59 protein-coding genes (1 of these 59 cut by a window edge) are annotated in these 55,099 nt (G+C 64.6%); 17 read left to right on the top strand and 42 right to left on the bottom strand.

The genetic code is table 11. The features are described 5' to 3' along the window. Together CK219_RS26530 and CK219_RS26525 are read left to right on the top strand one after the other, a co-directional pair. Positions 1–99: the 3' end of a response regulator transcription factor gene (locus tag CK219_RS26530; RefSeq protein ID WP_095769573.1), read on the top strand. Its footprint begins 585 nt before the window's first position; only the last 99 of its 684 coding nucleotides appear in the window; the start codon falls outside the window, past its left edge; its stop codon occupies positions 97–99. A 266-nt stretch (positions 100–365) separates the two neighbouring features. Next, positions 366–821 (top strand): cyclic nucleotide-binding domain-containing protein, encoded by a 456-nt coding sequence (locus CK219_RS26525; RefSeq protein ID WP_095769572.1) that lies wholly within the window; start codon positions 366–368, stop codon positions 819–821. A 34-nt stretch (positions 822–855) separates the two neighbouring features. Here the strand turns inward: CK219_RS26525 and xth are convergent, their stop codons facing one another. The 7 genes from xth to tesB all read right to left on the bottom strand — a co-directional run bounded on the left by xth (position 856) and on the right by tesB (position 9,111). After that, positions 856–1,662, bottom strand: coding sequence for an exodeoxyribonuclease III (xth, locus tag CK219_RS26520; RefSeq protein WP_095769571.1), 807 nt, complete (start codon positions 1,660–1,662; stop codon positions 856–858). Positions 1,663–1,887: 225 nt separating this feature from the next. After that, the gene (locus CK219_RS26515; protein ID WP_095769570.1) at positions 1,888–2,556 is read right to left on the bottom strand and encodes an outer membrane lipoprotein carrier protein LolA; all 669 of its coding nucleotides are present in this window, start codon (positions 2,554–2,556) and stop codon (positions 1,888–1,890) included. A gap of 285 nt (positions 2,557–2,841) precedes the next feature. Continuing rightward, positions 2,842–5,520, bottom strand: a complete 2,679-nt coding sequence (locus tag CK219_RS26510; RefSeq protein WP_095769617.1) for a DNA translocase FtsK — start codon at positions 5,518–5,520, stop codon at positions 2,842–2,844. A 224-nt stretch (positions 5,521–5,744) separates the two neighbouring features. After that, complete coding sequence (locus tag CK219_RS26505; protein WP_095769569.1) at positions 5,745–6,023, bottom strand: hypothetical protein; 279 nt, start codon at positions 6,021–6,023, stop codon at positions 5,745–5,747. Between the two features lie 260 nt (positions 6,024–6,283). Further along, entirely contained in the window at positions 6,284–7,567 is a 1,284-nt protein-coding gene (locus CK219_RS26500) for an ammonium transporter (RefSeq protein ID WP_280950926.1), read from the bottom strand. A 94-nt stretch (positions 7,568–7,661) separates the two neighbouring features. Then, complete coding sequence (locus tag CK219_RS26495) at positions 7,662–8,000, bottom strand: P-II family nitrogen regulator (RefSeq protein ID WP_095769567.1); 339 nt, start codon at positions 7,998–8,000, stop codon at positions 7,662–7,664. 247 nt (positions 8,001–8,247) lie between these two features. Beyond that, positions 8,248–9,111, bottom strand: coding sequence for an acyl-CoA thioesterase II (gene tesB / locus CK219_RS26490; RefSeq protein WP_095769566.1), 864 nt, complete (start codon positions 9,109–9,111; stop codon positions 8,248–8,250). A gap of 103 nt (positions 9,112–9,214) precedes the next feature. On the opposite strand from tesB, the gene CK219_RS26485 reads away from it, so the two are divergent. Continuing rightward, on the top strand, positions 9,215–10,492 hold the full coding sequence (locus CK219_RS26485; protein ID WP_095769616.1) for a ubiquinone biosynthesis hydroxylase: 1,278 nt from the start codon (positions 9,215–9,217) through the stop codon (positions 10,490–10,492). 154 nt (positions 10,493–10,646) lie between these two features. Here CK219_RS26485 and CK219_RS26480 read toward each other — a convergent pair whose 3' ends face one another. The 3 genes from CK219_RS26480 to CK219_RS26470 form a co-directional block, all read right to left on the bottom strand. Continuing rightward, the gene (locus CK219_RS26480; RefSeq protein WP_095769615.1) at positions 10,647–11,177 is read right to left on the bottom strand and encodes a hypothetical protein; all 531 of its coding nucleotides are present in this window, start codon (positions 11,175–11,177) and stop codon (positions 10,647–10,649) included. Between the two features lie 144 nt (positions 11,178–11,321). Further along, positions 11,322–11,678, bottom strand: coding sequence for a YciI family protein (locus CK219_RS26475; protein WP_095769565.1), 357 nt, complete (start codon positions 11,676–11,678; stop codon positions 11,322–11,324). Continuing rightward, positions 11,675–12,001 carry a hypothetical protein gene (locus CK219_RS26470; RefSeq protein ID WP_245340626.1) on the bottom strand — a complete coding sequence of 109 codons (327 nt, stop codon included), beginning with the start codon at positions 11,999–12,001 and terminating at the stop codon, positions 11,675–11,677. Before CK219_RS26470 ends, CK219_RS26475 begins: the two co-directional genes overlap by 4 nt. Before the next feature lie 105 nt (positions 12,002–12,106). On the opposite strand from CK219_RS26470, the gene CK219_RS26465 reads away from it, so the two are divergent. Continuing rightward, positions 12,107–12,532 carry an OsmC family protein gene (locus CK219_RS26465; protein ID WP_095769563.1) on the top strand — a complete coding sequence of 142 codons (426 nt, stop codon included), beginning with the start codon at positions 12,107–12,109 and terminating at the stop codon, positions 12,530–12,532. Between the two features lie 221 nt (positions 12,533–12,753). Here CK219_RS26465 and CK219_RS26460 read toward each other — a convergent pair whose 3' ends face one another. The 7 genes from CK219_RS26460 to CK219_RS26430 all read right to left on the bottom strand — a co-directional run bounded on the left by CK219_RS26460 (position 12,754) and on the right by CK219_RS26430 (position 18,236). Beyond that, positions 12,754–13,386, bottom strand: coding sequence for a DUF480 domain-containing protein (locus tag CK219_RS26460; protein ID WP_095769562.1), 633 nt, complete (start codon positions 13,384–13,386; stop codon positions 12,754–12,756). Positions 13,387–13,614: 228 nt separating this feature from the next. Next, positions 13,615–14,394, bottom strand: a complete 780-nt coding sequence (locus CK219_RS26455; protein WP_095769561.1) for a succinate dehydrogenase iron-sulfur subunit — start codon at positions 14,392–14,394, stop codon at positions 13,615–13,617. Then, complete coding sequence (locus CK219_RS26450) at positions 14,394–14,828, bottom strand: DUF3052 family protein (RefSeq protein WP_095769560.1); 435 nt, start codon at positions 14,826–14,828, stop codon at positions 14,394–14,396. Before CK219_RS26450 ends, CK219_RS26455 begins: the two co-directional genes overlap by 1 nt. Positions 14,829–14,830: 2 nt before the next feature. Next, positions 14,831–16,666, bottom strand: a complete 1,836-nt coding sequence (gene sdhA, locus CK219_RS26445; protein WP_095769559.1) for a succinate dehydrogenase flavoprotein subunit — start codon at positions 16,664–16,666, stop codon at positions 14,831–14,833. Positions 16,667–16,670: 4 nt separating this feature from the next. After that, positions 16,671–17,066, bottom strand: a complete 396-nt coding sequence (gene sdhD, locus CK219_RS26440; RefSeq protein ID WP_095769558.1) for a succinate dehydrogenase, hydrophobic membrane anchor protein — start codon at positions 17,064–17,066, stop codon at positions 16,671–16,673. Beyond that, the gene (gene sdhC / locus CK219_RS26435; protein ID WP_095769557.1) at positions 17,066–17,488 is read right to left on the bottom strand and encodes a succinate dehydrogenase, cytochrome b556 subunit; all 423 of its coding nucleotides are present in this window, start codon (positions 17,486–17,488) and stop codon (positions 17,066–17,068) included. The genes sdhD and sdhC overlap by 1 nt, the downstream gene beginning before the upstream one ends. Positions 17,489–17,708: 220 nt before the next feature. After that, positions 17,709–18,236, bottom strand: a complete 528-nt coding sequence (locus CK219_RS26430) for a hypothetical protein (RefSeq protein ID WP_095769556.1) — start codon at positions 18,234–18,236, stop codon at positions 17,709–17,711. Positions 18,237–18,604: 368 nt separating this feature from the next. Here CK219_RS26430 and CK219_RS26425 point away from each other — a divergent pair, with 368 nt between their 5' ends. After that, a complete protein-coding gene (locus tag CK219_RS26425) occupies positions 18,605–18,952 on the top strand; it encodes a hypothetical protein (protein ID WP_095769555.1) in 348 nt (115 codons plus the stop codon). A 476-nt stretch (positions 18,953–19,428) separates the two neighbouring features. Here CK219_RS26425 and CK219_RS26420 read toward each other — a convergent pair whose 3' ends face one another. Further along, positions 19,429–20,625 carry a GGDEF domain-containing protein gene (locus CK219_RS26420; protein WP_095769554.1) on the bottom strand — a complete coding sequence of 399 codons (1,197 nt, stop codon included), beginning with the start codon at positions 20,623–20,625 and terminating at the stop codon, positions 19,429–19,431. Between the two features lie 160 nt (positions 20,626–20,785). On the opposite strand from CK219_RS26420, the gene CK219_RS26415 reads away from it, so the two are divergent. Further along, positions 20,786–21,091: a hypothetical protein gene (locus CK219_RS26415; protein WP_095769553.1), complete on the top strand. Its 306-nt coding sequence runs from the start codon at positions 20,786–20,788 to the stop codon at positions 21,089–21,091. 63 nt (positions 21,092–21,154) lie between these two features. Here the strand turns inward: CK219_RS26415 and leuC are convergent, their stop codons facing one another. The 6 genes from leuC to rplS all read right to left on the bottom strand — a co-directional run bounded on the left by leuC (position 21,155) and on the right by rplS (position 26,374). Further along, positions 21,155–22,564 (bottom strand): 3-isopropylmalate dehydratase large subunit, encoded by a 1,410-nt coding sequence (gene leuC / locus CK219_RS26410; protein ID WP_095769552.1) that lies wholly within the window; start codon positions 22,562–22,564, stop codon positions 21,155–21,157. Between the two features lie 73 nt (positions 22,565–22,637). Further along, positions 22,638–22,790 carry a hypothetical protein gene (locus CK219_RS26405; RefSeq protein ID WP_176477160.1) on the bottom strand — a complete coding sequence of 51 codons (153 nt, stop codon included), beginning with the start codon at positions 22,788–22,790 and terminating at the stop codon, positions 22,638–22,640. A 170-nt stretch (positions 22,791–22,960) separates the two neighbouring features. Then, positions 22,961–23,611, bottom strand: coding sequence for a methyltransferase domain-containing protein (locus CK219_RS26400; protein WP_095769614.1), 651 nt, complete (start codon positions 23,609–23,611; stop codon positions 22,961–22,963). 120 nt (positions 23,612–23,731) lie between these two features. After that, positions 23,732–24,544 (bottom strand): amino acid ABC transporter permease, encoded by an 813-nt coding sequence (locus tag CK219_RS26395; protein WP_095769550.1) that lies wholly within the window; start codon positions 24,542–24,544, stop codon positions 23,732–23,734. A gap of 261 nt (positions 24,545–24,805) precedes the next feature. Continuing rightward, a complete protein-coding gene (locus CK219_RS26385; RefSeq protein WP_095769612.1) occupies positions 24,806–25,603 on the bottom strand; it encodes a transporter substrate-binding domain-containing protein in 798 nt (265 codons plus the stop codon). Between the two features lie 249 nt (positions 25,604–25,852). Further along, a complete protein-coding gene (gene rplS / locus CK219_RS26380) occupies positions 25,853–26,374 on the bottom strand; it encodes a 50S ribosomal protein L19 (RefSeq protein WP_095769549.1) in 522 nt (173 codons plus the stop codon). A 343-nt stretch (positions 26,375–26,717) separates the two neighbouring features. Here rplS and CK219_RS26375 point away from each other — a divergent pair, with 343 nt between their 5' ends. Next, positions 26,718–27,470: a sulfite exporter TauE/SafE family protein gene (locus CK219_RS26375; RefSeq protein ID WP_095769548.1), complete on the top strand. Its 753-nt coding sequence runs from the start codon at positions 26,718–26,720 to the stop codon at positions 27,468–27,470. Here CK219_RS26375 and trmD read toward each other — a convergent pair. Both trmD and rimM read right to left on the bottom strand, forming a co-directional pair. After that, entirely contained in the window at positions 27,452–28,150 is a 699-nt protein-coding gene (gene trmD / locus CK219_RS26370; protein WP_095769547.1) for a tRNA (guanosine(37)-N1)-methyltransferase TrmD, read from the bottom strand. The genes CK219_RS26375 and trmD overlap by 19 nt on opposite strands. Further along, positions 28,147–28,746 carry a ribosome maturation factor RimM gene (rimM, locus tag CK219_RS26365; RefSeq protein ID WP_095769546.1) on the bottom strand — a complete coding sequence of 200 codons (600 nt, stop codon included), beginning with the start codon at positions 28,744–28,746 and terminating at the stop codon, positions 28,147–28,149. Before rimM ends, trmD begins: the two co-directional genes overlap by 4 nt. Before the next feature lie 111 nt (positions 28,747–28,857). Between rimM and CK219_RS26360 the strand changes: the two genes are divergently transcribed. Next, the gene (locus tag CK219_RS26360; RefSeq protein WP_095769545.1) at positions 28,858–29,796 is read left to right on the top strand and encodes a tyrosine recombinase XerC; all 939 of its coding nucleotides are present in this window, start codon (positions 28,858–28,860) and stop codon (positions 29,794–29,796) included. 335 nt (positions 29,797–30,131) lie between these two features. Beyond that, positions 30,132–31,196, top strand: coding sequence for a TraB/GumN family protein (locus CK219_RS26355; protein WP_095769611.1), 1,065 nt, complete (start codon positions 30,132–30,134; stop codon positions 31,194–31,196). Positions 31,197–31,824: 628 nt separating this feature from the next. On the opposite strand, the gene lpdA is transcribed toward CK219_RS26355, so the two are convergent. From lpdA to CK219_RS26275, 16 genes are all read right to left on the bottom strand, one after another. After that, positions 31,825–33,231, bottom strand: coding sequence for a dihydrolipoyl dehydrogenase (gene lpdA / locus CK219_RS26345; protein WP_095769543.1), 1,407 nt, complete (start codon positions 33,229–33,231; stop codon positions 31,825–31,827). Positions 33,232–33,254: 23 nt separating this feature from the next. Then, positions 33,255–34,010, bottom strand: a complete 756-nt coding sequence (locus CK219_RS26340; RefSeq protein ID WP_095769542.1) for an SDR family oxidoreductase — start codon at positions 34,008–34,010, stop codon at positions 33,255–33,257. Next, a complete protein-coding gene (locus CK219_RS26335) occupies positions 34,007–34,519 on the bottom strand; it encodes a hypothetical protein (protein ID WP_095769541.1) in 513 nt (170 codons plus the stop codon). The genes CK219_RS26340 and CK219_RS26335 overlap by 4 nt, the downstream gene beginning before the upstream one ends. After that, complete coding sequence (locus tag CK219_RS26330) at positions 34,519–35,184, bottom strand: DUF4241 domain-containing protein (protein ID WP_245340629.1); 666 nt, start codon at positions 35,182–35,184, stop codon at positions 34,519–34,521. Before CK219_RS26330 ends, CK219_RS26335 begins: the two co-directional genes overlap by 1 nt. 124 nt (positions 35,185–35,308) lie before the next feature. Beyond that, positions 35,309–36,589: a 2-oxoglutarate dehydrogenase complex dihydrolipoyllysine-residue succinyltransferase gene (gene odhB, locus CK219_RS26325; protein ID WP_095769539.1), complete on the bottom strand. Its 1,281-nt coding sequence runs from the start codon at positions 36,587–36,589 to the stop codon at positions 35,309–35,311. A 61-nt stretch (positions 36,590–36,650) separates the two neighbouring features. After that, positions 36,651–39,638, bottom strand: a complete 2,988-nt coding sequence (locus CK219_RS26320; RefSeq protein WP_095769538.1) for a 2-oxoglutarate dehydrogenase E1 component — start codon at positions 39,636–39,638, stop codon at positions 36,651–36,653. A gap of 136 nt (positions 39,639–39,774) precedes the next feature. After that, on the bottom strand, positions 39,775–40,677 hold the full coding sequence (gene sucD, locus CK219_RS26315) for a succinate--CoA ligase subunit alpha (RefSeq protein ID WP_095769537.1): 903 nt from the start codon (positions 40,675–40,677) through the stop codon (positions 39,775–39,777). A 27-nt stretch (positions 40,678–40,704) separates the two neighbouring features. Next, a complete protein-coding gene (locus CK219_RS26310) occupies positions 40,705–41,121 on the bottom strand; it encodes a PIN domain-containing protein (RefSeq protein WP_095769536.1) in 417 nt (138 codons plus the stop codon). Next, a complete protein-coding gene (locus tag CK219_RS31425) occupies positions 41,048–41,344 on the bottom strand; it encodes a hypothetical protein (RefSeq protein ID WP_140846351.1) in 297 nt (98 codons plus the stop codon). The genes CK219_RS26310 and CK219_RS31425 overlap by 74 nt, the downstream gene beginning before the upstream one ends. A gap of 77 nt (positions 41,345–41,421) precedes the next feature. Further along, positions 41,422–41,919 carry a DUF1579 family protein gene (locus CK219_RS26305; RefSeq protein ID WP_095769535.1) on the bottom strand — a complete coding sequence of 166 codons (498 nt, stop codon included), beginning with the start codon at positions 41,917–41,919 and terminating at the stop codon, positions 41,422–41,424. A gap of 3 nt (positions 41,920–41,922) precedes the next feature. Then, complete coding sequence (locus CK219_RS26300; RefSeq protein WP_095769534.1) at positions 41,923–42,291, bottom strand: cupin domain-containing protein; 369 nt, start codon at positions 42,289–42,291, stop codon at positions 41,923–41,925. A 4-nt stretch (positions 42,292–42,295) separates the two neighbouring features. Next, a complete protein-coding gene (gene sucC / locus CK219_RS26295) occupies positions 42,296–43,489 on the bottom strand; it encodes an ADP-forming succinate--CoA ligase subunit beta (protein ID WP_095769533.1) in 1,194 nt (397 codons plus the stop codon). 36 nt (positions 43,490–43,525) lie between these two features. Then, positions 43,526–44,494: a malate dehydrogenase gene (gene mdh / locus CK219_RS26290; protein ID WP_095769532.1), complete on the bottom strand. Its 969-nt coding sequence runs from the start codon at positions 44,492–44,494 to the stop codon at positions 43,526–43,528. A gap of 288 nt (positions 44,495–44,782) precedes the next feature. After that, complete coding sequence (zapE, locus tag CK219_RS26285) at positions 44,783–45,985, bottom strand: cell division protein ZapE (RefSeq protein WP_095769610.1); 1,203 nt, start codon at positions 45,983–45,985, stop codon at positions 44,783–44,785. Between the two features lie 264 nt (positions 45,986–46,249). Further along, positions 46,250–46,789, bottom strand: coding sequence for a protease inhibitor Inh/omp19 family protein (locus CK219_RS26280; protein ID WP_095769531.1), 540 nt, complete (start codon positions 46,787–46,789; stop codon positions 46,250–46,252). Between the two features lie 197 nt (positions 46,790–46,986). Next, complete coding sequence (locus CK219_RS26275; RefSeq protein ID WP_095769609.1) at positions 46,987–47,424, bottom strand: VOC family protein; 438 nt, start codon at positions 47,422–47,424, stop codon at positions 46,987–46,989. Between the two features lie 127 nt (positions 47,425–47,551). On the opposite strand from CK219_RS26275, the gene CK219_RS26270 reads away from it, so the two are divergent. From CK219_RS26270 to CK219_RS26235, 8 genes are all read left to right on the top strand, one after another. Next, entirely contained in the window at positions 47,552–48,589 is a 1,038-nt protein-coding gene (locus CK219_RS26270; protein ID WP_095769530.1) for an MBL fold metallo-hydrolase, read from the top strand. 30 nt (positions 48,590–48,619) lie between these two features. Further along, a complete protein-coding gene (locus CK219_RS26265) occupies positions 48,620–48,781 on the top strand; it encodes a DUF1328 family protein (protein WP_031195454.1) in 162 nt (53 codons plus the stop codon). Between the two features lie 185 nt (positions 48,782–48,966). Next, a complete protein-coding gene (gene dapF / locus CK219_RS26260) occupies positions 48,967–49,851 on the top strand; it encodes a diaminopimelate epimerase (RefSeq protein ID WP_095769529.1) in 885 nt (294 codons plus the stop codon). Next, entirely contained in the window at positions 49,851–51,179 is a 1,329-nt protein-coding gene (gene mtaB / locus CK219_RS26255) for a tRNA (N(6)-L-threonylcarbamoyladenosine(37)-C(2))-methylthiotransferase MtaB (protein WP_095769528.1), read from the top strand. Before dapF ends, mtaB begins: the two co-directional genes overlap by 1 nt. Before the next feature lie 14 nt (positions 51,180–51,193). Next, on the top strand, positions 51,194–52,819 hold the full coding sequence (gene ftsY, locus CK219_RS26250; RefSeq protein ID WP_095769527.1) for a signal recognition particle-docking protein FtsY: 1,626 nt from the start codon (positions 51,194–51,196) through the stop codon (positions 52,817–52,819). A gap of 62 nt (positions 52,820–52,881) precedes the next feature. Then, complete coding sequence (locus CK219_RS26245) at positions 52,882–53,538, top strand: septation protein A (RefSeq protein ID WP_095769526.1); 657 nt, start codon at positions 52,882–52,884, stop codon at positions 53,536–53,538. A gap of 62 nt (positions 53,539–53,600) precedes the next feature. Beyond that, the gene (locus CK219_RS26240; RefSeq protein ID WP_095769525.1) at positions 53,601–54,221 is read left to right on the top strand and encodes a pyridoxamine 5'-phosphate oxidase family protein; all 621 of its coding nucleotides are present in this window, start codon (positions 53,601–53,603) and stop codon (positions 54,219–54,221) included. Between the two features lie 37 nt (positions 54,222–54,258). Further along, a complete protein-coding gene (locus CK219_RS26235) occupies positions 54,259–54,792 on the top strand; it encodes an NADPH-dependent FMN reductase (RefSeq protein ID WP_095769524.1) in 534 nt (177 codons plus the stop codon). Positions 54,793–55,099: the final 307 nt, after the last annotated feature.

Raw genomic sequence — 55,099 nt, 5'->3', positions numbered from 1 at the left:
GAGACCCATGTCTACCGGTTGCGCCAGAAGATCGAGCGCGATCCTTCCAATGCCGAAATTCTTGTGACAGAAAGCGGCGGCTACAAGCTGGTTCCTTAAACATTTCATGATCAAGAGCAATTCCAGGAAAAGTGTGAAACGGTTGGGCTCGGCGGCTTCGCCGAGGACGACCGTCCGGAATTGCGTCGAAACAAACATTTAGGGCGGTCGGGCGGGACCGCTTCGGGTACGATCCTGGTGCTGGAGGGTGATGGGGTCGGCTCGTTGCACGCATCGCATGATGCACGGTGGAGCGTTTCGCGAGCCCAGGAGGGCGCGCCGCTCCAAAGGAGGGACTGGACTGACCGCTCGGGGACACAGCTAGGATGGCGCTGGATGACGACATCCGCATTCTGTCAAGCGTGAAGCTTTTCCAGGGCTTCACGCAGGAACAGCTGCGCCTGCTCGCCTTCGGCGCCGAGACCACCGTGCTGCAGGCCGACCATAAGCTGTACCGCGAGGACGATGTCGCTGATTCTGCTTATATCGTGGTCAGCGGTTTGATCGCGCTCTATCGGGAGCTGGGCGGCGAACGCGTCCCGATCGGTACGGCAGGCCCAGGCACCATGCTGAGCGAACTGGCGCTGATCGCCGATACCAACCGGCTGACCAGCGCCTCGGCCGCGGTCGACTCGGAAGTGATCCGATTGAGCCGCAAGATGTTCCACCGGATCCTGGAAGAATATCCGGAGATCGCGGTGCTGTTGCATGAGCGCATCCTGGAGGAATTCCAGCAGATGATCGCCCGCATCGAGGCACTGGCGCCCAGGTTTACGGAATAGAAGCGCCGTAGGACCCTCTGCCGATTGAGGGCGCTCAATCCAATTCAAACTTCGCAATCACCGGCACATGGTCGGACGGCTTCGCCCAGCCGCGCGCCGCCTTGAGAATCTCGTAGCCGGCAAAGCTCGACACCAGATTGGCGGATGACCAGATATGATCGAGACGGCGGCCGCGGTTCGAGGCTTCCCAGTCCTTCGCGCGATAGCTCCACCAGGTGTAGAGTTTCTGCTCGGCCGGCACATTGAGCCGCATCAGGTCGACCCAGCCGCCGGCCGTGCGCATCGCCTCGAAATTTGTCGTCTCGACCGGCGTGTGGCTGACGACGTTGAGCAATTGCTTGTGCGACCAGACGTCGTGCTCCTGCGGTGCGATGTTCAGGTCTCCGACCAGGATCGAGGCAGACGATTCGTCCCCGCTCGCCGGTACGGAGTTCATCTCGTAGACGAAATCGAGCTTGTGCCTGAATTTGCGGTTGATCTCCGGATCCGGCTCGTCGCCGCCGGCGGGCACGTAGAAATTATGCACCAGCACCGACTTGCCGCCCGCCTGCACCCTGACCGACAGATGCCGGCTGTCATCGATCTCGCAGAACCGTCGCTTTTCGACCAGCTCGATCGGGCGGCGGGCGACGGTGGCGACGCCGTGATAGCCCTTCTGGCCGTGGAACAAGATGTGCTCGTAGCCCGCCTTGCGGAAGGCTTTTTCCGGGAACAGCTCATCGGGGACCTTGGTTTCCTGCAGGCAGAGCACGTCGGGCGCGTGCTCCTTCAGGAGCCGCTCGACGATCGGCATGCGCAAGCGCACGGAGTTGATGTTCCAGGTGGCGATGGTGAAGGGCATTCAGGCGGGTCCGGCAAGAGATCGCCGATCTAGTGCCAGCCGCGCGCAGTAAAGACAAGCCGGACTATGCCCTTCGCCAGGTTGTAGGTTCGCTGAGATTCAGGTCAGGACGAGCCGAGAATGGTGGCTTCCGAGAACCGGAGCGGAGCGTACTTGAAGTACGTGAGCACCGGAAGCGCAGGAAGCCGCCATTCGCAGGCCGGCCTCACCTGAATATCGGCGGACCTACCTGGTCTTGGTATTGAGCTCTCTGTTCGCCGTATAGTCGATCGCGAACGTGTCGGCCGGGAAGTTGCCGCCTTCCTTGACGTTGAAGATCATCACCGTCGTGTCTTTTCCTTGAGCGTCGGTGATCGTCCACTGGCGCAGCTCGTAGGTCTTCGGATCGAACATCATGGTGATCATCGCATTGCCGAACACCGATTTGTCGGAAAGCTTGATGGTGGTGAGGTCGTCCTCTTCCTTGACTGCCTTGACGCGCCCGCCGGAGAGGTCGATCCGGTCGTCGAGCAGCAATTTCAGCGGCGTCTTCGACAGCGGGTAGAGGTCGGAGGTGTTGAGCTTCTTATTGAGGATCACCACCGACTTGCCGTCGGAGATGACGCGGAAGTTCGAGGATCCGTCATAGTTGAAGCGGATCTTGCCCGGACGCTCCAGGAAGAACTTGCCGCCGGTCTGCTCGCCTTTCGGCCCGAACTGGACGAACTCGCCGCTCATCGACCTCACCGAGGAGAAATGGTCGGCGATCTTCTGCGCCGCCGGCGGCACAGCGGCCTGCGCGGCGGCCATGAGCTGATAGCCCGGCACGAGATTGAGAGCGGCGGCTCCGCCAAGCATCAGGCCGAGGCCAAGGACCTGGCGGCGGGTGAGGGCGAATTCGGTCTGGGTCTTCATGCCGGTCACTTTCTGTGATTCGTGTCGCCGCAGTTTCTGGACTCCCACTAGGGCCTAAGTTTGGCGGGTAGGCGAGAGCCCGCATTGAACGCGCCAGACGATTTCCGGTTGCCTGCTGACCCGGATCGGTGTCTCGCCGCGCCAGGGTTTGTCGAGATTCAGGTCAGGCCGAGTCGAAAATGGTGGTTTCCGAGAACCGGAGCGGAGCGTACTTTTCGTACGTGAGCACCGGAAGCGCAGGAAGCCGCCATTTGCAGGCCGGCCTCACCTGAATATCGATAAGCCCTAGAATTTGTCCTCTTCCGTCGGCACCAGGATCTCACGTTTGCCGGCGTGATTGGCCGGGCCGACAATGCCTTCCTTCTCCATCTTCTCGATGATAGAGGCGGCGCGGTTGTAGCCGATGCCGAGCCGGCGCTGGATGTAGCTGGTCGAGGCCTTGCCGTCGCGCAGCACCACCGCCACCGCCTGGTCGTACGGGTCGTCGGAATCCTCGAAATTGCCGCCGCCACCGCCGCCGGAGCCGCCCTTGCCCGACGGACCGTCCTCGTCGTCCTCCTCGTCGTCCTCGGTGATGGCGTCGAGATATTCCGGCACGCCCTGCAGCTTCAGATGCCCGACGACCTTCTCGACCTCGTCGTCCGAGACGAACGGGCCGTGGACGCGCTGGATGCGCCCGCCGCCGGCCATGTAGAGCATGTCGCCCATGCCGAGCAGCTGCTCGGCGCCCTGCTCGCCAAGAATGGTGCGGCTGTCGATCTTCGACGTCACCTGGAAGGAGATGCGGGTCGGGAAATTGGCCTTGATGGTGCCGGTGATGACGTCGACGGACGGGCGCTGCGTCGCCATGATGACATGGATGCCGGCGGCGCGCGCCATCTGCGCCAGGCGCTGCACCGCGCCTTCGATGTCCTTGCCGGCCACCATCATCAGGTCGGCCATCTCGTCGATGATGACCACGATATACGGCATCGGCTCGAGATCGAGATCCTCGGTCTCGTAGATCGCCTCGCCCGTCTGGCGGTCGAAGCCGGTCTGCACGGTGCGCGAGATCTTTTCGCCCTTCTTCTCGGCCTGCTGGACGCGCGCGTTGAAGCCGTCGATGTTGCGCACGCCGACCTTGGACATCTTGCGATAGCGGTCTTCCATCTCGCGCACCGTCCATTTCAGCGCGACGACCGCCTTCTTGGGATCGGTGACGACCGGCGTGAGCAAATGCGGGATGCCGTCATAGACCGACAGTTCGAGCATCTTGGGGTCGATCATGATCAGCCGGCATTCCTGCGGCGTCAGCCGGTAGAGCAGCGACAGGATCATGGTGTTGATAGCGACCGATTTGCCCGAGCCGGTGGTGCCGGCGACCAGCACGTGCGGCATCTTGGCAATGTCGACGATGACGGCCTCGCCGTTGATCGTCTTGCCGAGCGCCAGCGCCAGCTTGGCCTTGGTCGTCTCGAAATCGCGGCTGGCCATGATCTCTCTGAGATAGACCGTCTCGCGCTTGGCATTGGGCAGCTCGATACCGATGGCGTTGCGTCCCGGAACGACGGCGACGCGGCAGGCGATCGCGCTCATCGAGCGGGCGATATCGTCGGAAAGGCCGATGACGCGCGAGGACTTGATGCCGGGCGCCGGCTCCAACTCGTAGAGCGTGACGACCGGACCGGGTCGCACATGGATGATCTCGCCCTTGACGCCGAAATCTTCCAGCACGCCTTCTAGCAGGCGCGCGTTCTGCTCCAGCGCGTCCTTCGACAGGCTTGGATCCTTGGCGATGTTCTTCGGCTCGGACAGGAAATGCAGCGACGGCATCTCGAACGTGTCGGAACCGATCAGCGAGGTCTGCGCCTCGCGCTGGACGCGGGCGCCCGGCACGGGTCGCGCCGCCGGCGCCGCGACGCGGGTCGCGGCATCGGAGCGGAAATTCTGCACCCTGGCGCCCGGCGCGGCGCGGCGCGGAGTGGGCGCCTCGTCGTCGAAATCGTCACCGTCGGCGTCTTCGTCCGCCTCGTCGCCGAAAATGTCTTCATCGACCGGATCGACCGAAACGCTGCGGTCATTGACCATGGCGGCGAAGAATTCCGGCTCGACGCGGGCGCGGCCGCCGGGGCTCATGCGGGCCTCGGCGAACTCGGCCGATTCGACCCGCTCGGCCGCGCGCCGCCAGGCGCTTGCCTTGGGTTCCATCGGCGGTTCGAACTCGTCGCGCTCGCGCCTGCGCCGCTCGGCGCGGCGGTGCAGGAAGGCGCGGAACGACAGCCACCAATGGGTGATGGCGCCGAGCGCAAGTATCCCCTCGTCGCCCTCGTCCTCATCCTCGTCGAACAGCATCTCGTCCTGCTCGCGCGGATCGGGCCGGGCAGCGCGCTCCGTGACGGCAAAGCCGTTCTTGCGCGCGATCAGCGCCGAGCCATAGGCGAACAGCCACAACATCGGCGCGGCGAGGATGACCGCTATGATGCTGGCGAACAGGCCTTTCGGATAACCGCCGACCGCGATGCCCGGGATTTTCAGAACCATGTCGCCGAACACGCCGCCGAGGCCGGTGGGCAGCGGCCAGGTGTTTGGCGGCGTCACGCAGCCGGCGATGGCTGCGGCGGTGAGCGCAAAGCCGAACCATGCGAAGCCGCGCTTCGGCAATTTGTCGACGCCGCGCGCGGAAAACAGAAGGAAACCCCAGATCACCGCCGGCACCAGCCCCGCGACGGCGGCAAGGCCGAAGAACTGCATGGCGAGGTCGGAGAACACCGCGCCGGCATAGCCCATGGCGTTGGTGACGACGTTGCTGGTGGCGTGCGAGAAGCTCGGATCGGCGACATTCCATGTGGCTAGAGCGGCAATGCCGAAGGCGGTGAACAGGAACAGGCCCGCGCCGACCAGTCGCCCGACCTGACGCCGCGCGAACGCCTGGATGCCGTGCCCCGTATCGGTCAGCGCGAGCGGTGCTGAAGCGCCTGAACGCATGCTCTTCCCCGTGATCGTTGCCTGGCCGGGCGCATGGCGCATTCCGGCAGATTCGAACGCCAGACTATCGGGGGGAAGGTTAAGGCCGCATTAACCATGGGCCTTTACCCGCATGGCGCGGAGACCATGGCGCGGAAACAAAGATGGCAGGCCTCGCGGCCCGCCACCTCCCTGTCTTCAAACGCCGATAGGATCAGGCCCTTCCGGGACCTGACCTTCGACGATCACTTGTTGGCGCCGCCATAGGCCATGAGATTGGCGCAGAATTCGGCGTGAGGCTTGCTCATCGCCGCGTCCTGGCATTCCTTCATCATCATGTCCTGCTTGTCCTTCGGCATCGAAGCCCAAGCCGCCTTGAATTCGGCTTCCGGCTTCATGGTCTTCATGCTGGAGTCGGTGAAGAACGGGGCCATGTTGGACGGCTCATCGAGAGCACCGGCGAGTGCAACGCCGCTGATCATCGAAAGAGCCATTGCTCCCAGGACGATGTTCTTGATGTTCATCAGGTGGTTTCCTTCCCTCTTGTTTTGACGCCTTGATGACGCTCGCTATCCCAGTACGGAATCTGACGGGCTGATGTTTCATGCCGACGGATCAAGTGAATGTGATCGAATGGCTTGGATGGTCGCCCGACAAAAAGGAGGCCCGGAAGGGTGTTCCGGGCCTCAAGGCGTGAGCCCCTTTCGAGAGCGTCACGACGGGATCTTGGGAGGAATTCCGGGCCGGCGGGAGGAGGATCCGCCGGCCCTTGGCGAAGTCTGCCTTACGGCACAACTTCGCCGTGCTGGGTGACGTCGAGGCCTTCGACCTCTTCCTGGGTCGACGGACGCAGGCCGACCAGAGCCTTGACGATGTAGAGGATTACGAAGGTGGCGATCGCGGTCCACAGGATGGTGAAGGCGATGCCGTAGAGCTGCTTGCCGACCGAGGCGTCCTTGCCGAGGGCATTGATCGCCGGATCTGCCAGCGCGCCGGTGAGCAGCGCGCCGACGATGCCGCCGACGCCGTGGACGCCGAAAGCATCGAGCGAGTCGTCATAGCCGAACGCGTGCTTGAGCTTGACCGCCGAGAGGTAGCAGACCACACCGGCGATGATGCCGATGATGAAGGCGCCGGTCGGGTTGACGAAACCGGAAGCCGGCGTCACCGCGACGAGGCCGGCGACGGCGCCCGAGATGATGCCGAGCACCGAAGGCTTCTTGGCGACGATCCATTCGGCGAACATCCAGGCCAGCGCCGCGGCGGCGGTGGCGACCTGCGTGTTCATCATCGCCGCGCCCGCAAGGCCGTCGGCAGCCAGTTCCGAACCGGCGTTGAAGCCGAACCAGCCGACCCACAGCAGCGACGCGCCGATCACCGAATAAACGAGGTTGTGGGGCGCCATGTTGGTGGTGCCGTAGCCCTCGCGCTTGCCGAGCACCAGCGCGCAGACCAGGCCCGCGACACCGGCGTTGATATGGACGACCGTGCCGCCGGCGAAGTCGAGCACGCCGGCCGAACCGAGGAAGCCGCCGCCCCACACCCAGTGCGCGATCGGCGCGTAGACGAAGACCAGCCACAGGCCCATGAAGATCAACAGCGCCGAGAACTTCATGCGCTCGGCGAAGGCGCCGGCGATCAGCGCCGGCGTGATGATGGCGAAGGTCATCTGGAACATCGAGAAGACGAATTCAGGAATGTTCGCCACACCCGGCGCCCACAGCGTCGAGACGGTGATGCCGTGATGGAAGAATTTCGAGAAGCCGCCGAGATAGGCGTTCGTGGCGCCGCCGTCGGAGAAGGCGAGCGAATAGCCGAACATGAACCACAGCACCGTCACCAGGCAGGTGATGGCGAAGCTCTGCATGATGGTGGCGAGCACGTTCTTCTTGCGCACCATGCCGCCGTAGAACAGCGCCAGGCCGGGAATCGTCATCATCAGCACCAGCGCCGTCGAAGTCAGCATCCAGGCGGTGTTGCCGGTGTCGAGCGCCGGCGCCGGCGCGGCGGGCGCAGCGGCGGTCGCTGCCGGGGCGGCCTCCTGCGCGATGGCGGCGACGGTGCTCATGGCCACGAGCGCGAGCGAAGCGGCCGCGCGTCCCGTCGTCTTCAAGGGGGAAGGAATATTCATTGAACTCTCCGTTGGAATGGATGGTCGCCGCTTAGAGCGCGTCGGTGTCTGTTTCGCCGGTGCGGATGCGTACCGCCTGGTCGATGCCGAAGACGAAGATCTTGCCGTCGCCGATCTGGCCGGTCTTGGCGGCCGCGGTGATGGCTTCGACGGCCTTGTCGACCATGTCGGAGCCGACCGCGACCTCGATCTTGATCTTGGGCAGGAAGCTGACCGCGTATTCCGCGCCGCGATAGATTTCGGTATGGCCCTTCTGACGCCCGTAGCCTTTGACCTCGGTGACGGTCAGGCCCTGGATGCCGACGGCGGTTAGCGCTTCGCGCACCTCGTCGAGCTTGAACGGCTTGATGATTGCCATCACGATTTTCATAAGGTTTCACCCTTTGCTGTTGCGGTCGCCCGCGTTTGCACACCTTCACCGATCCCGAGGAGCCGGAGAGTGCCCGATAGGATTCAAGCTCCGTGCCAATTGCCGAAGCAGGGTGTTAACCTGTTGTAAACAAAGAGAATGGGCGATCGGTGCACATCATTCGCGCACGGGCATGGCAGCATGCCTGCTTATAAAATAGGCAAAAAATCGAAAATGCCCGTATTCCAGGCAATTGCCTGAAGCCGGCTCAGCGTTTCAGCCGAATCAGGCCTTCCTGGGCGACCGAGGCGATCAGCGTCCCATCCCGCGCGAACAGCGAGCCGCGGGTGAAGCCGCGCGACCCTTGCGTCGACGGGCTGTCCTGATTGTAGAGGATCCAGTCGTCCAGCGAATGGCTGCGGTGGAACCACATGGCGTGGTCGAGGCTGGCGGCCTGGATGTCGCGGTCGAAAATGGCGCGGCCATGCGCGAAGGTCGAGGTGTCGAGCAGCGTCATGTCCGAAAGATAGGCAAGCACGGCCGCCTGAATGGCGCGGTCTTCCGGCACCGGGCCGGTGGTGCGGATCCAGATGTTCTGCTGCGGCTCCAGTTTCTCGCGGCTCGTGTAGTGCTTCAGCATCACCGGCTTCATCTCGATCGGCCGGTCGCGCTCCCAGTAGCGCCTGATGCCTTCCGGCACCGCCTCGCCGAACTTGCCGAGCAGCTCGCGTTGGGTGAGCAGCGTGTCGGGCGCCGGCACGTCGCGCGGCATCGGCAGCTGATGCTCGAGCCCGACCTCGTCCTGCTGGAAGGACGCCTCCAGCGAAAAGATCGCCTGGCCATGCTGGATCGCCACCACCCGGCGCGTGGTGAAGGAGCCGCCGTCGCGGATGCGGTCGACCTCGTAGACGATCGGCAGCTTGGTGTCGCCCGGCCGCATGAAATAGCCGTGCAGCGAATGCACGTGGCGTTCGGGCTCCACCGTGCGCTGCGCGGCCACCAGCGCCTGCGCGATGGTCTGGCCGCCGAAGACGCGCTGCCAGTCGACCTTGGGGCTGCGACCACGATACAGATTGTGTTCGAGCTGCTCGAGGTCGAGAATATCGAGAAGCTCGTCCATGGCCGCGGTCATGTTTGAAATCCTTCAAGGATGTGCCATGGCCGGTTTCGGACAGGACGCGCAGGCAGTCAAGGCCGCAGACGGCAGCCGGCCGAAGCCGCGAAAGGATGATGCCATGGTCGACCGCAAGCCGAATGCAGCAGACACCAATGGAAAGCGCGAAGCACCGCTCGACGTGCTCATCGCCGGCGCCGGCTATGTCGGCCTCACGGCGGCCGTGTCGCTGAAGCAGGCGCGACCGGGCCTCGCCATCGCCATCGTCGATGCCGCCCCCGCCGGCGTCTGGCAGAAAGACGGCCGCGCCTCGGCCATTGCCGCGGCCGCCAGCCGCATGCTGGAACAGCTCGGCGTCTGGGAAGAGATCGCCCCGGAAACGCAAGCGATCACCGAGATGATCATCACCGATTCGCGCGCCGCCGACCCGGTGCGTCCGGTGTTCTTGACCTTCGACGGCGAGGTGGCGCCTGGCGAGCCCTTCGCCCACATGGTCGCCAACCGCGACTTGAACGGCGCGCTGCGCCGCCGCGCCGAAAAGCTCGGCATCGACATCATCGAAGGCATGGCGGTCAGCGCCTTCGACACTAATGGCGCCGGCATCACCGTGCATCTGGCCGACGGCGCGACGCTCAAGGCGCGGCTGCTGGTCGCCGCCGACGGCGTCAATTCGAAGCTGCGCGACATGGCCGGCATCAAGACGGTTAAGTGGGAATACGGCCAGTCCGGCATCGTCTGCACGGTTGCGCATGAGCGCCCGCACAACGGCCGCGCCGAGGAGCATTTTCTCCCCGCCGGCCCCTTCGCCACACTGCCGCTGAAGCCGGACAAGGACGGAACCAACCGCTCGTCGATCGTCTGGGTGGAGCGTTCGCAAGATGCCAAGGCGCTGGTCGAGGGCGACGAGTTCGTCTTCGAGCACGATCTGGAGCAGCGCTTCGGCCTGAAGCTCGGCGAAATAAGAGTTGCCGACAAGCCGCGCGCCTGGCCGCTTGGCCTGACGCTCGCCCGCGCCTTCGTCGCGCCGCGCTTCGCGCTGGCCGGCGATGCCGCGCACGGCATCCACCCGATCGCCGGCCAGGGCCTCAATCTGGGCTTCAAGGACGTCGCGGCGCTCGCCGAAGTGGTGGTCGAGGCCGACCGGCTCGGCCAGGATATCGGCGCCCTCGACGTGCTCGAGCGCTACCAGCAGTGGCGCCGCTTCGACACGCTGCAGATGGGCATCACCACCGACGTCTTGAACCGCCTCTTCTCCAACGACATCGGCCCGCTGCGTCAGGTCCGCGACATCGGGCTGGGGCTGGTGGAACGCATGCCGAGGCTGAAGGAGTTCTTCATCCGTCAGGCCTCGGGCCTCTCCGGCGACACGCCGAGGCTGCTGAAGGGCGAGGCGATCTAGCGATCTTGGTTCGCGACGCGGTAGGGTTTGCCGAGATTCAGGTCAGGCCGAGTCGAAAATGGTGGCTTCCGAGAACCGGAGCGGAGCGTACTTTCCGTACGTGAGCACCGGAAGCGCAGGAAGCCACCATTTGCAGGCCGGCCTCACCTGAATTCTAGTTCACCTCGAATCCCAGCTTCTGCCGCAGCTTCAGCATCCGCTGGTCGGCGATCCTGAGGCTCTGCCCGCCGCCTTGCGCGACGCGGTTCAGCATCCTGAGCAGGTCGTCGCGCTCATGCAGATCGAGGCGTTCGCGCAGGAACGGCGCCAGCTTGTCGATGACGATCGTGGTGTCGTCGATCTGCGCAGCGGCCCATTTGGCGTAGACGACCGCCTCGTCGGTCTTCTTCTGGCTGTCCGCGATCTGCGCGATCACCTCGCGGATGACCGCCTCGCGCTGCGGCAGGACCGGACCGTGCTCCGCGACGATCGCGGTGATCAGCGTCGCCGCCGCCACCACCGGATCGTCGATTGCCGTCAGCGGTGAGAGCGCGGCCTGATTGCGCAATTTCTTGCGGCGGATGTTGCCCTGGACGCGTCCGACCACATCGGCGACCTCGCGCGCGGCGTCGCTCATATATTTCAGTCGGTACCACCAGATGGCGGCCGCTCCGAGCAGGCCGAGGATGGCGATCAGGAAAGGCATGCCGAATTCCCCCGAAATCGCGGCGACGATAAAAGAAGCGCGGCATCGCTTCAACACGCAACGGTTGCGGCCGGTGAAGAAACCCTGAAGATGTTTCCAGCAAGAGACAGCTTCAACCGATGCCGCGCCCATGCTGACCGGCGGCTATGAGCCCGGCACGTTGTAGATCGCCCTGATTTCGACCGTGCCGAGCTCCGCCAGCGGGATCTTGGCCGCGATGTCGAGCGCCTCGGCAAGATCCGCCGCCTCGACCATGACGAAGCCGAGCAATTGCTCCTTGGTCTCGGCGAAGGGGCCGTCGGTCACCAGCACCTTGCCCTTGCGCCGTCGGAGCGATTTCGACGTCTTCACCGACTGCAGCGCCTGCGCGATGACCAGCTTGCCTTGCCGGTCGAGCTCCCGATCATAGCCGAGCGAGTCGGCATCGAGCTTGGCCATGCGCTCGGGGGTCAGCGCGTAGAGGTCCTTTTCCTCGCCATAGACCAGCAGCACATATTTCATTTCGAGCTTCCTTTCGTCGATAAATTATAGGAGGCAACGGCGTCGGTTTTGCCTGCCGTCGCCGCATGGTCGAGCAGGCATGTCGCGACGCCGATGATGGCGATGGCCGCCGCCAGCCGGCCGAAGCCAAGCGCCGGCGGATCGAGCCAGAACTCTTCAAGTCGCCTCCCTTTTCGCTCGGGCTTTCCCCAGACCGCAAGAAACAGATTGTCCATCTTAACCTCCATCGGCCGGGAGTGGCCGCCCGCAGGACGGTCGGGCAGACGGGAAGTCGACATTTTTGCATGCTCTTTTTTTGAGAATTTTCGAAGCGCCTCGCGCAAGCACAATCATGCCGGGCCATGGATGGTCTTCCGCCGCGCCCGCGCTATAGTTCCTGGGAACGTCGGCGCCCGCCGGCGCAAACCCCGACAAGGCAGGAGGATTCCATGGACCGCACCGCAAACGCCGTCTGGAAAGGCAATCTGAAGGAAGGCAACGGCACGCTGGACACCCAGAGCGGCACCTTGAAGGGCACGCCCTATTCGTTCAAGGCGCGTTTCGAGGACGAGAGCGGCAAATCCGGCACCAATCCGGAAGAGCTGATCGCCGCCGCGCATGCCGGCTGCTACGCCATGCAGCTGTCGCATTTCCTGGCCGAAAACGGCACGCCGGCCGCCGAGCTCGACGCCAAGGCCGTGGTGACGCTGGTGCCCGGCACCGGCATCACCGGCAGCGCCCTCACCCTGGTCGGCAAGGTGCCGGGCATCGACGCGGCGAAGTTCAAGGAGCTGGCCGAAAAGGCCAAGGCCGAATGCCCGGTGTCGAAGGCGCTGGGAGCGATCAATGTGTCGTTGGATGCCAGGCTGGCGTAACGGCGCCTTCTAGCCGCCGGCAGGCATTCCTTCGCCCCCCTCTCTCCCCTGCCAGGCATCTCCCCCTCAAGGTGGGAGATTGGCAGCTTCCGCGCCTTGCTCATCCGGCGCCGTCGGCGGTTGGCGAAAGCCGACGCGACATCTGATCTCCTCCCTTGAGGGGGAGATGTCCGGCAGGACAGAGAGGGGGCCTCGCACCAACGTTTTTGGTGAGAGCCAGTCTAACCGCCCAGCGCCTCAATCTTGGCGCGCAACCCAGCGACCTCTTCCTCCAGCGCCTTGACCCGCGCCTCGAGGTCGGTGTCCGAAGATGTCGCTGCCGGCTGCCAGGGCGCCGCCGCCACCGCTGCCGCTTCCACCGGACCACTCAGCAGATGCACATAGCGCTCCTCGCGCTGGCCGGGCGCGCGTTCGAGCAGCTGGATCAGCGGCGGCCGGCGGCCGATCATCAGGTCGAGATTGCCGCGCAGCTCCTCAATCGAGGCAAAGCGCGCCATGCGTTCCGAACGGGCGAGCAATTCATGCGCCGTCTGCGCACCGCGCAACAGCAGCAGCCCGATCACCGCGATCTGCGGCGTGGTCAGCGAAAAGCGCTGCGCCATCAGATGCTCGTAGCGCTCGACGCGCGAAGCGAAGGCCTGGCGCACGAGGCCTTTCTCCTCGAGCGTGCTCAAGGCCCGCCGGACCTCCGTCAGCTCCAGCGCCATCACCGGCTCGCGCGCCGTCTTCTGGTTGGCGGCGGCGTGCGCGCCGTTGAGCGTCAATGGATAGACGTCCGGCGTCAGTTCCTTCTTCTCGATCAGGGAACCGAGGACTCGGGCTTCGGTGGGAGAGAGGACGGGGAGATCGGTCATGGGTTGCCTATCCTTTCTGACGCTGGCGGGACAGCGCCCCCCTCTGTCCTGCCGGACATCTCCCCCACTTGGGGGGAGATTAGCAGCTTCGCCGACGGCGCCTCATCCTTCAACCATGGAGATTGGCGAAAGCCGCGGTGACAGCCAATCTCCCCACCTGTGGGGGAGATGTCCGGCAGGACAGAGGGGGGCGCGAAGGATCGCTACCTGCGAGTAAGGCCGCGAGAACTATACCCTTCTCTCCACCATCATCTTCTTGATCTCGGCGATCGCCTTGGCGGGATTGAGCCCCTTCGGGCAGGTCTGCGCGCAGTTCATGATGGTGTGGCAGCGATAGAGCCGGAACGGGTCTTCGAGATTGTCGAGCCGCTCGCCCGTCGCCTCGTCGCGGCTGTCGATCAGCCAGCGATAGGCCTGCAGCAGCGTGGCCGGGCCTAGATAGCGGTCGCCGTTCCACCAATAGCTCGGGCAGGAGGTCGAGCAGCACGCGCACAGGATGCATTCGTAGAGCCCGTCGAGCTTCTCGCGGTCCTCGTGGCTCTGCAGCCATTCCTTGGCGGGCGTCGGCGAGACCGTCTTCAGCCACGGCTCGATCGAGGCGTGCTGGGCATAGAAATTGGTGAGGTCCGGCACCAGGTCCTTGATCACCGGCATATGCGGCAGCGGATAGATCTTCACCGCGCCGGAAATGTCCTCGACGCCCTTGGTGCAGGCCAGCGTGTTGGAGCCGTCGATGTTCATGGCGCAGGAGCCGCAAATGCCTTCGCGGCAGGAACGGCGCAGCGTCAGCGTCGGATCGATCTTGTTCTTGATCCACAACAGCGCGTCGAGAACCATCGGCCCGCAATCGTCCATGTCGACGAAATAGGTGTCCATGCGCGGATTCGCGTCATCGTCCGGCGACCAGCGGTAGATGCGGTATTCGCGCAGGTTGGTCGCGCCTTCCGGCTTCGGCCAGGTCTTGCCTTGCTGGACCTTCGAGTTCCTGGGAAGCGTGAGTTCGACCATTACCTGCGGTCCTTTCGGATGACGAGCTTCAGCCCGGACCAGATTTCGTTCACGGCGGCGACCTTGACGTCGACCAGGTCGCGCTTCAGCGCCTCCGACCGGATGACGTCCTCGGTGACGTCGGTCGGCACTTTCGATGCCTTCTTCGGCCAAGAGACCCAGACCATGCCGTCGCGCTTGATCGCCGTCTCGATGCCGGCCAGGCCGTCCTCGACCTCGGCGCGCTGCCGGGTGAAGGCGTGCACGGCATCGTATTTCCGGCTGCCCGAGATCGCCGACCACTCGGCGAGCCTGTCGACGCCGGCAAAGGACACCGCCTCGGTCAGCGCATCGAGCTCTGGCGGCAGCGCGATAAAGGCGGCGACCATGCCGTCCCTGAGGCCAAGCTTGGCCGGGAGCGGCGTGCCGGAATATCCCGTGGTCGCCTGCGCCATGGTCAATACACCCGCGCCTTCGGCGCGATCTTGGCCAGGCTGATGCCGCCGTCCTTTTCGGCCAGCAGCGGCTCGGTATGCACCGGCCTGTAGGTCAGCGTCACCTTGCCGTCCTCGCTCAGATGGGCCAGCGTATGCTTGCGCCAGTTGGCGTCGTCGCGCGCCGAGAAATCCTCGCGCGCATGCGCGCCGCGGCTCTCCTTGCGCGCCTCGGCGCCGTAGACCGTGGTGATGGCGTTGGCCATCAGGTTTTCCAGCTCCAGCGTCTCGACGAGGTCGGAATTCCAGATCATCGAGCGGTCGGTGACCTTGATGTCCTTGAGCTCGCCCCAGAGTTCCGAAATGCGCCTGCAGCCGTTCTCCAGCGACTCCTGCGTGCGGAATACGGCGGCGTCTTCCTGCATGGCGCGCTGCATCTTCTCGCGCAGCACGGCCGTCGGCGTCGAGCCGTTGGCATGGCGCAGCCTGTCGAAGCGCTCCATGATCTTCTCGACCGAGGCCGCGTTGGGCGACGGGATCGCCGACTTGCGGTCGATCACATGGCCGGCGCGGATCGCCGCCGCGCGGCCGAACACGACGAGGTCGATCAGCGAGTTGGAGCCGAGCCGGTTGGCGCCGTGCACTGAGGCGCAGCCGGCCTCGCCCACCGCCATCAGGCCGGGCGACACGCGGTCCGGATTGTCGAAGGTCGGATTGAGCGCCTCGCCCCAGTAATTGGTCGGCACGCCGCCCATATTGTAGTGCACCGTCGGCAGCACCGGGATCGGCTCCTTGGTGAGGTCGACGCCGGCGAAGATCTTGGCCGACTCGGAAATACCCGGCAGCCGCTCGTGCAGCACCGCCGGGTCAAGATGGTCGAGATGCAGGAAGATGTGGTCCTTGTTCTTGCCGACGCCGCGGCCCTCGCGGATCTCCAGCGTCATGCAGCGCGAGACGACGTCGCGCGAGGCGAGGTCCTTGGCCGACGGCGCGTAGCGCTCCATGAAGCGCTCGCCCTCGGAATTGACGAGATAGCCGCCTTCGCCGCGCGCGCCCTCGGTGATCAGGCAGCCGGCGCCGTAGATGCCAGTCGGATGGAACTGCACGAACTCCATGTCCTGCAGCGGCAGCCCGGCTCTGGCCGCCATGCCGCCGCCGTCGCCGGTGCAAGTATGCGCCGAGGTGGCGGAGAAATAGGTCCGCCCATAGCCGCCGGTCGCCAGCACCACCATCTTGGCCGAGAAGCGATGGATTGTGCCGTCGTCGAGGTTCCAGGCCACGACGCCGGTGCAGGTGCCGTCCGGCTCCATGATCAGGTCGAGCGCGAAATATTCGATGAAGAACTGCGCGTTGTTCTTCAGCGATTGGCCGTAGAGCGTGTGCAGGATGGCGTGGCCGGTGCGGTCGGCGGCCGCGCAGGTGCGCTGCACCGGCGGACCGTCGCCATAGTTCATCATATGGCCGCCGAACGGCCGCTGGTAGATCTTGCCTTCCTCGGTGCGTGAGAACGGCACGCCATAATGCTCGAGCTCGTAGACGGCGGCCGGCGCTTCGCGCACCATGTATTCCATGGCGTCGACATCGCCCAGCCAGTCCGAGCCCTTGACGGTGTCGTACATGTGCCATTGCCAGGAGTCCGGCCCCATGTTCGACAGCGAGGCGGCGATGCCGCCTTGCGCCGCGACGGTGTGCGAGCGCGTTGGGAACACTTTGGTGATGCAGGCGGTGCGCAATCCCTGCTCGGCCATGCCGAGCGTGGCGCGCAGGCCGGCGCCGCCGGCACCGACGATCACAACGTCGAATTTATGGTCGACGAAAGTGTAGGCGGAAGCCGCGTTGGCGGTGTTTGCGTTGGCCAAGACGTCAGCCTCCGAATGCGAGTTTGAGCAGGGCAAACAGCGAAGCGACGCCGACTGCCACGCAGAAGAAGGTGTTGAGAGCGATCAGCGCCAGCCTCATGCCTTCGCCATGCACGTAATCCTCGATGATCACCTGCATGCCGATGCGCATGTGGTAAAGCGGCGAGATCAGCACCAGCCCGAGCATGACCACCACGAACGGGTTCGCAAGCGCCGCCCGCACATCCGTGTAGTCATGGCCGTTGATCGCGATCAGGAAGCCGACGAAGAACAGGATCAACGGAATGTTGGCGATGGCGGTCAGCCGCTGCCGCCAGAAATGCCCGGTTCCCTCGCGGGCCGACCCGAGGCCGCGGACCTTCGCCAGCGGCGTGCGCATGTCCGAATTGTTGGCGGCCATCAGAAAGCTCCCCGCGCCATATAGCCGGCGACCCAGATCAGAAGCGTGAGCACGATCGACCCGGCGAGCGTCGCCCAGGCGATCCTGGACGCGGTGTGTTTTTCCAGTCCCGCGCCGGTGTCCCAGATAAGATGGCGCAGCCCGCCCAGCATGTGGTGCATCAGCGCCCAGGTGTAGCCGAACAGGACCAGCCGGCCGAGCCAGGAGCCGAAGGCCCAGTTGACCCAGTCGAAGGCGGCCTGCGAGCTCGCAGCGGCGATCAGCCACGCCGCCACCAGCAGCGTTCCGAAATAGAGCGCGCCGCCGGTGATACGATGGATGATCGACATCGTCATCGTGATCGGCGGCCGGTAGATCGTCAGATGCGGCGAGAGCGGCCGTTCACGTCTGGCAACTGCGCGGGTGGCTGGTGATTTGCTCATGGCTCCCCCAGATCGGCATCCTGGAGCCGCGATGCGGCCTTTGCCGCCCTCATATATGGCTCCGGACAGCCGGTTTCTAATGCTCTTTTTGCACCGCGTCAAAGCCGGAAAATCGTTTTGGAAACATCATTTAGTGTGAGAAATTGGCCTTCACGCGCTTCAATCGATTAGCGGCTGTTCCGACGCCGGCGCAGCATTCGTTGCAGTGCAACAAAGAGCGCTATCTCCGACAAGTCTGCGGCGTCGATCCTCTCTTCATCACCAGCGCTTCGCGTCCGTCGATCACGATTGCGTCATGCGTCGCCGCTTCCTGGTAACGGCTGCTCTGGTTGGTGGGTGAGGCCGCGAATTCCTCGGTCGAGCCGTCCGGGCGGACCAGGCGTAACGACGAGCCGAGATTCTGGATGGTGATCATGCCGCCATTGCCGCATCTATAGTTGGCCGTGCCGATGCCGGACCGCGGCACGGTAAGGTCTGTGACGATCTTGGTTGCGGGCGCGCGGGTTGCGGGGGTCTTGGTCGTTGCAGGTGCCGGCGCGGTTGTAGCTACCGGGGCTGTTGCAGGTATCGGGGGTGTTGCAGCTGCTGGCGGCACCACGGGTGCAGCGGACTGCGGGGCCGGAGCAGTCGAGCCAGCGGGTGGGGCGGCATTCGCCGCCTTCGGCGCGCCGTCCTGCGGCACGCAAGCCGCGGCCGCCAGAAGCAGCGGGATGGTGATCGACACCCGAACCGTGTGGCCAAAGCTCATGCGCTGCCCTTTCGTGCGCGGCACGCTACAGCAATTCCAGGAAAAAAGTGAACGGTTGGGTTCGGCGCCTTGGCCGTGGCCTTCCGTCCGGAATTGCATCGAAACAACGAGATAGGCGGTTGCCCTTTCCGTGAGACGGTGGACCGCTGTAGCCATGCGGCGCCGCAAGATCAAGTTGACCCTGGGTCAGCCGGCTATCCAGAACCGCGCCCGTCGCCTGATGGAGCTCGATCCTCGAAAATTAACCATGTTCCTTAAGAACCGGCGCCGAAAGCCTCCCGCCTCTTAACAAATGTTAAGAAAGAGTTAATTTCCGATTCGAACCGGATTCCAGGCGCGCGATCTGCGCGCCGACCAGGGAGAGCGACATGCGTTCGAATTCAGTGCGGATAAGCCTCGCGGCCGCAACGCTGGCGGCGCTGGCGATCGCCGCGCCGGCCGAGGCCGGCTTGCGCCATCACGACCGCGTCTATGCCGATTCCTTCGGCAATCTCGTCATCGACAGCGCCGCCGGCTACAAGCGCATCATCGTCGGCGAAGGCAAGCTCGCGAAAGAACTTTCCCAATACACCGGCGGCCAGCCGGATGTGATCTATGACGATGCGGACGAGACTGGCGCGCCCGGCTGCTACCAACCGCCGGTGCTGGTCAAGGGCCGTTCCTATATGTATGGGCTTTCCGACGGCGAGATGCCCAATCTCAATCCTTGCCGCTGAAGGCCGTCGGCATTTGGCTCTGCCACAGCGCGCTTGACACGCACGCAATCGCGGCCGGCAATTGACATGAACGGCCCCGCCAGCAGCCCGGCGACGAGCAGGTTGATCATCAATATGAAGTCAGCGCTGCCCATATCTTCCTTCGTCGGACATTCCGGACAGAAAAACATCGACGGGCGAAGAACAGTTAATGCCAACGCATGACCGGCCTCTGCGATTAGCTGCAAACGCCCACGCGCTCGTCATTCTAGGGCGAAGCAAGGAGCGGAGCGACGCGCGCAGACCCTAGAATCCATGCCGTTCCATTAAGGCGTTGCGGCGGTTACGGAATTTGCGCCGCAGCATTCTACGACGGAGGTAACGGCATGGATCCTCGGGTCAAGCCCGAGGATGACGAAATTGCAGGAGCTTCGGGCAATCGCGAACGTTGCGATCGCCTTCTGGACTAGCAGGGGGTTGCGCCGGGCCTGGATGTATCAGCCGACGGCGAGCGGCTCGGCAGCGAAGGCGGTTTCAGGTCTCTCATAGGAAAGCCGCACGCTGTCGCGGCCGTTCTTCTTGGCTTTGTAGAGCGCCTCGTCGGCGCGCCGCATCAGCGGCATCAGCCCTTCCCTGCCGGTGCGGGCGGCAACGCCGAAGCTTGCGGTGACCCTCGTGTCGGGCGGCAGGCCCTCGATCGCGCCGGCCGAATAGAAGGAACGGATCGCTTCGGCGAAGAGCCTTGCCGACGCCAGGTCGCTCAGCGGCAAAAGCACGGCGAACTCTTCGCCGCCGATGCGGCCGGCGGCCCCGCGCGCGCCGGTGGCGGAACGCAGCTTGGCGGCGAAGTCGGCAATCACCCGGTCGCCTGCCTCATGGCCGTGCCGGTCGTTCAGCGCCTTGAAGTGATCGAGATCGGCAAGCACCAGCGCGACGGGAAATCCGGCCTTGCCGCACTGGTCGAGCAATAGGTTCGCCCGCTCCTCGAAGCCGCGGCGATTGAGGATGCCCGAGAGCGGGTCGGTATGGGTCTCGTCCTTCAGCGCCCTCATCACATCGAGCGCCGCCGCCGTGAACAGGCAAAGCGCGGTCAGCAGCGACAACAGCGCGTGCGAAAGCAGCGCGGTCGTCCAGTAGGACGATCCGTAGAACCCATCATAGCCGTGGAACGGCCCGTGCGCGATAACGACGACCAGCGTGCGGGCGATGAAGTTCAGCCCCGAAAGCAGCGACAGCACGAGCAGGATTTTCTCGGTTGGGCCGTTGTGGCGCACCGTTCTCAGCTCGGCGCCGACCAGCAGGCTGAGCGCGCCGAAGCCGAAATTCATCGCAAGCACGCGCCAGGTGAGGTCCGGCTGGACGAACATGAACCAGATGAAGGCGGCGAGCCCGCCGCCGGTCACGATGCCGATCCCGACATAGGGCACGCGCCGCCCGTAGCGCGCGATGATCGCGCTGGAGAGGCAGCAGGCCGCGATCGTGAAGCAGATGTTGGAAACGAGCTTGGTCAGCGCCACGCCGATCGGAAGCGTGAAATATTGCAGCAGGAAACCCGGCGCCGACAGGCAGTAGCTCGCGCCGAGCACAGCCAGATACGGTCGATGGCGCTGATAGGACCACAGCACGAGGAACGCAGCGCCGAGCGCCAGCGCTATCGTCGGATTGAGCAGCGCTATGAGCAGACCGGTGTCCAAAAGACTGCGACTTTTCCCAACTTACCCAACGGGAGATACTAGGACGCAAGCCCAAACAAGCGGTTAAGTCTCGATAGATACATCGCATGCCACGCGGAACCGGCCTGCCGGAGCGGCGTTGTCCGGCCAGACAGGAGACGCCAGACGGGAGACGATCGAGATGGCGGGCACGATCACTTTGACGAACCACGATGAAATCCGCTCCTGGGCGGCGGCGCGCGCCGGCTTCCCGGCCATCGTCGACGTCTCGCCCGAAGCTGGAACGCAGCCCATGCTGCGGCTGGTTTTTGGGCAGCAGGCCTATGAAGATACCGACCGCCCGGAGCGTCCGATCAACAGCGGCGGCTACGAACTCGTGGAGTGGGACGAGTGGTTCAGGATTTTCGACGAGCGGCAGCTGGCCTTGGTCGTCGCCGCCGACGAGCCCGGCCGGCGCGAGGAGTTTCACGAGATCATTCGCAGATAGATCGCTGAAAGCAAAAGGCCCGGACGTCCTGTCCGGGCCCTTGTTGAGAGACGCGGCCGGCTGTTACTTCCAGTCGCGGATGTCGACGAAGTGGCCGGCGATCGCCGCGGCCGCCGCCATGGCCGGCGACACCAGATGGGTGCGGCCCTTGAAGCCCTGCCGGCCCTCGAAATTACGGTTCGAGGTCGAGGCGCAGCGTTCATGCGGCTTCAGCCGGTCGTCGTTCATGGCCAGGCACATCGAGCAGCCCGGCTCGCGCCAGTCGAAGCCGGCGGCGACGAAGATCTTGTCGAGGCCCTCGGCCTCCGCCTGTTCCTTGACCAGGCCCGAACCCGGCACGATCATGGCGTTGACGCGCGGATTGACCTTCTTGCCCTCGACCACTTTGGCTGCGGCGCGCAAGTCCTCGATGCGGCCATTGGTGCAGGAACCGATGAAGACGCGGTCGAGCTCGATGTCGGTGATCCTGGTTCCCGGCGTCAGCCCCATATAGTCGAGCGCGCGGATCTTCGAGCTGCGCTTGTTCTCGTCCGCGATCTCTTGCGGATCGGGCACGGTACCCTGCACCGAGACGACGTCCTCGGGCGAAGAACCCCAGGAGACGATCGGCGGCAGTTTCTGCGCGTCGAGCACGACGACCTTGTCGAAATGCGCGCCTTCGTCGGACTGCAGGGTCTTCCAATAGGCGAGCGCGGCGTCCCAGGCGGCGCCCTTCGGGGCGCGCGGCTTGTCCTTGACATAGGCAAAGGTCGTCTCGTCCGGCGCGATCAGGCCGGCGCGGGCGCCGCCTTCGATCGACATGTTGCAGATCGTCATGCGGCCTTCCATCGACAGCGAGCGGATCGCTTCGCCGGCATATTCGATGACGTAGCCGGTGCCGCCGGCGGTGCCGATCTCGCCGATGATGGCGAGGATGATGTCCTTGGCGGTGACGCCTTCCGGCAGTTGGCCGTCGACGCGCACCAGCATGTTCTTGGCCTTGCGCTGGATCAGCGTTTGCGTCGCCAGCACATGCTCGACCTCGGACGTGCCGATGCCATGCGCAAGCGCGCCGAACGCCCCATGCGTGGAGGTATGGCTGTCGCCGCAGACGATGGTCATGCCGGGCAGCGTGAAGCCTTGCTCGGGCCCGATGATGTGGACGATGCCCTGGCGGATATCGTTCTCGGAATAATAATCGATGCCGAAATCCTTGGCATTCCTGGCGAGCGCCTCGACCTGGATGCGGCTTTCCTCGTTCTTGATGCCGAACTTGCGCTCGGGCGAGGTCGGCACGTTGTGGTCGACCACGGCCAGCGTCTTTTCCGGATGCCGGACTTTTCTGCCGCTCATGCGCAGGCCTTCGAAGGCCTGCGGGCTGGTGACCTCGTGCACGAGGTGGCGGTCGATATAGAGCAGGCAGGTGCCGTCGTCCTGGCGGTCGACCGTGTGGTCGTCGAAGATCTTGTCGTAGAGGGTGCGCGGTGCGCTCATGTGCGTAAATCCGTCGATATGAGAATGGGAAAAGGACGCCGGCAATCCGGCGCGACGACTGCGATCGGTCGGTTCAGCGAAGTCGGCTGGTGAGCGCGCCGCAGACGCGCGCGGAGAAACGCGACGGCAGGCGCTTTCTGTCCTGCAGCACGAAACCCTTATAAGCCGGATCGCTGAAAAGCTTTTCCATGGCGCGGTAGATAGCAATGTTTTGCCTTTTCGGCAATTAGCGCGACTTCCCCTTCTCCCCCTGTGGGAGAAGGTGGATCGGCGCGCAGCGCCGAGACGGATGAGGGGTGTTCCAGCGGAGTGAGACGCTGGTTTTGCCTGGAGCACCCCTCATCCGGCCGCTTCGCGGCCACCTTCTCCCACAAGGGGAGAAGGGGAAGGCTGCGCTCACACCACCTCGAACACAAACGTCTTCACCAGCGCTTCCGGATCGCCGATGGCATAGCAGCGGAACCACGGGCTCTCCTCGACCAGCCGCCATTTCCCCGCCTCTGCCAACTCGTCGAACACTGCCTGGAAGCCGCCGCTCTCGAAAACCTGGTCGCGCACGGTGAAGATGGCGTGGCCGCCGCTCTTGGTGATGCGCACCAGCTCATGCAATCCCGAAGCCGGCGCGTGGCCGATGGTGAAGACGCCGGTCGAGAAGAAGGCGCGGAAATGCCGGTCGGGCCAGGGCAGCGGGCCGCCGAGCATCGCCTTCTTCAGCTCGCTATAGGCCGGCCTGCCATTGGCCTGACGGCTGCCGGCGATCTTCAGCATGTCGTCGGAGAGGTCGAGCCCGGCGATGTCGCCATAGCCCAAAGCCTTCAGCGACGGCCCCGACAGGCCCGTGCCGCAGCCGGCGTCGAGCAGCGGACCTTCGCCCGCCGGCACGTGCCGCGCCACCCAGGCGGCGATGAGGAAAGGCAGAAGGTAGCCCAGCGAGGCGGTCTCGCTGTCGTAAGTCGCCGCCCAGTCGGCATAGGCCTTTGCGAGCCCTTCCGGCGAATCGGCCGAATAGACGGAATCCAGCGCCGCATTGGCTTTGTCGAAATTCATGGGCGTCTCCTCCGCCGGATGCACATGACCCAAACTAGAGCAATTCCAGGAAAAGTGGGAACCGGTTTTCCGTCCGGAATTGCGTCAAAAACAATGAGGGAGCGCGGACTTTGCTTCCGGCTATTCCTGATGCTGGCGGCGCAGCCGCTGTTCCAGCGCCCGCAGTGCCAGCGACAGGCCGACGGTGAGGATCAGGTAGATATAGGCGACGATCGAATAGGTCTCGAAGAAGCGGAAGGAGCCCGCGGCATAGACCTTGCCCATCTGGGTGATGTCGGCGACGCCGAGCACCGAGACCAGCGAGGAATCCTTGACCATGGCGACGAAGTCGTTGCCGAGCGGTGGCAGGATGGTGCGGATCGCCTGCGGGAAGACGATCAGCCGGAAGCGCTGGACTCGGCTGAGCCCGAGCGCCTTGGCCGCCTCGATCTGGCCCTTCTCGACCGACTGGATGCCGGCGCGGAACACTTCCGAGATGAAGGCCGAGTAGCCGATGGTCAAAGCCATGATGGCGCGCCAGAGCAGCGAGACGTCGCGCACCAGCAGCTCGCCGATCAGGCCGGCGCCCTGCAGCGGCGCGGTCAGCGCATTCCAGGCGGCGACGAAGGCCGGCGCGCCGGCAAAGGCGATCCAGAACAACAGCACCAGGATCGGCACGCCGCGGATGATCTCGACATAGAAGCGCGCGGTCTGGCGCAGCCACTGCGATCCCGACAGCGCCATCAGCGCGATGCCAAGCCCGAAGGCGGAGGCTAAGGCGAAAGCGACCGCGGTGACAAAGATGGTGATGCCGATGCCCTTGGTGACGGTGGCGAAGACTTGCGCATAGAGGTCGCTGGAGGCGATGGCGACAGCGGCGGCCAATGCCAGAACGAGGGCAGCGGCCAGCCACCAGGGGAATTCGGCTTTGGAGGTGGACGCGAGCGCTGCCATCAGGCGATGCCATCGCGGCCATTTTTGCGATAGCAGCGTTCTACGAGACCCCCCTCTGTCCTGCCGGACATCTCCCCGTCAAGGGGGGAGATTAGCAGCTTCGGCCTCATCGCCCATCCTGCAGCGTTGGAGATTAGCGAAAGCCGGCGCGACATCCGATCTCCCTCCTTGAGGGGGAGATGGCCGGCAGGCCAGAGAGGGGGGACTTGGCGCAAGGTCAGCGCAATTTCCTGCAAACTCACTGCGCGCAACAAGACGAGTTCACTGCCCCATCTTGTAATCGAGGAACCACTTCTTGTTGAGCTTGTCCAACGTGCCGTCCGCCTTCAGCGAAGCGATCGCGGCATTCACCGGCTTTACCAGGTCCGACCCTTTCGGGAAGATGAAGCCGAAATCCTCGGTGCCGAGCGGTCCGCCGATCAGCTTGAGCTTGCCTTCGGAGGCATCGACATAGCCCTGGCCGGCGGTGCCGTCGGTGAGCACAACGTCGACGTCGCCCGATTTCAGCGCCTGCACGGTCGCGCCGAACGTCTCGAACAGCTTTATGCGCGGGTTCTGCTCATTGCCGTCGAGCACGCTGTAGACGGCGGTGTAGAAGGGCGTGGTACCGGGCTGGGCGCCGATCAGCCCGTCCTTGAAGGCACCGAAGCTCTTGGCGTCGGTGAAGCGGCTTTCGTCGCCGCGCACCAGCATGAACTGCTCCGAGCGCATATAAGGATCGGAGAAGTCGACCTTCTCCTTGCGGTCGTCCTTGATGGTGATGCCGGTCATGCCGATGTTGTACTGATTGTCGGAGACCGCCTGGATCATCGCGTCCCAGGAGGTGTTCTGGTATTCGACCTTGAAGTTCAGCCGCTTGGCGATCTCGTCCATCGCGTCATATTCCCAGCCGATCTGCTTGCCGGTCTTCTTGTCGATGAACTGCAGCGGCGGATAGGCGTTTTCCGTCACCACCACGACCTTCCTGCCGCCGAGGTCCGGCAAATTGTCGGCGAGCGCCGCGACAGGCGCGAGAAGCCAGGCCACCATGGCGGCCAGCAGCAGTTTCGACTTGGTCATGACAAACTCCCCGAAGATGATTGGCCGCGCGATGTTCACGCGCCAAGAGAAAATCCGGCGCCGACTTTAGCTTGCCGCATGCGCCTTGCAAGCCGCTCCGCACTGCCGCGGCGCGTGAATGCGCAATCCAGTGCTCTTCAAGGATGGTTCGAAACGCGAAGGCTTCGATCAAATTCCGCACGCTTGCGACAGCTGCACAACGAAAAAAGGCGGCCGAAGCCGCCTTTCCGAAACCTGTCTCGCAAAACCTTATTCGGCCGAAGCGGCCTCGGCGGCAGCCTTTTTCTCGGCGGCTTCCTTGGCGGCCGTCTCGGCGGCCAGCGCCTGGGCGGCGGCGACCTTTTCGGCCTCGATGCGGGCGCGTTCGGCGTTCAGCGCATCGCGCTCTTCATCGTTCAGCTTGCGGGCGCGTACGCCGGTGTTTTCCGAAATGCGGGCCGACTTGCCGCGACGGTCGCGCAGGTAATAGAGCTTGGCGCGGCGAACCTTGCCGCGGCGCACGATCTCGACACCCTCGACCATCGGCGAATAGACCGGGAAAACGCGCTCGACGCCTTCGCCGTAGGAAATCTTGCGTACGGTGAAATTCTCCTGGAAGCCCGAGCCGGCGCGGGCGATGACGACTCCCTCATAGGCCTGGACGCGGGTGCGGGTGCCTTCGGTGACGCGCACCTGGACGCGCACGGTGTCGCCCGGCTGGAATTCGGGCAGCTTGCGCTTGGCTTCGATCTTGGCGGCCTGTTCGGCCTCGAGCTGACGGATGAGATCCATCTCAAATATCCACTTCTTGTTCTTCCGACAGTCAGAGCGTTCTCAGCTCGCCTTGCAGTTCCAATGACCGCTCGGCTATGCCCTTTGTCTTCGACATTGGGCAGGGACGGCTACACCGCACTTGTTGACGGGCCCGAAAGATCGTTCTTCCGGTTCGGGCGGGCACATACAGCCATTTTGCCGCTTTGTCACGCCCTAATGCATGTCGCCCGGAAGTGCGCGCGGTTCGGGAACCCCGACATGCATCAAGACAAGGGCGTTGCGGCATATTTGCGCCCATGGCCCACATTTACTGCGGCCGTGCCGGGTTGCGCGCGGCTCGCAAGCTTCCTAAGCGGGGAAAATGACTTTTTTCGATGCCGCCTTGCTCTTTTTCTCAGGCTTTGTCTCCGGCGCGGTCAATGCCGTCGCCGGCGGCGGCACCTTCGTCACCTTCGGCGCCATGAGCTTGGTCGGCCTGCCGCCGATCGTCGCCAATGCTACCTCCTCGGTGACGCAATTTCCCGGCTATATCACCTCGACGCTCGCCTATCTCGACGACATCAGGCATTTCTGGCGCCAGGCGCTGCTGCTCTGCGTCATCTCCGCCCTCGGCGCGCTGGCCGGCTCGCTGATCCTGCTTGCGCTCTCCAACCCGTCCTTCCGCGCGCTGGTGCCCTGGCTGCTGATCGCCGCCACCGCGCTGTTCGCCGCCGGGCCGTGGCTGAAACCGGCGCCCAAGCCTGGGGCCGAAGCCAAGGTCGGCTCATTCGCCGGATCGCTCGCCCAGTTCGCGACCTCCGTCTATGGCGGCTTTTTCGGCGCCGGCATGGGCGTGATGATGCTGGCGACGCTCGGCCTGACGCAGGCCGGCGACTACCACCGGCTCAACGCGCTGAAGAACATGCTGGCCGTGGTGATCGCAGCCATCGCCATCCTGGTCTTCGTTTCGGGCGGCGTTGTCGCCTGGCCGCAGGCGATCGTCATGATCCCGGGCGGCGCGCTCGGCGGCTATGCCGGCGTCTGGATCGCCAAGCGCGTGCCGCAAAATCTCGTGCGCGGCTTCGTCGTCGCCGTCGGCCTGTTCCTGGCCTTTTATTATTTCACCAAGGGCTGAGCGCGCAGCAAATCTGGCCGCCGCTCCCGTGTCAGCTTCTCGGCCTCGGAGCGCCGCCATTCGGCGATCTTCTTGTGGTTGCCGGAAATCAGCACGTCGGGAATCGACCTGCCTTCGAAGTCCTGCGGCCGCGTATAATGCGGATGCTCAAGCAGGCCGTTCTCGAAACTCTCTTCCTCGCCAGAGACCGCATTGCCCATGACGCCCGGCAGCAGCCGCACCACGGCATCGAGCAGCACAAGTGCTGCCGGCTCGCCGCCCGACAGGATGAAATCGCCGATCGAGACCTCTTCCAGTTCTCGCGCCTCGATCAGCCGCTGGTCGACTCCTTCGAAGCGACCGCACACTATGACGACGCCCGGGCCGGCGGCGAGCTCACGCACACGCGCCTGGGTCAGCGGTTTGCCGCGCGGGCTCATCAGCAGCCTTGGGCGCTCGTCGCCCGGCGGCGAGGCGTGGTCTATGGCCTTGGCCAGCACGTCGGCGCGCATCACCATGCCGGCGCCGCCGCCGGCCGGCGTGTCGTCGACGGTGCGATGCCTGTCGGTGGCGAAATCGCGGATCTGGATCGCTTCGAGCGACCAAGTTCCGGCCTCCAGCGCGCGGCCGGCCAGCGACAGGCCGAGCGCGCCCGGAAACATCTCTGGATAGAGCGTCAGCACCGAGGCGGCAAAGCTCACCGATTGCCCCCGGCATCCTTCGGTCCGCGCGGCCGACCCTTCGGGTCGAAGCCGGCATCCCTGGGCGCTTCGTCGCCTTCTTCGTCTTCGACCAGCCCCGCCGCCTGAGGGTTGACCTCAACGAATCCGTCGGCGATCGAGACATGCGGCACCGCGGCCTGCGTGAACGGTATCAGCACGCCCTTGCGACCGGCAAGCGTGACGTCGAGTATGTCGCCGCCACCGAAATTATGCACGGCGACGACCCTGCCGATGACGCCCGTATCGTCCCTGACATCGAGGCCGATGAGATCGGCGTGATAGAATTCGTCCTCCTCGCCGTCGTCGGGCAACACCGAGCGGTCGACGAAAAGCTCGGTGCCGGCCAACGCCTCGGCGGCATTGCGGTCACCGACGCCCTTGAAGCGCACGACCACCACAGTCCCGGCAGGTCTGATATCGATGATCTGGAAGGCGCGGCCGTCCCTGGCATAAAGCGGGCCGTAATCGGCCAGCGCCAGCGGGTCTCCGGTGAAGGTTTTCACCCGCAATTCGCCCTTGATGCCGTGCGCGGCACCGATCACGGCCATCTGTACGGGGTTTTCGAGCTTCGGCATCGGCGGCGCTTCCTTTGCCCTGCTCTAATCCCCTCAAGCCGTCATTTCAATGACGCCTCTTCACCGCTTCCTAACCCGCACGTCCGAAACTGCCAAAAACGGAAAAAGCCCATGCAGGAATTCCTCATCCCGGCAAAACCCGACCTTCAGGCGGCCCGCGAGACCTGGCTGAAAACGCTGGCGCATGAGCGCCGCCTGTCGCCGGAGACGGTCGAGGCCTATGAGCGCGACACCCGCCAGTTCCTGCACTTCTTGACCGGCCATTGCGGCGGCGCGCCGGGTATCTCCGACATCGCGGACCTGCGGCCGGCCGATCTGCGCGGCTTCCTCGCTGCGCGGCGCAATGAAGGCGCTGGCGCCCGCACGCTAGGGCGCGGCCTTGCCGGCATCCGCTCGCTGCTGCGCTTTCTCGAAAAACGCGGGATGGTAAACGCGGCAGGCGCCGCAGCCCTGCGCGCGCCGCGCCAGCCGAAATCGCTGCCCAAGCCGCTGACGGCAAGCGACGCCAGGCAGGTCGTGGCGATGGAGGGCCAACTGGCGGAAGAGCCGTGGATCGCCGCACGCAACGCCGCCGTGCTGACGCTGCTCTACGGCTCCGGCCTGCGCATCTCCGAGGCGCTGGGCCTGACCGGCGCCGACCTCGCAACGGAAGCCGACAGTGTGCTGCGCGTCACCGGCAAGGGCGGCAAGACGCGGCTGGTGCCGGTGCTGCCGGTGGCCCGCAAGGCGGTTGCCGAATACCGCCGGCTCTGCCCTTTCCATATTGGTCCCGACGGCCCGCTGTTCCGTGGCGCCCGTGGCGGCCCGCTCAACCCAGCCATCGTCCAGCGCGAGATGGCGAAGCTGCGCTCGGCGCTCAACCTGCCCGACACCGCGACGCCGCATGCCTTGCGGCATTCCTTCGCCACTCATCTGCTCGGCCGCGGCGGCGACCTGCGCACCATCCAGGAACTGCTCGGCCACGCCAGCCTGTCGACCACCCAGATCTACACCGGCGTCGACACCGCGAGGCTGCTCGACATCTACGAGAAGGCGCATCCAAGGGCGTGAACGGGCGCCGCGGGACGTCGTCATTCTAGGGCGGAGCAAGGAGCGCAGCGACGCGCGCAGACCCTGGAATCCATGCCGTGACCTCGGCGCTCCGCGACGGTGCAGAATTCTGGATCGTCGCATTCGACGGCGCAAGTAACGGAATGGATCCTCGGGTCTGCGCGCGTCGCTTCGCTCCTTGCTCCGCCCGTGGATGACGACGCGATGGACGGTCCGGCTAATCGTCAACGCATTCGGTCCGACAACCGGAGCGAACCTCAAACTCAGCGAACCAGAAACAAATTTCATCCTCCCAATTAACCGTTTTGCCGCTTTTCCGCGCTAAGACGCTTCTCATGAAACGCGTCATCGCCATCGCCGACCGCGCGGCCCTTGTCTCGTTGAAGCTGCTTGCGGCGCTCAACCTGCTGTTTTTCCTGTCTTTCCTCGTCGTTATGCTGCTCGCTGGCCGGGCGCATGCCGAAATGGCCAATTGCGTCGGCACCGATCTGTTGACAGCGCTGGAAAAGAACGATCCCGCCGCCTTCAGGAAGGTCGAGACCGAGGCGGCGGCCGTACCCAACGGCAAAGGGCTGCTGTGGAAACTGGAGAAGCCGGGCGAAAAGCCGTCTTACCTGTTCGGCACCATGCACATGACCGATACGCGCGTCACCACGCTGCCGGCCGCCGCGCAAAAAGCCTATGACGGCGCCGACACCATCGTCATCGAGACCACCGACGCGATGGACAAGGCCAAGATGATGGCCGCCATGGCCAGCGAACCCGGCCTGATGATGTTCACCGACAACACCACCCTGTCGTCGCTCTTGTCGTCGGATGATGCGGCGGCGCTGGACAAGGGGCTCGACGCGCGCGGCATTCCGCCAGCGACGGTCGCCAAGATGAAGCCGTGGATCCTCTCGGCGATGATGGCGTTGCCGGCCTGCGAGGTGGCGCGCCAGAGCGCCGGCGAACCCGTCCTGGACGTCAAGCTTGCCTCCGAGGCCAAGGCTTCGGGAAAGAATGTCGAAGGGCTCGAAACCGCCGTCGATCAATTGCGCGCCATGGCTTCGCTGCCGATCGAATTCCACATGAAGAGCCTGGTCGAGACGATGAAGCTCGGCGACAAAGTGAACGACGTCACCGAGACGATGATCGTGCTCTACCAGCGTGGCGAGGTCGGCATGTTCTGGCCGCTGTTCCGCGCCGTGCTGCCGGAGACGGCGGACGACGAGGCCGGCTATGCCGCCTTCGAGCAGACCATTATCACCAGCCGCAACAAGGTGATGGCGGCGCATGCCGGGCCGATTCTGGCCAAGGGCAACGTCTTCATGGCCGTCGGCGCCATGCATCTGCCCGGTCCGGAAGGACTGGTCGAGGATTTTCGCAAGGCAGGGTATAGTGTTACCGCCGTCAACTGAGTCGTCTGGCGGCTGGCGGACCTGAAAACGCCGGTTTTTCAGCGCTTTCCGTCCGTTCGCGTGAAACCCGATGCGGGCTCAGCGCGTTGATGGCTGTTATTTTGATGACTTTCATCCAAGGAGGACACGTTTCATGGCGAACCCTAACGATCCCTACACCCCTTCGAGCACGCCTCCCCCAACGCGTGGCGGTGGTGGCGGCAGCGGGTGGCTGATCGCCCTTGTTGTCATTATCCTGGCCATTGTTGCGTATTATGTCTTTGGCAGAAGCGGCGGCGAGCATGCCCCCGCCCCGTCTGAGCCGCCGGCGGCCAGCACGCCTGCCCCGGCGCCTGCAACGCCCGCTCCGGCGCCTGAGCCAACTCCAGCGCCCACCCCGGCTCCCACGCCAGCTCCGGCGCCTACGCCTACGCCTACGCCGACCCCGGCTCCGGCTCCGGCTCCGGCACCTGCGCCGGCCCAGTAATCCGGCTACAGCTTGACGACAAACGGCCCGCCAAAGGCGGGCCGTTTTGGTTAGGATAGGCGCGAGAAAGGCCCTTAAGAAACTCGCTCCGGTGAGTCAGCTGGCGCGGCTTTCGAGAACCGGAGCGCAGTGGACATTCAGGTCCGTGAGCACCGGAACCTTTCAGATATGAATCGGCTTGAAGAACGTCGCCAGCGCCGCTTCCTTGACCGCCTCCGACATCGTCGGATGCGCGTGGCAGGTCCGCGCCAGGTCTTCGGACGAACCGCCGAATTCCATCAGCACCGCCGCCTCGTGGATCATCTCGCCGGCGCCGAAGCCGACGATATGGACGCCGAGCACGCGGTCGCTCGCCTTGTCGGCCAGGATCTTCACGAAGCCGTCGGTGTGCAGCATGGCGCGCGCGCGGCCATTGGCGCTGAACGGGAATTTCCCGGCCTTGTAGTCGATGCCGGCCTTCTTCAGCTCTTCCTCGGTCTTGCCGACCGAAGCGATTTCCGGGCTGGTGTAGACGACGCTCGGGATGACGTCGTAGTTCACATGGCCGGCTTGGCCGGCGATCGTCTCGGCCACCGCCACGCCTTCGTCCTCGGCCTTGTGCGCCAGCATCGGCCCGGCAATGACGTCGCCGATGGCATAGATGCCGGGAACATTGGTCCTGAGATGCCCGTCGGTCTTGACGCGGCCGCGCTCGTCGACCTCGACGCCCGCTTCCTTCAGCCCCAGGCTGTCGGCATAGGGCCGCCGCCCGGTGGAAACCAGCACCACATCAGCCTCGATGGTTTCCGCCGCGCCGCCCTTGACCGGTTCGAAGGTGACGCTGGCGCCCTTCTTGGCCTTTGCGACGCCGGTGACCTTGGCGCCGAGCTTGAACTCGAACCCCTGCTTGGAGAGCAGCCGCTGGAACTGCTTCGACACCTCGCCGTCCATGCCGCCCAGGATAGTGTCGAGGAACTCGACGACCGTGACCTTGGCGCCGAGCCTGGCCCACACCGAGCCGAGCTCCAGCCCGATGACGCCGCCGCCGACGACGACGAGGCTGGCGGGCACCTTGGCCAGCGACAACGCGCCGGTGGAGGAGACGATCGCCTTCTCGTCGAAATCGACCTTGACGCCCGGAATGCCGGCGACATCCGAGCCGGTAGCGATGACGATGTTCTTGGTCTCGATCTCCTCGACCTTGCCGTCCTCGCCGGTCACCGAAACCTTGCCTGCGGAAATCACCTTGCCGGTGCCGCGAAAGGAATCGATCTTGTTCTTCTTGAACAGGAAGGCGACGCCGTTGACGTTGGACGCCACCGTCGTGTCCTTATGCGCCATCATCTTCTTCAGATTGAGCTTCGGCGCCGGGATCTCGACGCCCAGCGTATCGAAGGCATGGCCGGCTTCCGCGAACATCTCGGAGGCGTGGAGCAGCGCCTTCGACGGGATGCAGCCGATGTTGAGGCAGGTGCCGCCGAAGGTGGCGTTCTTCTCGACCACCGCCGTCTTCAGCCCGAGTTGCGCCGCCTTGATGGCGCAGACATAGCCGCCCGGTCCCGATCCGATGATTACGACGTCATAAGCCATAGTCTTGTCCTTTGTTTTGGCGCCTATCGGCCGCCGCTCACATTCAGGATCGCGCCCGTTATATAGGAGGCCGCGTCCGACAGAAGATAGAGAACCGCGCTGGCGACTTCGTCCGCCGTGCCCGCGCGTTTCATCGGCAGCATGTCCCGCATCCGCGCCACCCGGTCGGGCTGGCCGCCCGACGCGTGGATCTCAGTTTCGGTGATGCCGGGGCTGACCGCGTTGACGCGAATGCCTTCGAGCACCACCTCACGCGCCAGACCGATGGTCATGGTGTCGATCGCGCCCTTGGAGGCGGCATAGTCGACATATTCGCCGGGCGAGCCCAGCCTAGCCGCCGCCGAGGACAAGTTGACGATGGCGCCGCCGTGGCCGCCATGTCGCGTCGACATGCGCTTGACCGCTTCGCGGGCGCAGAGAAAGGAGCCGACGACATTGATGTGCATCATGCGCTCCAGCCGCGCCGCGCTCATCTCGTCGACCCTCGTCTTGACGTCGACAATGCCGGCATTGTTGACGAAGGCGTCGAGCCGGCCGAAGGCCCGGTCGACGGCTTCAAACATCGCCAGGACATCGGCCTCGTTCCCGACATCGCCTCTGACCGCGAAAGCATCGCCGCCGCCGGCTTTGAGCTCGGCGACCAGCATGTCCGCCGCCACCTGGTTGGAGACATAGTTGACCGCCACCCGGTAGCCGGCCTGGTTCGCCTGCCGGCAGATGGCGGCGCCGATGCCGCGGCTGCCGCCGGTGACCAACAGCGTCTTCCTGTGCGCGCTCATTCCTGGCAGCCTTTCAGCACGAAGATGTCCCACGGCACTTTGGAGAAGCCGGCGGGGCCATAGGCGGCCGACATCTCCAGCGACGGCCCGAGGTCGGGAAAGATCAGGCTTTTCGGCGCGTCGGCGCCTTCGGCCGGCAACAGGGCGACGCCGCCCTTTTCATCGGCGCTGTAGATCACGCCTTCCCAGACCGTGCAGGCGGCAAGCTCCTCGCCGGTGACGTCGCCGGTCGGGCATTTGTACATCAGCGAGCCATGCGGCCGCGCGGCGCTGCCTTCGGTCCACATCACGATGCCGTCGAGCACGACATTGTTGTCGAGGATCATGCGGAAATTGTTGGTGATCGTCGCCGAGCTGCCGGCCGGCGTGAAGTCGATCTCGGCGCCGCTCTGCGCCTCGCCGTAGACGGCAAGCTGGATAGGGCAGGCGGCCTGGGCGCTGGAATTCGCAGCCGTAAGCGCCAGCGATCCGGCCATCAATCCGATCATGGGCGAGGCGGCATTCGTCATCACTTGGCCTGGTCGCTCTCGCGGCCGTCGGCGTTTTCGAGCACCCCGAAGTCGGTCATCAGGACCACCGGCTCGCCCGCCGCGTCCAGTCCCCAGAAGGACGGATAGAACCCATCGCCCCAGCCGCTCCAGAACATCGCGATGTTGACCGGATTGCCGGCGGCCGGATGGTGCATGACGAACCGGTCCTGGTTGGGCGCGAACTCGGCCGCCAGCACATCGTCATAATAGTTCTGATCGGGCTTCAGCTTGTCCTGCGCGGCCGTCATCAAGGCCATCGCCGCCTTGTCCATGAACGAGCCGAGGCCGGCGTCGACGGGATAGCCGAAGATTTCGTCGCCGTTCAGCGTCGAGACGTCCTGGCCGGGCAGAGTGGCGAGCTCCCAGCGCACAGGCACGCCGGGTCGGAAGCGAAGGAACGCCGCGGCCACGCGACCCTGCGCCTCGAACAGCGCGACCGGATAGTGCCCGGGCTTCACCCTGCGCGCCAGCGCCGGCCAATCGTCGGTCGTGATCAGAGGATCGCAAGCGATGATCTCGCCGGTCGGGAGTTCGAGCTCGCCGATCTGCGTGACGGTAATCTTGCGCTCCGCCAATTGCGTGTCGCTGAGCGCAAAGATGCCGAAATTGCTGCTGGCCGTCGCCGGATCCCAGTCGGCGGCCATTGCGGGCGACGGGATGGCGGCGGAGAGGCCAAGCAGGAAGATGCCGCGCCGCAAGCCGCGTGCCGTCCGGCCGAGCCCGAACCCGAACCGTTCCAGCCAGCCGCTCATTGCGGATCGGCTCCGATCACAGATCGAGCACCAGCCGCTCGGGATCCTCCAGGCTTTCCTTGACCCGCACCAGGAAGGTCACCGCTTCCTTGCCGTCGACGATGCGGTGATCGTAGCTGAGCGCCAGATACATCATCGGCCGGATGACGATCTGGCCGCCGACGACCATCGGCCGCTCCTGGATCTTGTGCATGCCGAGAATGCCCGACTGCGGCGCGTTCAGGATCGGCGTCGACATCAGCGAGCCGTAAACACCACCGTTGGAAATCGTAAACGTCCCACCTTGCATTTCCGCCACCGACAGCTTGCCGTCGCGCGCGGCAAGGCCCAGTCGGCCGATCTCCTTCTCGATTTCGGCGATCGACATCTGGTCGGCGTCGCGCACCACCGGCACCACAAGGCCCTTGTCGGTGCCGACGGCGACGCCGACATGGGCGAAGTTCTTGTAGATGATGTCGGTGCCGTCGATCTCGGCATTGACCGCCGGGATCTCCTTCAGCGCATGCGTCACAGCCTTGGTGAAGAAGCCCATGAAGCCGAGCTTCACGCCATGCTTCTTCTCGAACACGTCCTTGTATTTGGCCCTCAGCGCCATCACCGCGCTCATATCCACCTCGTTGAAGGTGGTGAGCATGGCGGCGGTGGACTGCGCTTCCTTCAAGCGGCGCGCGATGGTCTGGCGCAGCTTGGTCATGCGCACGCGCTCCTCGCGCGGCGCATCCTCGGCGGTGGACGGCGCGCGGGCCGCGGCGGGCGCCGGAGCGGCCTTCGGCGTCTCGGCCGGCTGGGAAGGGGCGCCCTTGGCGATGGCGTCGAGCACATCGCCCTTCAGCACCTGGCCGCGCTTGCCGGAACCGGACAGCTGGTCGACCGAGAGATTGTGTTCCGCGATCAGTTTGGCCGCGGCCGGCGCCGGCGGCATGGTGCGCGGCTCGACCGGACCAGCGTCGCCGGCCATCTTGGCGGTTTCGGCCGCCGCCTGCTTGGTGGTGGACGCGGCGTCCGGGCTGGAAGCCTGCGCCACCGCCTGCGGCTTGGTGGCGGGTGCTGCAGCCGCGCCGCCGGCCGAAATCGAGCCGAGCAGCGCCCCGACATTGACCGTCTCGCCTTCCTTGACGCTGATCTCGGCCAGCGTTCCGGCGCCCGCGGCGGGCACTTCCACCGTCACCTTGTCGGTTTCGAGCTCGACCAGGGGCTCGTCGGCGGCGATCGCGTCGCCGACCTTCTTGAACCACTTGCCGACAGTCGCCTCGGTGACGGATTCGCCGAGAGTGGGGACGCGGATTTCGGTAGCCATTGTGCCTGTCCGTTGTCTTCTTGAGGTCTGTTTCGTCCGGCCTGTTTGCGCGCCCGGCGTCCTATTCGCCGAGAGCGTCGTCGAGCAGCGCGGCCAGCTGGCTGAGATGCTTCGACATCAACCCAGTCGCCGGCGAGGCCGAGGCCGGCCGTCCGGTGTAGCGCACCCGCTGATGCTTGGCGTCGATATGCGCCAGCACCCATTCGAGATAGGGATCGATGAACGACCAGGCGCCCATGTTCTTGGGCTCTTCCTGGCACCACACCATCTCGGCGTTGCGGAAGCGTGACAGCTCGGTGATCAGCGCCTTGGCCGGGAACGGATAGAGCTGTTCGACGCGCAGCAGGTAGATGTCGTTGATGCCGCGCTTCTCGCGCTCCTCATAGAGGTCGTAATAGACTTTGCCCGAGCACAGCACGACGCGGCGTATCTTGGAGTCCTTCACCAGCTTGATAGGCTGGTCGGCCAAGAGCTGCGCATCGTCCCAAAGCAGTCGGTGGAATGAGCTTTCGCCCGCCATCTCCGACAGCGTCGACACCGCGCGCTTGTGGCGCAGCAGCGATTTAGGCGTCATCAGGATCAGCGGCTTGCGGAAGTCGCGCTTCAGCTGTCGGCGCAAGATATGGAAATAGTTAGCCGGCGTGGTGACATTGGCGACCTGCATGTTGTCTTCGGCGCAGAGCTGCAGGAAGCGCTCCAGCCGCGCCGACGAGTGCTCCGGCCCCTGGCCCTCATAGCCATGCGGCAGCAGGCATACGAGACCCGACATGCGAAGCCACTTGCGCTCGCCCGACGAGATGAACTGGTCGAACACGACCTGGGCGCCATTGGCGAAGTCGCCGAACTGCGCTTCCCAGAGCGTCAGCGCCTTGGGCTCGGCCAGGCTGTAGCCGTATTCGAAGCCGAGCACCGCCTCTTCCGAGAGCATCGAGTTGATGACCTCGTAGCCGGCCTGCGCCGCCGAGAGATTGTTGAGCGGAATGTAGCGGGTCTCGTCGCGCTGGTCGTAAAGCACCGAATGGCGCTGCGAGAAGGTACCGCGCTCCGAATCCTGCCCGGAAAGCCGGATCGGATTGCCGTCGAGCAGGATAGCGCCGAAGGCCAGCGCCTCGGCCGTCGACCAATCGATGCCTTCGCCCGACTCGATTGCCTGGCGGCGGTTTTCGAGGAAGCGCAGGATGGTCTTGTGCGCCTCGAAGTCCTTCGGCACCTCGGTCAGCTTCTTGCCGATCTCCTTCAGCGTGCGCACCGGCACGGCGGTCTTGCCGCGCCGCTGTTCGTCCTGGTTGTCGGCGGTGCGAAGGCCCGACCACGCGCCGTCCAGCCAGTCGGCCTTGTTGGGCTTGTAGTGCTGGCCGACTTCCCATTCGGCTTCCAGATGCGCGCGCCAGTCGGCCCGCATCTTGTCGACTTCGGCCTGGGTGACGTGGCCTTCGGCGATCAGCCGGTCGGCATAGATCTGCACCACCGTCTTATGGCTGCGGATGTTGCGGTACATGATCGGCTGAGTGAAGGACGGCTCGTCGCCCTCATTGTGGCCGAAGCGGCGGTAGCAGAACATGTCCACCACCACCGGCTTGTGGAACTTCATGCGGAACTCGGTCGCGACCTTCGCGGCATGCACCACCGCTTCCGGATCGTCGCCATTGACGTGGAAGATCGGCGCCTCGATCATCTTGGCCACATCCGATGGATAGGGCGAAGAGCGCGAGAAGCGCGGATTGGTGGTGAAGCCGATCTGGTTGTTGATGATGAAATGCAGCGTGCCGGCGACGCGATGCCCACGCAGGCCCGACAGGCCGAGGATCTCGGCGATCACGCCCTGGCCGGCGAAGGCTGCGTCGCCGTGCAGCAGCAGCGGCATGACCTTGGCGCGCTCAGACAGCGGCACGATCTCGCCGCGCTCACGGCCGGACAACTGATCCTGCTTGGCGCGCGCCTTGCCCATCACGACAGGGTCGACGATTTCCAGATGCGAGGGGTTGGCCGTCAGCGACAGGTGCACCTTGTTGCCGTCGAACTCGCGGTCTGACGAGGCGCCGAGGTGATACTTGACGTCGCCCGAGCCTTCGACTTCGTCGGGAGCCGCCGAGCCGCCCTTGAATTCGTGGAAGATGGCGCGGTGCGGCTTGGCCATCACCTGGGAAAGCACGTTGAGGCGGCCGCGATGCGCCATGCCGAGCACGATTTCCTTCAGGCCGAGCTGGCCGCCGCGCTTGACGATCTGTTCCAGCGCCGGGATCAGCGACTCGCTGCCATCGAGGCCGAAACGCTTGGTGCCCTTGTACTTGACGTCGATATATTGCTCGAAGCCCTCGGCCTCGACCAGCTTCGACAGGATCGCCTTCTTGCCGGTGGCGGTGAAGGTGATCTCCTTGTCGGCGCCTTCGATGCGCGCTTGGATCCAGGCCTTCTCTTCCGGGTCGGAGATGTGCATGAACTCGACGCCGAGCGTCGAGCAATAGGTGCGGGTCAGGATGTCCAGCATCTGCCGGATGGTGCCGAATTCGAGGCCCAGCACATTGTCGAGGAAGATCGGTCGGTCGTAATCGGCTTCGGTGAACCCGTAATTCTCCGGCGACAGCTCGTTATAGTCCTCGAGCGGCTTGGCGATGCCGAGCGGGTCGAGATTGGCGTGCAGGTGGCCGCGCATCCGGTAGGCGCGGATCATCATGATGGCGCGCACGGAATCGCGCGTCGCCTGGTGCACGTCGGCGTCCGAAAGCACGGCGCCATTGATGACGGCCTTTTCCTTGACCTTCTTTTCGATCGCCTTTTCGACCAGACCCCAATTGCCGTCGAGCGCCGAGACCAGCTCGCCATTGGCCTGCAGCGGCCAGGAAGGCTTCGCCCAGGACGCGCCCTTGGCGTTCTTGCGGACATCGCCCGCGTCGTCCTTCAGTGCCGCGAAGAAATCCTGCCACTCCGGATCGACGGAGGCGGGATTGTCCTCATAGGCCGCGTAGAGCGCGTCGATATAGTCGGCATTGCCGCCATAAAGGAATGAGGTGAGCGAGAACTGGTCGTTGGCCTGATCTTGTCTTGCCATTTTCGTCTGCGGAGCCTGGCTCCGTCTCCTTTTTGGAGCGAATAGTGAGTAGCGAATAGCGAGTAGGGACTGCCCGGATCGCGCTGCTACTCTGTTTTTCCTATTCGCTATTCGCTACTCACTATTCGCTACTCACTTAACCCTTGATCGCCTCGACCAGCGTCGTGCCGAGCCGCGCCGGCGACGGCGACACCTTGATGCCGGCCGATTCCATCGCCGCGATCTTGTCTTCCGCGCCGCCCTTGCCGCCGGAGATCACCGCGCCCGCGTGGCCCATGGTGCGGCCGGCCGGCGCGGTGCGCCCGGCGATGAAGCCCGCCATTGGTTTCTTGCGGCCGCGCTTGGCTTCGTCCTTGAGGAACTGCGCGGCGTCTTCCTCGGCCGAGCCGCCGATCTCGCCGATCATGATGATCGACTTGGTCTCGTCGTCGGCGAGGAACATCTCCAGCACGTCGATGAATTCGGTGCCCTTGACCGGGTCGCCGCCGATGCCCACCGCTGTGGTCTGGCCGAGGCCGACATTGGTGGTCTGGAAGACTGCCTCATAGGTAAGCGTTCCCGAGCGCGAAACAACGCCGACCGAGCCCTTGCGGAAGATGTTGCCGGGCATGATGCCGATCTTGCATTCGTCGGGCGTCAGCACGCCCGGGCAGTTCGGGCCGATCAGCCGCGAGGTGGAGCGGTCGAGCCGCGCCTTGACCTTGACCATGTCCATCACAGGAATGCCTTCGGTGATGCAGACGATGAGCGGGATCTCGGCCTCGATCGCCTCGATGATGGCTTCGCCGGCTCCCGCAGGCGGCACGTAGATGACGGAAGCGTTGGCGCCGGTCTTTGCCTTGCCTTCGGCGACGGTGGCGAAGATCGGCAGGGTCTCGCCCTTGGAACCGGTCCAGGTCTCGCCGCCCTTCTTCGGATGGATGCCGCCCACCATCTTGGTGCCGTGATAGGCCAGCGCCTGCTCGGTGTGGAACGTGCCGGTCTTGCCGGTCAGACCCTGAACCAAGACCTTGGTGTTCTTGTCGACGAGAATGGACATGGGTGGGAACGCCTCTGAATTCAGCGATTACAAGAAAGGATTGACGGCCCGGACCGAGCCATAGACCTGGTTGTGGTTGAGATCTTCGGTGTAGAAAATCGGCGCGCCGAGCCGTTCCGCGGCTGCAAGCAACGCCGCGTCGTAATATTTGAGCTGATAGCGACGCGCGAGACGAAGCCCCGCGATGACATAGGCCTGATCGACCGGGACAAAAGGAAGCGTGCCGAGAAAGACCAGCCATTGGTCGACCACAGCATCGGCCGAGACCGACTTCCGCCTTGCCACGTTGGCGAACTCTGCCAAGGTCTGGCCAGAGACGCCGAACACGGTCCCGAGGACAAGGCCTTGCGCGATATCGTGGCGGCGAGGATCACTCGTCCTCTCCGAAGCCGCGTACAGGAGGACGTTCGAGTCGAGAAAGCATTCTATCCTCTCGTTCGGCATAGATCTCGTCCCGGTTCCATTTGTATGCAGGGCCTAGATCGAGCGGCGATTCTTTCATCAACCTGCGCATGCCTTCCCGCGCCCAGGCGATCCGGTCTTCCTGCTCGACCTCATGCGCGAGCAGCGTGCGAATAAGGGCATTGAGCGTCGTCTGGCGACGCCCAGCGAGGCCGCGCGCCTTTTCAAGGAGGGCCTCGTCAATGGCCAAGGTGACGTTCTTCATTGTCCGTCTCCACATAAATACACAGGTACAATATGTGTGATTATGTGTGACCCTTCAACCGTCCTGATCTCCATCGCTCAGCCTTCCTTCATCTCGGAAGGCGAAACGCGCCGGTAGAGGCCGCTCACCATGTCTTGCCACGCATCGCTGCCGGCGGGCTTGAACTGAAGTTTCATGCGGTAGGCGTCAGCGCCGTCAAAGCTGTACGCCATGCGCGCGGCGCCGCGCGGCGACGACCGTTCCAGCATCAGCTCGTTGCCGTTCCACCTGCCGGTAGCCGGCGACATCGGCACGAACCCCATCGAGTCGAACTGATGCATGGTGACGAGGCCGCTCTGCTGGTCGAAGCCGAACACATTATGCGCGCCGAACGAGACGGTGCCGTCGCGGCGCTGGCGATAGCGCTGCACCACGAACAAGCCGCCGAACTCAGCCTCGGCCTGCAGTTCTGACGTTGCCGTGCCGGCATCGGTCCATTGCGTGGCCGCGACCTCTTCCTCGCCGCGCCACGCGCCGACCAGCGCCTGCAGGCGTTGGTGACCGTCAGAGAGGGAAGAGAAGGGTGACGCGTTCATGGCTCAGAGCCGCTTCAGGTCGGTGACGGTGAGGTCACTCCGGGCGTTGCCGGTGTTCAAGGTCGTCGCCGGCTCGAACATCAGCACCACCGGCTCCTTCGTCAGCGAACGCGGCCGGTGCTCGACGCCGCGCGGCACGACGATGAAATCGCCCTCGCCAAGCTCGACCGGCCCGTCGCGAAAATCGATGGCGATCCTGCCGCGCAGCACCAGGAAGGCCTCGTCCTCATCGTGCGCATGCCAGTCGAAAACCTCGCCGAACTTGGCGACCTTGGCCTGGGCATCGTTGACGTCGCCGGCGATATGCGGATCGAAGACCTTGGTGATCGTCCGATCTGCCGCCTCGACCAGGTTTATCTTGCGCGGAGGCATCCGCTTAGCCCTTCACCGCCGCCACGATCTTCTTGGCTGCGTCGTCGAGATCGTCGGCCGACACGACATTGAGGCCGCTGTCGTTGATGATCTTCTTGCCGAGCTCGGCATTGGTGCCTTCCAGCCGCACCACCAGCGGCACCTTGAGGCCCACCTCCTTGACCGCGGCGATCACGCCCTCGGCGATGACGTCGCACTTCATGATGCCGCCGAAGATGTTGATCAGGATACCCTCGACGGCCGGATCCTTGGTGATGATCTTGAACGCCGCCGTGACCTTTTCCTTGGAAGCGCCGCCGCCGACGTCGAGGAAGTTAGCCGGCTCAGCACCATACAGCTTGATGATGTCCATCGTCGCCATGGCAAGGCCGGCGCCGTTGACCATGCAGCCGATATTGCCGTCGAGCGCGACATAGGCGAGGTCGTATTTCGACGCCTCGATCTCCTTCTCGTCCTCTTCGGTAGTGTCGCGCAATTCCATCACGTCCGGATGGCGGAACAGCGCGTTGTTGTCGAACGACACTTTGGCGTCGAGCACACGCAGATGCCCGTCCTTCATGACGATCAGCGGGTTGACCTCGAGCAGGCTCATGTCCTTCTCGACAAAGGCCTTGTAGAGGATCGGGAACAGCGTGCCGCCGTCCTTCGCCGCATCGCCGTCGAGCTTCAGCGCGGCATTGAGCTTCTTCACGTCGTCGGCGCTCACGCCCTTTTCCGGATCGATGGCAACGGTGACGATCTTTTCCGGCGTGTCGTGCGCGACCGTCTCGATGTCCATGCCGCCCTCGGTCGAGACGACGAAGGCGATGCGGCCGACCGAGCGGTCGACCAGGATCGACAAATAGAGCTCGCGCTCGATGTCGGCGCCGTCCTCGATATAGAGGCGGTTGACCTGCTTGCCGGCAGGTCCCGTCTGCTTGGTGACCAGCGTGTGGCCGAGCATCTCGTTGGCATTGGCGACGACTTCCGCCGCCGATTTCGCCAGCCGCACGCCGCCCTTGGCGTCGGGGCCGAGCTCCTTGAACTTGCCCTTGCCGCGGCCGCCGGCATGGATCTGGCTCTTCACGACATAGAGTGGACCGGGCAGCGCTTCTGCCGCCGCTTCCGCCTCGCTGGCTTTGAACACCGGAACGCCGCTTGCGACCGGCGCGCCGAAGGTCTTCAGCAGCGCCTTGGCCTGATACTCATGGATGTTCATGCGCTTGGTCTCCGGAGAAGGTTGCTAGCCGCGAGATTACTTGCCGGCGAGGTGCGGGGCGATCTTGGTGCAGGCCTCGGTCAGGCCCTGCACGGCCGCCACCGAATTGTCGAACATCTTCTGCTCGGCCTTGGAGAGATCGATCTCGATGACACGCTCGACGCCGCCAGCGCCGATCACCACCGGAACGCCGACATAGGTATTCTTCACGCCATACTGGCCCGAGAGATGCGCGGCGCAGGGCAGCACGCGCTTCTTGTCCTTGAGGTAGGATTCGGCCATCGCGATCGCCGAGGCGGCCGGCGCGTAATAGGCCGAGCCGGTCTTCAGCAGGCCGACGATCTCGGCGCCGCCGTCGCGGGTGCGCTGCACGATCTGGTCGAGCTTCTCCTTTGAGGTCCAGCCCATCTTGACGAGGTCGGGCAGCGGGATGCCCGAGACGGTCGAATAGCGGATCATCGGCACCATGGAATCGCCGTGACCGCCGAGCACAAAGGCGGTGACGTCCTCGACCGAGACCTTGAACTCCTCGGCCAGGAAGTAGCGGAAACGGGCGCTGTCGAGCACGCCGGCCATGCCGACGACATGGCTGGTCGGCAGGCCGGAGAACTTCTGCAGCGCCCAGACCATGGCGTCGAGCGGGTTGGTGATGCAGATGACGAAGGCCTTCGGCGCATATTTCTTGAGGCCGGCGCCAACCTGTTCCATCACCTTCAGGTTGATGCCAAGAAGGTCGTCGCGGCTCATGCCGGGCTTGCGCGGCACGCCGGCGGTGACGATGCACACATCCGCGCCCTCGATGCCGGCATAGTCGTTGACGCCGGTCAGCCGGGAATCGAAGCCGTCGACCGGCGAAGACTGCGCGATGTCGAGACCCTTGCCCTGCGGAATGCCCTCGGCGATATCGAACAGCACCACGTCGCCGAGATCCTTGAGGCCGATCATATGGGCGAGCGTGCCGCCGATCATGCCCGAGCCGATGAGCGCTATCTTGTTGCGTGCCATGTGAGGATGTTTTCCTTTGTCTGTGACGAAGTCGTGACGGGCCGGAGGGGCCGAAAGGATGCGGGAAACCGCGAGATTTGGCCGCACCGAATAACTCCGGCGCGCAAGAAATTCAAACGATTATTTTGAGCCTAACGTTTTCAATCGGTTAGATGCATTGGGAATTACGTAAACGTCAAAGTTTATGAGCCGACTGAGGAGAATTTACACAATGAACGTCGAAATCAGAAGGGCTTCATCCGGGCGATGACGCGGTTGTGACTTAAGCAGGGCACCGCTGAACGAAATTCAGGCTTGCGCCTGCCTCACCTTTGCAGCCGCCACCTCCTTTTTTCGCCGTTCCGCCCAGCCGTCCAGCCAGTCGCGGCTCTGCATCTCGACCAGGCGCGAGGCTGTACGCTCGAATTCGAACACTTCCGTGCCGCGCTTGGCCGTATAAAGCCGTTCGGGCGGCGCCGCCGCGCTCATCACCAGCCGAATGCGGTGGTCGTAGAGCGTGTCGATCAAAAGGATGAAGCGCTTGGCCTCGTTGCGCTTGCCTTCGCCCAGCACCGGCACATGGTCGATGAAAACGGTCGAGAAGCGGCCGGCGATCGCCAGATAGTCGCGCGCGCCGAGCGGCTTTTCGCAGAGGTCGGCAAAGGAAAAGCGCGCCGCGTCGCCGGCGGCGCGCGGCACGACGAGCTGGCGGCCTTTCAGCGTCAGCGTCACCTCGCCGACCGGCTGGCCATGCGTCATCGCCTTCCAGGCCTCGTCGAGCGCGCGCTCGGCCGCGGCGTCGTCCGGCGTGACATAGACCGGCTGGCGGTTGAGCTTTTCCTGCCGGTAATCCTTCTCGGCATCCAGCGTCATCACATGTGCATTGCGCTCGAGCAGCGAGATGAACGGCAGGAAGAGCTGGCGGTTCAGCCCGTCGCGATAAAGGTTCTCCGGCGCCACATTGGAGGTGGCGACCAGCACCACGCCGTTGGCGAACAGCGCCGAGAACAGGCGCGACAGGATCATCGCGTCGGCGATGTCGGTGACCGAGAATTCGTCGAAGCACAGCACCCAGGCTTCATCGGCGAGCGCCCGCGCCACCGGCGGGATCGGGTCGTCTTCCTTGACGTCGCCATTCTTGCGCGCCTGCCGGTGCTTCTGGATACGATCCTGCACATCGGCCATGAAGTCGTTGAAATGCACGCGGCGCTTGCGCCGGACCGGCAACAGCTCGAAGAACATGTCCATCAGCATGGTCTTGCCGCGACCAACGCCGCCATGGATGTAGAGGCCTTTGACCGGCTCGCGCGGCTGACGCTTGGCCGCGAACAGCCAGCCCAGCGCGCTCGATTTATGCGCCAGCCTTTTGGCCGAGATCTCGTCTATCAACCGATCGAGCGCAGCGACGATCCGCTCCTGCGCCGGGTCGCGCTCGGCCGCCCCGCTTTGGACGAGATGCTCGTAGCGCTGCCTGACGGTGGCGTGGGTCTGGATACCGTCGCGCAGGTGCATGGGTCCGGTCTTTTGCATTCTTTTGCGCGGAACGCCTGAGGAAAGGCCAGGGTGTGTTGAGCTTCAGGTCAGGCCGAGTCGAAAATGGCGGGTTCCGAGAACCGGAGCGGAGCGTACTTGAAGTACGTGAGCACCGGTCTACGCCGGCCATAGCCTTAATTCAACTACCACGCCACTCCTAAGTGCTTCGGCCGGCGAAGGCCGGAAGCGCAGGAAACCGGCATTTGCAGGCCGGCCTCACCTGAACATCAGCACACCCTCGCGTTATCTTGTAAGCGAGATCGGTTGCCCGTTGGAAGTCTGGCCGTCGAACTTTTCGCCGCCGGAGGAATAGAGCCTGGCCAGCGTGCCGCCATTTTCGTCGTAAAGCGTCAGCTGCTTGCCGGCGACGTTCCACGATTTGATGCCGTCGATCGGCGCCGGGCAGTGCAGCGGACCGGCGCGGTAGCCGGCGCCGAACTTGGTCTGCGGCGTCGCCACCTTGCAGCTCTGCCCGGAGACATTGACGTTCCAGACGCCGGCGACGCTGGCCGCGGTGAGATCGGTGGCGCCGGCGGGCGCCGTGCCGTCCGGCGGCAGCGACGCGACCTGAGTGTTCTTCGGAGCGGTCGGAAATTGCGACGGATCGGCGGCGCCGGGGGAAGCCGGCGGCGGCAGCTGATTCTGCGTCACCGTGCCGGAGGGTGCCGGGGTCAGCGGTGCCGGCTGCTGGTCGTCCATCGACGAGAAGCGCGAGGTCGAGCAGCCGCTCGCAACGAGCGCGGCCAGCGATACGGCCACAAGGCCAGTCCTTGAAAAATGCATTTACCACCTCCGTCGGATCTGGCCGGGGGGAGCCATCCGCGTAATCTCCGCTTCACCAAGACGGCGAAGGTGGCAGAATTTCAACCCGATATGGTTAAAATAGGGTTTTCGAAATGGCTGTTGCAAATTTATCGCAGCGGAGGGCCACAGTCGGGAAGCTGCCACTGAAAAACTTATAATCTATTGAAATAACAATATTAAATCCTTGCGCTCGGCACGAAGACGTAACCATCCGGGCCGACGATGTAGCATTCGCGCAAGCCATGCGGCTTGTCGATCGAGCCGGCCAGCACGATGTGGCCGAGCGCGGCCGCCTTTTTCTCGACCGAGTCCGGATCGGCGCCGTAAAGGCGCAGTTCGATACCGGCCCCGCGAGTCTCGGCGCCTGCGGTGACGCCGGTCATCGGATTGTCCAGATAGGAATGATCGGCGTGCAGCATGAAGATCGAGCCCAACAGCTCGATCGCCGCGAAATCCTCGTCGCCATAGATGATCCGGGCGCCAAGCACGTCGCGGCAGAAAGCCTCCATCGCCGTCAGGTCGGTAACCAACAGGTTGATGCCGACCCCAGGCGGCAGCGAGCGGCCGAAATCCTCCGCCTTCATCCACGGTGTCTTGGTTCGCTTCATTACCATGACGATCACCCCTGTCTGCCGATCCTAGACGAGCCCGGCTTCGGCCATTGGCATTCGGCGGCAAAATGCTTGCGCCAGGCCGGCGCGTCCTTATCTCAGGAGACGACACAAGCGGGCGGGAGACAGAATGGCCGCGAGGAAAGGAACCGCCAACCGCTACTACAGCGGGCCGCCCAGCGATCATTTCGACGGCGCCCTGTTCTTCAATCCCGGCGGCAAGCCGCCCGGGAGCTTCACCGATCTCCTCAAATGGCAATTCGGCGGCAGGCGGGCGAAATGGCCGGCTTCGGTTCCGAGCCCGTTTCCCCCGGCGAAGCCGGATAGACGGGTGGAAGGCAGCGCGCTGAGACTCACCATGGTCGGCCATGCTTCGCTCCTCATCCAGGCGGCGGGGTTGAATATCCTGACCGACCCGGTCTGGTCGGAGCGCGCCTCGCCTTTCGCCTTCGCCGGGCCGAAGAGGGTCAATGCGCCGGGGATTGCCTTTGCCGACCTGCCGCCGATCGACCTGGTCCTGATCAGCCACAATCACTACGACCATCTCGACCTCGTCACGCTGAAGCGGCTGAGGGAGAGACACGATCCGCTGGTGATCGCGCCGCTCGGCAATGACGCCATCATCGGCCGCGCAGCGTCCGGCATGCGGCTCAGCGTGCATGATTGGGGCGACAGGCTCGATGCCGGCACGGCTGCCATCCATGTCGAACCGGCGCATCACTGGTCGGCGCGCGGCGGGCGCGACCGCCGCATGGCGCTGTGGGCGGGCTTCGTCATCGAGACGATGGCCGGCAATATCTATTTCGCCGGCGACACCGGCTTCCATGACGGCATCAACTACCGGCTGATGGCGCAAAAGCATGGCGGCTTCCGCCTCGCCATCCTGCCGATCGGAGCCTATGAGCCGCGCTGGTTCATGGCGCCGCAGCACCAGAATCCGCAGGAGGCCGTTCAGGGCATGAAGCTGTGCAACGCCGCCTTCGCCGCCGGCTGCCACTGGGGCACCTTCCACCTCACCGACGAGCCGGTCGATGAGCCGGCCCGGAAACTGGCCGAGGCTTTGGCCGCCGAAGACCTGCCGCCAGAGCGTTTCCGTGCCATGCGACCGGGAGAGCTATGGGACGTGCCGGCCATCTACAAAGGAACCCAAACCGGCCAAACGCGTTGATCGGACGACGCAAACCGCTGGAGCTTCCCCATGATCAGGTGGATCATCATCCTTCTCATCATCGCCGCCGCCGCGAGCCTGCTCGGCATGCCGGCTTTGGCAGGCGCGGCCGCTACCGGCGCGCGCATCCTCATCGGGATCGTGCTGATCATCTTCCTGCTGATCGTGCTCGGCGTCTTCGCGGTAACATAAGCGCGACCACTTGGTCGTCGCTGGCGCGACCGCCAGGTCGTCGCTGGCGCGACCACTTGGTCGTCGCTGCACGACCGGTCGCTGCGCGGCCTCTTCTTCGTCGTCGCCAGAGCCACGCCGGACTGGTAATTCCCGCCCGTTTCCGCCATATAGCGCCCAAACGGATTGGCCAACGGATTGGTTAGATGGCAGGCAGCGCCCCCTTCGCCAAGATGAACGGCATCGGCAACGAGATCATCGTTGCCGATATGCGCGGCCGCGCCGACAAGGTGACGGCGGCGGCCGCAATCGCCCTCAATGGCGACGCGGCGACGAAGTTCGACCAGATCATGGCGATCCACGACGCGAAGACGCCGGGCACGGCCTATTATATCGACATCCTGAACTCCGACGGCACCAGCGCGCAGGCCTGCGGCAACGGCATGCGCTGCGTCGTGCAGGCTTTGGCCGCCGAGACGGGCAACAAGAGCTTCACCTTCGAGACCCGCGCCGGCGTCTTGAACGCGCAGGAGCATGCGGACGGTCTTATTTCGGTCGACATGGGCAAGCCGCGTTTCGGCTGGCAGGAGATCCCGCTGGCGGAAGAATTCCGCGACACCCGCATGATCGAGCTGCAGATCGGCCCGATCGATGCCCCGGTGCTGCATTCGCCCTCGGCGGTGTCGATGGGCAACCCGCACGCGATCTTCTGGGTCGACAACGACGTCTGGTCTTATGAGCTGGACCGCTTCGGCCCGCTGCTCGAAAACCATCCGATCTTCCCCGAGCGCGCCAACATCACCATTGCCCAGGTGACTTCGCCCGAAACCATGATCATCCGTACCTGGGAGCGCGGCGCCGGCCTCACCAAGGCCTGCGGCTCGGCGGCTTGCGCCGCCGCGGTCGCGGCGGCCCGTACCAGGCGCACCGGCCGCAGCGTCTCGCTGGTCGCGCCCGGCGGCGGCGAGCTCAATGTCGAATGGCGCGACGACGATCACGTCATCCTGACAGGTGCCGCCGAATGGGAATTTTCCGGCAGCTTCGATCCCTCGACCGGCGCCTGGGCCCGCGACACCGAAAGCGCCGCCTGATGTCCGCCCTTCAAAAAGGCGTGGTATCCCAAGCCTCCACCACGACAGGTATCGACGTCGTCACCTTCGGCTGCCGGCTGAACACCTATGAATCGGAAGTGATGCGCCGCGAGGCCGAAAGCGCCGGCCTGGGCGAGCTCAATGGCGGCGCCTTCATCTTCAACACCTGCGCCGTCACCGCCGAAGCGGTGCGCCAGGCCAAGCAGGCGATCCGCAAGGCCCGCCGCGAGAACCCTTCAGCCCGCATCATCGTCACCGGCTGCGCGGCCCAGACCGAGCCGCAGAATTTCGCCGCAATGGACGAGGTGGACCTGGTGCTCGGCAATGAGGAGAAGCTCAAGGCCAACTCCTACCGCGCGCTGCCCGATTTCGGCGTCAACGACACCGAGAAGGCGCGCGTCAACGACATTTTTTCGGTGCGCGAGACGGCAAGCCACATGGTCGACGCCATCGAGGGCCGCGCGCGCGCCTTCGTGCAGGTGCAGAATGGCTGCGGCCATCGCTGCACCTTCTGCATCATCCCTTACGGCCGCGGCAACTCGCGCTCCGTGCCGATGGGCGCGGTGGTCGAGCAGGTCAAGCGCCTCGCCGGCAACGGCTATGCCGAGATCGTGCTGACCGGCGTCGACATGACCAGCTTCGGCGCCGACCTGCCGGGCGCGCCAAAGCTGGGAAAGCTGGTGAAGACGATCCTGCGCCAGGTGCCCGACGTGAAGCGCCTGAGATTGTCCTCCATCGATTCCATCGAGGCCGACGACGACCTGCTTGACGCCATCGCCACTGAACAGAGGCTGATGCCGCATCTGCATCTGTCGCTGCAGTCGGGCGACGACATGATCTTGAAGCGCATGAAGCGCCGCCATCTGCGCGACCAGTCGATCCGCTTCTGCGAGGACGTGCGCAAGCTGCGTCCGGGCGTCGTCTTCGGCGCCGACATCATCGCCGGCTTCCCGACCGAGACCGAGGCGATGTTCGAGAATTCGGAGAAAATCGTCGAGGAATGCGGCCTGACGCATCTCCACGTCTTTCCGTTCTCGCCACGCGAAGGCACGCCGGCCGCGCGCATGCCGCAGGTCCGCCGTGAGGTGGTGAAGGCGCGCGCCGCCAGGCTGCGCGCCGCCGGCGAGGCCGCCTATCGCCATCATTTGTCGTCGCTCTCCGGCACACGGCAATCGATTCTGGTCGAGCGCGACGGGCTCGGCCGCACCGAAGGTTTTACGCTGGCCGCGATTGACGCCGGCGCGCCCGGCGAGATCGTCGATGCCATGGTCGCCGGCCATGACGGCGCCCGGCTGATTGCGGCCCCGCTTGCCGCGCAAGCCGCCTGAGAACTGCGAGACGTATGGCTGGTTTCTTCAAGAAGATATTTTCGTTCGGCAAGAAAGAGGTCGTCGAGGAGCGCGTCGACGAAGCGCTGCCGCCGATCAAGTGGGACGCGCTGGACGCGCTGAAGCCGGAGACTGAGCCTCAACCAGTTCCCGAAGAGCCGAAGCCCGAGCCTGCTCCATCCATCCCGCCGGTGCCAGAGCCCACCATTCCCGCCGAGCCGGAACCGCTGCCGCAGCCTGAGCCGGAAGAAGAGCCGCAGCCGGCGCCCGAGAAGCCGGAGCCGCCGGCCCCCGAGGAAGTGCCGCCGGCACAACCCGAGCCTCTACCTGCGCCGACGCCCGAACCTGCTCCGCAGGAAGTGCCCGCACCTGCGCCGACGCAACCTGACATCGAGCCTTCGCGTCCGGAACCGCTGCCTGAGCAGCCACCGGTCGAAGTGCCGACGCCGCCTGCCGAAGTCCCGGTCGAAACGCCAGTGCCCATCGAGGTGCCACCAGCGGCGCCGCCCTCTGTGGAACCGTCCGCCGAAGCCGTAGCGGAAATCGCGCCTCCTATTCGACAGCCCGCGCCCGTCGAGCTGCAGCCGATCCATGCCGAGATCGCACCGGAGCCGGAGGCTTTGCCGTCGCCGCCGACACCCGCGCCCTCTGCCGGCAAGGTAACGGTCTCAAAAAAGGTCGAGCAGAAGGCCGAGCCGGTGAAGGCGCCGGAGCCGGCGCCGCGGCGCTCCTGGTTCCAGCGCATGCGCGAAGGGCTTGCCCGCTCATCGCGCGAGCTCACCGGCAACATCGCCGGCGTCTTCACCAAGCGCAAATTGGACGAGGACACGCTGCAGGACCTGGAGGACGTGCTGATCCGCGCCGATCTTGGCTTGGAAACCGCGCTGCGCGTCACCGATTCGCTTGCCTCCAGCCGCTACGGCCGCGACGTCTCCGACGTCGAAGTCCGCGCCGTGATGGCGGCGGAGGTGGAGAAGGTGCTGGCGCCGGTCGCCAGGCCGCTCGAGCTAGACCTCAGCCACAAGCCGCATGTCGTCCTGGTCGTCGGCGTCAACGGCACCGGCAAGACCACCACCATCGGCAAGCTGGCCGCCAAGCTCACCGATGGCGGCCTCAAGGTGATGCTGGCCGCCGGCGACACGTTCCGCGCCGCCGCGATCGAGCAGCTCAAGATCTGGGGCGAGCGCACGAAATCGCCGGTCATCGCCTCCAAGCTCGGCGCCGATGCGGCGGGCCTCGCCTATGACGCCTTCGAGAAGGCGAAGGAGGCCGGCTCCGACGTGCTGATCATCGACACGGCCGGGCGCCTGCAGAACAAGACCGAGCTGATGGCCGAGCTGGAGAAGATCGTGCGCGTGCTGGGCAAGCTCGATCCCGAAGCGCCGCACACGGTGCTGCAGACGGTCGATGCCACCACCGGCCAGAACGCGCTGAACCAGGTTGAGATCTTCCGCAACGTCGCCGGCGTCAACGGCCTGGTGATGACCAAGCTGGACGGCACGGCGCGCGGCGGTATTCTGGTGGCGATCGCCGCCAAGCACCGGCTGCCGGTCTATTTCATCGGCGTCGGCGAGCAGGTCGACGACCTTGAACCGTTTTCCGCCAGCGAGTTCGCGAGAGCCATCGCCGGCGTGGCTTGAACAAGGCGCGATCCTGCAAGGCCGCCTGCTTTTCGGCCAGATCGTGCGTAAGAAGGACTTTTATGAACATCATCGAGCGCGACCCGTCCGATCCACGCCGCAAGCCGGTCAACCCCGGCTTGAAGTTCCTGCTCGAGCTTGGCCCTGGCCTGGTGTTCTTCTTCACCACCATTCGCGGCGAGTGGCTGGCCGAGAAATTCCCGGTGCTCGCCCATCTCGGCGAGCCGATCCTGATCGCCACCGCCTTCTTCATGGTCGCGACGGCGCTCTCGCTCGGCGTCTCCTGGCTGCTCACGCGCAGCCTGCCGCTGATGCCGCTGGTCTCGGCGATCGTCGTGTTCGTCTTCGGCGCGCTGGCGCTTTACCTGCAGGACAAGACCTTCGCCTTCATGAAGCCGACGATCATCAATTCGCTGTTCGGCGTCACGTTGCTCGGCGGGCTGCTGTTCGGCCGCTCGCTGCTCGGCTATGTCTTCGATTCCGCCTTCCAGCTCGATGCCGAAGGCTGGCGCAAGCTGACCTTCCGCTGGGGGCTGTTCTTCCTGTTCCTCGCCGCGCTCAATGAGGTCGTGTGGCGCAACTTTTCCGAGGCGACCTGGCTTTATTTTAAGGTCTGGGGCACGATCCCGATCACCTTGCTGTTCACCTTCAGCCAAATGCCGCTGATCATGCGCCACTCGCTGGAGGAAAAAGCCAAGGAAGAGAAGGCCGGGAATTAAAGCAATTCCAGGAAAAGAGTGCAGCGGTTTCCGTCCGGAATTGCGCCAGAATGAGTGGCAGCATGGAATTCCTCACCACGCATGACGAGCTGAGGACGATCTACAAGACGCCCCGGCCGACCGACGGCTCGATCCGCAAGGAGCTCAAAGTCCTCGACGGCCATTGCCGATCCTTCATCGGCAAGAGCCCCTTCGTGCTGATCGGCTCCTCCGAAGGCGCCGGCAATGCCGACGTGACGCCGAAAGGCGACAAGCCCGGCTTCACCGCCATCCTCGACAACGCCACCATCGCCATTCCCGACCGTCCAGGCAACAACCGGCTGGACACGCTGGAAAACATCATCCGCAACCCATCGGTCGGACTGCTCTTCCTCATTCCCGGCATGAACGAGACGCTACGCGTCAACGGCGATGCCCGCATCACTGTCGACCCGACCTTGCGCGAACGGCTGGCCATCGACGGCAAGGAGCCGCAGAGCGTGATCCTGGTGACGGTCAAGGCCGCCTATATGCACTGCGCCAAGGCCTTCATGCGCTCCGATTTGTGGAAGCCGGAGACCTGGTACGACCGCGCGACCCTGCCGACCCTCGGCCAGATCATCCGCGACCAGTTGGCGCTCAGCGAAAGCGCCGGCGAGATCGACCGCGAGCTGGACCACGATTACCGCCAGACCATGTGGTAGGCTTGCCGGACGACTCAACCCTTCGTCCGGCTCTCCCTTGATCGAGATCATCGCCATATCGGGCAGCCTGCGCGCCGCCTCGACCAACTCGGCCCTGGTCACGGCGCTGGCCGCCAACGCGCCCGCGGGCTGCCGTGTCCAGGTCTATGATGGCCTCGGCCGGCTGCCGATCTTCAACCCCGACGACGAGGGCGAGCGCACGCCGCCCGAAGCGGCAGCACTGATCGAGACGATCACCCGCGCAAACGGCGTCGTCGTCTCCTGCCCGGAATATGCGCATGGCGTGCCCGGCGGCATGAAGAACGCGCTCGACTGGCTGGTCTCGCGCGACGCCGCGGTCGGCAAGCCGGCGATGCTGGTCCACGCCTCGCCCCGCTCGCTCTATGCGCGGGCAGCGCTTGCCGAGGTCATGCGGACGATGTCCTTCGCGATGTACGAGGAGGGGACGCTGGAGATCGCGCTGCTGGGCAAGAAGCCGGCCGAGGTGGAGGCGATCCTCAGCGAGGATGCGAACCGGGAGGCGATGCGCGGTGCGGTGCGGGATTTTCTGGAATTTATACGCGGGCGGTGAGTGGCGCCGCTTTCCCTTCTCCCCTTGTGGGAGAAGGTGGATCGGCGCGCAGCGCCGAGACGGATGAGGGGTGTTCCAGCGGAGTGAGACGACGGCGACCTCGTCGCTGGACAAACGGCGTCTCCCAGCTGGAACACCCCTCATCTGACCTCGCTTCGCGAGGCCACCTTCTCCCACAAGGGGCCTGTTGCGTAATTGGCTGGTTGTGATTCTCTGAGAGGAAGCTCGGAGGGAATCGCGATGGCTGTGAAGCAGACGGGACAGTTGAGCCTGGCGGAGGCGTTTCTAGGCGACAAGCTTGCGGGCG

Origin of the sequence: Mesorhizobium sp. WSM4313 (genome assembly GCF_002294725.1) — a bacterium.
GTDB lineage: Bacteria > Pseudomonadota > Alphaproteobacteria > Rhizobiales > Rhizobiaceae > Mesorhizobium.
Note: the sequence above shows the minus strand (reverse complement) of the source record. Positions and strands in the feature narration are given on the sequence as shown.

Excerpts from the sequence above, each read along its gene's own strand:
- CK219_RS26525 (WP_095769572.1), top strand. The coding sequence starts at position 366 with ATGGCGCTGGATGACGACATCCGCATTCTGTCAAGCGTGAAGCTTTTC.
- xth (WP_095769571.1), bottom strand. The coding sequence starts at position 1,662 with ATGCCCTTCACCATCGCCACCTGGAACATCAACTCCGTGCGCTTGCGC.
- CK219_RS26515 (WP_095769570.1), bottom strand. The coding sequence starts at position 2,556 with ATGAAGACCCAGACCGAATTCGCCCTCACCCGCCGCCAGGTCCTTGGC.
- CK219_RS26510 (WP_095769617.1), bottom strand. The coding sequence starts at position 5,520 with ATGCGTTCAGGCGCTTCAGCACCGCTCGCGCTGACCGATACGGGGCAC.
- CK219_RS26505 (WP_095769569.1), bottom strand. The coding sequence starts at position 6,023 with ATGAACATCAAGAACATCGTCCTGGGAGCAATGGCTCTTTCGATGATC.
- CK219_RS26500 (WP_280950926.1), bottom strand. The coding sequence starts at position 7,567 with ATGAGCACCGTCGCCGCCATCGCGCAGGAGGCCGCCCCGGCAGCGACC.
- CK219_RS26495 (WP_095769567.1), bottom strand. The coding sequence starts at position 8,000 with ATGAAAATCGTGATGGCAATCATCAAGCCGTTCAAGCTCGACGAGGTG.
- tesB (WP_095769566.1), bottom strand. The coding sequence starts at position 9,111 with ATGACCGCGGCCATGGACGAGCTTCTCGATATTCTCGACCTCGAGCAG.
- CK219_RS26485 (WP_095769616.1), top strand. The coding sequence starts at position 9,215 with ATGGTCGACCGCAAGCCGAATGCAGCAGACACCAATGGAAAGCGCGAA.
- CK219_RS26480 (WP_095769615.1), bottom strand. The coding sequence starts at position 11,177 with ATGCCTTTCCTGATCGCCATCCTCGGCCTGCTCGGAGCGGCCGCCATC.
- CK219_RS26475 (WP_095769565.1), bottom strand. The coding sequence starts at position 11,678 with ATGAAATATGTGCTGCTGGTCTATGGCGAGGAAAAGGACCTCTACGCG.
- CK219_RS26465 (WP_095769563.1), top strand. The coding sequence starts at position 12,107 with ATGGACCGCACCGCAAACGCCGTCTGGAAAGGCAATCTGAAGGAAGGC.
- CK219_RS26460 (WP_095769562.1), bottom strand. The coding sequence starts at position 13,386 with ATGACCGATCTCCCCGTCCTCTCTCCCACCGAAGCCCGAGTCCTCGGT.
- CK219_RS26455 (WP_095769561.1), bottom strand. The coding sequence starts at position 14,394 with ATGGTCGAACTCACGCTTCCCAGGAACTCGAAGGTCCAGCAAGGCAAG.
- CK219_RS26450 (WP_095769560.1), bottom strand. The coding sequence starts at position 14,828 with ATGGCGCAGGCGACCACGGGATATTCCGGCACGCCGCTCCCGGCCAAG.
- sdhD (WP_095769558.1), bottom strand. The coding sequence starts at position 17,066 with ATGGCCGCCAACAATTCGGACATGCGCACGCCGCTGGCGAAGGTCCGC.
- sdhC (WP_095769557.1), bottom strand. The coding sequence starts at position 17,488 with ATGAGCAAATCACCAGCCACCCGCGCAGTTGCCAGACGTGAACGGCCG.
- CK219_RS26430 (WP_095769556.1), bottom strand. The coding sequence starts at position 18,236 with ATGAGCTTTGGCCACACGGTTCGGGTGTCGATCACCATCCCGCTGCTT.
- CK219_RS26425 (WP_095769555.1), top strand. The coding sequence starts at position 18,605 with ATGCGTTCGAATTCAGTGCGGATAAGCCTCGCGGCCGCAACGCTGGCG.
- CK219_RS26415 (WP_095769553.1), top strand. The coding sequence starts at position 20,786 with ATGGCGGGCACGATCACTTTGACGAACCACGATGAAATCCGCTCCTGG.
- leuC (WP_095769552.1), bottom strand. The coding sequence starts at position 22,564 with ATGAGCGCACCGCGCACCCTCTACGACAAGATCTTCGACGACCACACG.
- CK219_RS26400 (WP_095769614.1), bottom strand. The coding sequence starts at position 23,611 with ATGAATTTCGACAAAGCCAATGCGGCGCTGGATTCCGTCTATTCGGCC.
- CK219_RS26395 (WP_095769550.1), bottom strand. The coding sequence starts at position 24,544 with ATGGCAGCGCTCGCGTCCACCTCCAAAGCCGAATTCCCCTGGTGGCTG.
- CK219_RS26385 (WP_095769612.1), bottom strand. The coding sequence starts at position 25,603 with ATGACCAAGTCGAAACTGCTGCTGGCCGCCATGGTGGCCTGGCTTCTC.
- rplS (WP_095769549.1), bottom strand. The coding sequence starts at position 26,374 with ATGGATCTCATCCGTCAGCTCGAGGCCGAACAGGCCGCCAAGATCGAA.
- CK219_RS26375 (WP_095769548.1), top strand. The coding sequence starts at position 26,718 with ATGACTTTTTTCGATGCCGCCTTGCTCTTTTTCTCAGGCTTTGTCTCC.
- rimM (WP_095769546.1), bottom strand. The coding sequence starts at position 28,746 with ATGCCGAAGCTCGAAAACCCCGTACAGATGGCCGTGATCGGTGCCGCG.
- CK219_RS26360 (WP_095769545.1), top strand. The coding sequence starts at position 28,858 with ATGCAGGAATTCCTCATCCCGGCAAAACCCGACCTTCAGGCGGCCCGC.
- CK219_RS26355 (WP_095769611.1), top strand. The coding sequence starts at position 30,132 with ATGAAACGCGTCATCGCCATCGCCGACCGCGCGGCCCTTGTCTCGTTG.
- lpdA (WP_095769543.1), bottom strand. The coding sequence starts at position 33,231 with ATGGCTTATGACGTCGTAATCATCGGATCGGGACCGGGCGGCTATGTC.
- CK219_RS26340 (WP_095769542.1), bottom strand. The coding sequence starts at position 34,010 with ATGAGCGCGCACAGGAAGACGCTGTTGGTCACCGGCGGCAGCCGCGGC.
- CK219_RS26335 (WP_095769541.1), bottom strand. The coding sequence starts at position 34,519 with ATGACGAATGCCGCCTCGCCCATGATCGGATTGATGGCCGGATCGCTG.
- CK219_RS26330 (WP_245340629.1), bottom strand. The coding sequence starts at position 35,184 with ATGGCCGCCGACTGGGATCCGGCGACGGCCAGCAGCAATTTCGGCATC.
- odhB (WP_095769539.1), bottom strand. The coding sequence starts at position 36,589 with ATGGCTACCGAAATCCGCGTCCCCACTCTCGGCGAATCCGTCACCGAG.
- CK219_RS26320 (WP_095769538.1), bottom strand. The coding sequence starts at position 39,638 with ATGGCAAGACAAGATCAGGCCAACGACCAGTTCTCGCTCACCTCATTC.
- sucD (WP_095769537.1), bottom strand. The coding sequence starts at position 40,677 with ATGTCCATTCTCGTCGACAAGAACACCAAGGTCTTGGTTCAGGGTCTG.
- CK219_RS26310 (WP_095769536.1), bottom strand. The coding sequence starts at position 41,121 with ATGCCGAACGAGAGGATAGAATGCTTTCTCGACTCGAACGTCCTCCTG.
- CK219_RS31425 (WP_140846351.1), bottom strand. The coding sequence starts at position 41,344 with ATGAAGAACGTCACCTTGGCCATTGACGAGGCCCTCCTTGAAAAGGCG.
- CK219_RS26305 (WP_095769535.1), bottom strand. The coding sequence starts at position 41,919 with ATGAACGCGTCACCCTTCTCTTCCCTCTCTGACGGTCACCAACGCCTG.
- CK219_RS26300 (WP_095769534.1), bottom strand. The coding sequence starts at position 42,291 with ATGCCTCCGCGCAAGATAAACCTGGTCGAGGCGGCAGATCGGACGATC.
- sucC (WP_095769533.1), bottom strand. The coding sequence starts at position 43,489 with ATGAACATCCATGAGTATCAGGCCAAGGCGCTGCTGAAGACCTTCGGC.
- mdh (WP_095769532.1), bottom strand. The coding sequence starts at position 44,494 with ATGGCACGCAACAAGATAGCGCTCATCGGCTCGGGCATGATCGGCGGC.
- zapE (WP_095769610.1), bottom strand. The coding sequence starts at position 45,985 with ATGCACCTGCGCGACGGTATCCAGACCCACGCCACCGTCAGGCAGCGC.
- CK219_RS26280 (WP_095769531.1), bottom strand. The coding sequence starts at position 46,789 with ATGCATTTTTCAAGGACTGGCCTTGTGGCCGTATCGCTGGCCGCGCTC.
- CK219_RS26275 (WP_095769609.1), bottom strand. The coding sequence starts at position 47,424 with ATGGTAATGAAGCGAACCAAGACACCGTGGATGAAGGCGGAGGATTTC.
- CK219_RS26270 (WP_095769530.1), top strand. The coding sequence starts at position 47,552 with ATGGCCGCGAGGAAAGGAACCGCCAACCGCTACTACAGCGGGCCGCCC.
- CK219_RS26265 (WP_031195454.1), top strand. The coding sequence starts at position 48,620 with ATGATCAGGTGGATCATCATCCTTCTCATCATCGCCGCCGCCGCGAGC.
- dapF (WP_095769529.1), top strand. The coding sequence starts at position 48,967 with ATGGCAGGCAGCGCCCCCTTCGCCAAGATGAACGGCATCGGCAACGAG.
- mtaB (WP_095769528.1), top strand. The coding sequence starts at position 49,851 with ATGTCCGCCCTTCAAAAAGGCGTGGTATCCCAAGCCTCCACCACGACA.
- ftsY (WP_095769527.1), top strand. The coding sequence starts at position 51,194 with ATGGCTGGTTTCTTCAAGAAGATATTTTCGTTCGGCAAGAAAGAGGTC.
- CK219_RS26245 (WP_095769526.1), top strand. The coding sequence starts at position 52,882 with ATGAACATCATCGAGCGCGACCCGTCCGATCCACGCCGCAAGCCGGTC.
- CK219_RS26240 (WP_095769525.1), top strand. The coding sequence starts at position 53,601 with ATGGAATTCCTCACCACGCATGACGAGCTGAGGACGATCTACAAGACG.